The sequence below is a fragment of the Sphingobium sp. genome (assembly GCF_048594625.1).
GTDB lineage: Bacteria > Pseudomonadota > Alphaproteobacteria > Sphingomonadales > Sphingomonadaceae > Sphingobium.
The window spans coordinates 1-48849 of sequence record NZ_JBMDWL010000145.1 but is presented as its reverse complement, the minus strand read 5'-3'; the positions used below and the strand labels follow the sequence as shown (position 1 = coordinate 48849).

Genomic DNA, 48849 nt, shown 5'->3' with positions numbered 1-48849 from the left:
TGTCGCGATCAAGGAAGGCGCGCGCGCGATCGTGGATGCGAAGGACTATGGCCTGCCCATCTATATCGATATTGCGCATGCGGACTCCATCGATCCCAAGCGGGCGATGCTGGCCGACTTCCTGAAGCGGGAGGCGAAGGCCGTCGCCTGGGCGCGGGCGCATCCGGATGATTTTGCAAAGGTGCTGGCGAAGGAAACGGGCCTGCCGCTCGACATCGCCCGCGCCAGCTTCGACCGCAACAATCGCGTCGCGCAGCCGATCGACGGTCAGATCGTCTCGCATGAACAGGGCATCACAGCCCGTTTCCAGCGGGCAGGCTTGACCGATGGCAGGCGCGACGTCGCGCAGGCATTCGACGCCAGTTTCGGCGTATCTGCGAAACAATAACTTCGTCATTGGAAAGCTAATCTAAAGTTTAACTTTAATCATCGATCCGGTCGTAAAGTCATTTTTCAACTAAATAAGTAGAAAATAGACAGGCCCCAACAATATTGGGGATTATAACAGATGAAGACCGTTTCTGCCTATCTTGCATCGTCAGCGCTCACGATTGTCTCCTTCGCTGTATCACCGGCGCTGGCACAGGCAATCGCTGCGCCGGAAGATGTCGCTGCGGACGCCGGGACGATCATCGTCACCGGCGTCCGTGGCGCGCCGCGTACCATCGCGGAAAGCCCGGCGCCGATCGACGTCGTGGGCGCGGACAAATTGCAGGCGACCGGTTCCGCCGAATTTGGCGAAGCGCTGTCGAAACTGCTGCCGTCGATCAATTTCGGGTCGACCCATGCGGGCGTGTTTTCCATCGGTCGCCCGGTCACCAACCGGGGCCTCGCCCCCGCTTACACGCTGGTGCTGGTCAACGGAAAACGGCGCCATAACGGCGCTTTCCTCAATAACAGCACGGCCGACACATCGGGCGCCAACCCGGTGGACATCGACCTGATCCCCACCAGCGGCATCGACCGGATAGAGGTTCTGAAGGACAGCGCCGCCGCCCAATATGGCACCGATGCGATTGCAGGCGTCATCAATATCCAACTGGCGGAAAAGGAAGGGCTGAGCGGCGATTTCACTTATGGCACGCTCTATGACGCCAATGGGAAGCCGGACAGCTGGAAGGGCACGATCCGTTACGGCACGAAGATTGGCGACGGCGGCTTCCTGACGATCAGCGGCGATGTGCGCAAGCGGGGCGGGGCATGGTGGAACCTGCTGTCGACCGACACCAACCTCTATGGCCTGCCCGCCGGACGTACCATCGATCAGGTCGTCGCCAGCAGCGGCCTGACCCGCGCGCAGGTGGAAGCGAACATAGCGGAAGCTAATGCCCGCAACGCGGAGTGGAACCGCGACGGCGCGCATAATGGTGATCCTCAGATCAAGGCATTCAACCTGGGCTACAATGCCCAGCTGCCGGTCAGCGACAACGCGACCCTCTACAGCTTCGGCACCTATGGCGAGCGCGACGCCCAAATCGGCAATAATTTCCGTCGCCCCAACAGCACCGCCAACTTCACATCACTCTTCCCCGACGGCTATTATCCGCTCAACAATATCGACGAGACGGATTTTCAGTTCGTCGGCGGGTTGAAGGGGACGCTGGTCGGCTGGGATTATGACATCTCCTCCTCCTTCGGCCGCAACGCCAGCCGCCAATGGTCGAAACTGTCGATCCGCCCGTCGCTTGGTCCCACCAGCCCCACCCAATGGCCCAATCTCGCCAATTTCGAGTTCCGCCAGTGGACCCATAATGTCGACCTGCACCGGGAATTCGACATCGGTTTCGCAAAGCCGCTGGAAGTGTCGATCGGCGGCGAATATCGGCTCGACCGCTTCCGCACCTTCGCGGGCGATCCGTTGGCCTATCAGGGTGCGACCTACACGTTCAAACCGGGGGACCAGCAATATGACTGGAATGTCGGCCGCGTTGCATCGCCCGTGGTGCAGGGCGCGATCGTCCTGTCCCCCGCCGACGAAGCCGACATCAGTCGAAAGGTTTATGCGGGCTATGTCGATATCGGCCTCTATCCCACCGACGCCTGGTATATCGGTGCCGCGGTCCGCGCCGAACATTATAGCGACGGTTCGGGCAGCCCGGTTGGCCTCAAACTCAACAGCCGTTATGAAATCAGCCCCGCGCTCGCCATTCGCGGCACGGTGGGCACCGGTTTCCGCGCGCCATCGCTGACGCAGGTCGGCTATGCGCAGACGGACGGGCGCACATCCTCCTTCTTCAACGCCGCAACCGGCCAGACGGAGTTGCGTCCCACCGTCGCGAAACTGGTCACGGCGGACAGCAATGTCGGCCAGTTGCTGGGCGCAAAACAGCTAAAGGCGGAAAAGACGTGGAATGCCGGACTGGGCATCGTCTTCACGCCGATCTCGGCGCTGTCGGTCACGTTCGATGGCTATTATATCCGTATCAGGGATCGCATCCAGCGCACGGGCCGCCTGTTCGGCCCCGGCATTTCCGCGATCCTCGCCGCCAACGGCCTGTCCGACATCGAACAGGCGGAATATTTCATCAACGCTGCCGATACGGAGACCAAGGGCTTCGATCTGGTCGCCGACTATTCCACTGGCCTTGGCGATCTGGGCAAGCTCGGCCTGACCTTCGCCTTCAACTACAGCAAGACGGAAGTGAGCGATGTCGTGGCGCCCCCGGCGCAATTGTTCGGGGCTGACGGCGCCTCTCTGCTGGGCGCTGGCTCCGTATTCTTCGGCGGCGACAAGCTGGGCGAACTGGAAGTGCTGCAACCGCGCACGAAACTGGTGAGCACGCTTAACTGGTCGAAGGGCATTTTCGGCCTCAGCATCACCAACACGCGCTACGGCAAATATACGCAGCGCACCGCCGCGGGTGACGACCGCTATTTCGGCGCGAAGCTGATCACCGACGCCAGCATCAGCGCAAAGGTGACGCAATTTGCGACCCTGTCCGTCGGCGCGACCAACCTGTTCGACGTTCGTCCCGAAACCAACGGGCCGGGCAATCCCCAGACCGGGCAGGGCTATTATGGCCCGTCGCCCTTCAATCCCGCAGGTGGCTATTATTATGGACGGATCGCACTTGCTTTCTGATCGACGCACCTTTCTCGTCGGCGCTGCCGCGCTTGGCCTCACCGCATGCGGCGGGGCCGGGAAGGGCGGTCGCACGAAACTGGTGCTGGGCGATCAGGTCCATCTGCTCCAGTCGAAGGCGAAGGCGGCAGGCGCGCTCCAGAACCTGTCCTATGACATAGAATGGGCCAATTTCGTGGGTGCGGCGCCCTTGCTGGAAGCGCTCAATGCCGGGGCGGTGGATACCGCGCCCGCGGGCGACCTGCCCGTCGTGCTGGCGGCGGCGGCGGGCGCGCCGCTCAAGGTGATCGCGGGATCGCTGTCCTCCACCCGTGACATCGGCATCATCGTGCCGCCCGGATCGCCCATCCGCCATGTCGCGGACCTCAAGGGCCATCGCGTCATCGTCTCCAGTGCGCGGGGCAGCATATCCCATTATCTGCTGCTCGAAGCGCTCAAGGAAGCGAAGGTCGATCGCAAGGCTGTCGGCATCGGTTTCATGCTGCCCAACGATGCCGCCGCCGCCTTCGCCGCCGGGCGGATAGAGGCGTGGGCGACATTCGGCACCTATCAGATCGCGGCTGAGGCGCGGGGCGCACGGTTGCTTCGTGACGGATCGGGGATCAATACCGGCCTGACCTTGATCGCCGCATCGGACGCCGCGCTGGCCGATCCAGCGAAGCGCGATGCGTTGCGGGATGTCCTGTCCCGCCTGCGCACCGCCAGCCAGTGGTCGCAGGCGCATCCAGACCTCTACGCCAGCGTCTTTGCAAAGGCGACCGGCGTCGATCCGAAACTGGCGAAGCTGATCGTGGACCGGCAGAACCCGGTGCTGATCCCACCCGACGATACAGTCATCAAGCCGCTGCAACGGGTGGTTGATCGCTTCCATGCCGACGGCGAATTGCCTGTCCATGTCGCTGTCGCAGACATCGTCGATCCGGGCGTCTTCCCGACATGAGCGGCGCTTGCCCAACCATCAGACATTCTCATTGGGCGCATCGTCGCCCGGCCCCTAAATTCCCCCGCAAAGGAGCATTCCCATGGCTGCAGTCCTGAAAGACGATCGTTTCCGCGCATCTGGCATCAGCGAAGCGGAATGGAAGGTCCGCATAGACCTTGCCGCCTTCTATCGCCTGTCGGCTCTCTATGGCTGGGATGATTTCATCTACACCCACATCTCCGCCCGCGTACCGGGGCCGGACCATCATTTCCTGATCAACCCTTTCGGCCTGATGTTCGATGAAATCACCGCGTCCAGCCTGGTGAAGGTGGACCTCGACGGCAATGTCATCGGGCAAAGCGATTATGGCATCAACTATGCGGGCTATGTCATCCATTCGGCGATCCATGGCGCACGCGACGACGCCCATTATATCGCCCATTTCCACAGCGCCGACGGCATGGCCGTGTCCGCCCATGCCGAAGGATTGCTGCCGCTGAACCAGCGTGCGCTCGCCCTGATCCCGCGCCTGTCCTATCATGATTATGAAGGCGTCGCGCTCAATCTGGATGAGCGTGAAAGGCTGGTCGCCGACCTTGGCGATACGAAGGTCATGCTGCTGCGCAACCATGGTACGCTGGCGCTGGGCGCATCGCCGGGTGAAGCGTTCAGCGGCATCTATCATTTGGAGGAAGCCTGCAAGGCGCAGGTGCGATCATTGTCCATCGGCCGCGACCGGGTGCTGATCGCGCCCGAAGAAGCGCAGGAGGAAGTGCGCCGCCAGATCAGCCGCGAACGCAAACCAGTGGAAGGCGGCAAGTCGCATTATGACCTCGTCTGGGAAGCCGCCCTGCGCAAGGCAGGCCGCCAGTCCCCCGGCTTTGACGCATAAGGGGCGGTTCATGGCCAAACGACAACTCAAACTCGGTCTCGTCCCTACCGGCGTGGGTGGTCCCGGCGACAGCAACCGATGGCTGGACCCCGAAATTCCGGTCGATGCCAGCGTCAATATCGACTGGTATATCGATGTCGTCCGGCAGGCGGAGGCGGCGAAGTTCGACCTGGTCTTCATCGTCGACAGCCAGTTCATCACGCAGCATTCGCCGCCCCATTATCTCAACCGACTGGAACCGCTGACCCTGTTGTCGGCGCTGGCGGTGGCGACCAGCCATATCGGCCTCGTCGGCACACTGACGACATCCTATAATGATCCATTCAACCTCGCCCGCCGCTTCGCCTCGCTCGACCTGATCAGCAAGGGGCGCGCCGGGTGGAATGTGGTGACCAGCGGGGATGCGGGCACGGCGGGCAATTTCAGCCTGCCAGACCATTTCGACTATGATACCCGCTATCGCCGCGCGACCGAATTTCTGGATGTGGCGCGCGGCCTGTGGTCCAGTTGGGAAGAGAGTGCACTGGTCCGCGACCGGGCGGCCGGGCGGTTCCTCGATCCCGAACGACTGCATCGGCTCGACCATCGCGGCGAGTTTTTTCAGGTCGTCGGCCCGCTCAACATCCAGCGCTCGCCGCAGGGCGAACCGGTGATATTTCAGGCGGGCGACAGCGATCAGGGGCGCGATCTGGGGGCGACGATCGCCGACGCCATTTTCACCCATGCGGCAACGATCGAACAGGGGCAGGCCTTCTACGCCGACCTGAAAGGACGCGCTGTGCAGCAGGGGCGCAATCCGGACGAAATCGTGATCCTGCCCGGTTTCTTCGTTTATATCGGCGATACCGACGAACAGGCGCAGGACATCCAGCGCCATTATCGCGAACAGGATCAGAGCTTCGATCAGGCGCTGGCGGAGTTCGGCCGCCCCTTTGGCTGGCATGATTTCCGCCAATATGATCCCGATGCACCGTTTCCGGTCGAAGCGCTGGAACATGCGAAGAGCAGCTTTTACACGCAGGCGAAGAAGGTGACGGAACAGGCCGTCGAACAGGGGTTGACCCTGCGTCAGGCGGTGGAGCGGGCGCGGGTGGGGCGCCGCAGTCCCTTCGTCGGTTCGGCGCAAACGGTTGCGAACGAAATCCAGCGCTGGTTCGACGGCCGCGCCCTCGATGGCCTGAACGTCCATCTAGGCCATCCCGCGCAGTTCAGGCGCTTTGTTGAAGAAGTCGTCCCGATCCTTCAGGCGCGGGGGTTGTTCCGAACCGATTATGAGGCCGATACGCTGCGCGGCAATCTGGGCCTGTCCATTCCCGCGAGCCGACATCAGCCACGCGTGCAAAGGCAGGATGCCGCCTGAAACTATGACGATTCATCGTCGCTGCGCACGCAACTCTCATTGGCGATGAAATAGCCCTGCCGCCATCATGATCCCGACCCAAGGAGATCATGATGGCGACACTTCTCACCCACAGCCTCAAGGACCGCTATGCCGCTTTGCAGGCGGAACGGGAACGAAACTGGGCGCCGGCGCAGTTGCAGGCCAATGCCGATCAGCGCCGCATATTGACCGAACGTTTCGATCCCACGGTAGTAGCGCAGCCGGGCACGTTACTGCCGCCTTTGTCTTTCCAGGAAGTCGATGGCGGCGTGATCGATCTCGACGGGCTAACCGCCAATGGCCCGGCGCTGTTCATGTTCTTCCGGTTTGCGGGGTGTCCTGCCTGCAATATTGCCTTGCCCTATTATGCCGAAACGCTCTGGCCCGCACTGGCCGAACGCGGCATTCCGCTGGTTGCGCTCAGCCCGCAGCAACCCGATCGCCTGCGCGACATAAAGCAGCGCCATAGCCTGCCTTTCCATGTCGCGACCGATGCCGACAACGGATTCGCGCGGATTTTGGGTATCAGCTTCCAACCCGATCATCGTCCGTCGCCACCGCCGCCGGGCTGGATCGGCGAAGTGACCGGCACGCATAGCTGGGAACTGCCGCAACCCGCGATACTTCTGGTCGGGCAGGGGCGGGATGTGCAATGGCTGCATGTCAGCCCGGATTGGCTGGACCGACCGGAATCCACCGACATTCTGAAACATATCGGCTGAAAAGGCAGACGCAGCGCACGACGGCGGCGATCCGCTGGAGCGTTCGTAGGTCGGCCCGCTGGCCGCTATGGGCATTCCATGCCCAGCGCCAGCGGCCACGGACATCTGCCAGTTACGGACTGGACGAACCATGAAGAAAGGAACATAACGAGAACATAAAGAGTGATTCGTATCATGCCAGCCAAGGATTTTTTTCAGCAACCCCGTTTTCGAGGGGGGAATATGCCGCATGCGGATATGCCGTTCCCGACATTGGGACGGGGGCATCTGCATGAAGTGCATAACGCTATGGAAGACAGGGCGGCCGCCATCCTTTTCGCATTGGCGCAGGGACATGGCGGATCGGGCGCGATTTTTGCGTTTCGAACGCCGCGCCGCATGCATGTGCCGACGATATTTTCGGGCGATGGACTGGCGTCATGCGGCGTCGACCCGGCGCGGCTGACGATCGTGGATGCGAAAAGCGAAGTCGACATGCTGCGGGCCGGGCTGGAGGCTGCGCGCTGTCCCGGCGTGGCGATGATCATGTTCGAAAGCGATGGGCGCTTTGCCGACTATGACCTGACCGCCAGTCGGCGGCTGGTGCTGGCGGCCGAAGCATCCGGCGCGATCATCTTCATGCTGCGGGGCGGCGCGGAACAGCGATCTAGCGGGGCACAGACCCGCTGGATGATCCGCAGCGTGCCTTCTGCGCCGCTGGAGGCGAATGCTCCCGGACTGCCGATGATCGAAGCCGAACTGCTCCGTTGCCGCAACGGCCCTGCCGGCGGGCGATGGCGACTGTCATGGGATGCGGACAATGGATGTTTCAGGGACAATGTCGGTGCAGGGGAGGACGAAGAAAAGATTGTGCCTGGCACTATGGTTCCCTTTTCTCGCCTGCGAACGGACGCGCGCGGCGATGGAGACGCCGCACGACAGGTCGCCTGACCATCCCTCCCTGCAACCGGTCGTTCTGGTTGAACGGATCGGCAATGCATTGCGTCTGGCGTCGGTGGACAGGCTGGCGCTCGAACAGGGGTTAAGCATCGGCATGACGCTGGCCGATGCGCGGGCGCGTTGCCCGTTCGTCGTGACGCGCCCTGCCGATGCGGTGGCCGATGCCCGTATGCTGGATCGATTGCTCGAAAAAATGCGGCATTTCACGCCGATGGTGGCGCTCGATCCGCCGGATGGCCTGATCCTGGACATCAGCGGCTGCACCCATTTGTTTGGCGGGCGACAGGCGCTGGCCCGGCAGGCGCGGGCCATGGCCGGTTTGGTCAGCCGCCATGGCTTTGGTCCCAATGCCATGTCGGCCCGTGCGCTGGCGCGCCATGGTGGACGATCGATGGATGTCATGACCTTGCCGGTCGCTGCGCTGGAACTGGACGATGGTGGGCTGGCGGCGCTGCGCCGTGCCGGATTGCGTAGCATCGGCGATCTGGCGCGGCGGCCGATGGGCATGATCGCGGCGCGGTTCGGGGAACAGGCCGTCACGCGCTTGCGCCAGATACTGGGCGAAGCGCCCAGTCCCATCGCGCCACGCCCCGCCGTCATCCCCATATGTGCGCAGGCCCGCTTTCCCGAACCCATCGCCCGTACCGATGATGTGATGGACGTTATCGAGGATCTGCTGGAACAGGTCGCGCGGCAGATGGAGGCGCGCAAATTGGGGGGCAGGCGTTTTGCCGTCGGGTTGCTGCGCAGCGATGGCGTGCGGCAGGGGCTTGAGATCGAAACCGGGCAACCGGTGCGGGATCCTGCCGCCGTACTGCGTCTGTTGCGGGAACGGATCGACAGTCTGGCCGATCCGCTTGATCCCGGTTTCGGTTTCGACGCCGTGCTGGTGACCGTGCCGCGCGTGGAGCCGCTGGCCGAACGGCAACAGGCGATGGATGGGCGGGAAGCGATGGCGCATGAAGACGCCATCGTTGCACTGATCGATCGACTGTCCATCCGCCTTGGCCCAGACAATGTCCGCCGTTTGAAACCCTGCGACCGGCATCTGCCTGAACTGGCGCAACGGATGGTGCCCGCAACGCAGGGACTTAAATGGGACCGAAGCGCGACGGAACAGGCGCAACCCCGGCCTTTGCTGCTGTTCGATCCGCCTCAGCCGGTGGCAGTGATCGCAGGCGTGCCCGACGGTCCGCCGCAACGCTTCCGCTGGCGCGATCGCCTGTATCAGGTCCGCCTTGCCGAAGGGCCGGAACGGTTCGCGGCGGAATGGTGGCGCAAACGCAATGGCCATCAGCCGGGCGGGGCTGGGCGCACCCGTGACTATTATCGGGTCGAGGATGACGAAGGCCGCCGTTACTGGATGTTCCGCCATGGCCTGTTCGATGAAGGCGTGGACATAGGCTGGTATCTGCACGGCCTGTTCGCATGAGCGCATCGCCCGATCCCGGTCCGCCTTTTGCCGAAGTCGTGGCCGCCACCAATTTCAGTTTTCTGCGCGGGGCATCCCATCCCGGCGCGATGGTGCAACAGGCCGCGCATCTGGGCATGACGGCCATCGGCATTGCCGACCGCAACAGCGTGGCGGGCGTGGTCCGCGCGCATCAGGCACTGAAGGATCTGCGGCCGCTGGGCGTCACCATGCGCCTGATCGTCGGCGCGCGGCTGGTCTTTGCCGATGGTGCGCCGGACATCGTCGCCTATCCCCGGACGCGCTTTGGCTGGGGGCGGCTAACCCGGCTGCTGACATTGGGCAATCGTCGCGCGATCAAGGGCGAATGCGAATTGGCGCTATCCGATCTGATCGATCATGCGCAGGATATGGCGCTGATCGCGATGGATGGCGATGCGCCGCTGCTGGCGCGGCTGCGCGCGGCAACGCCGCATCTGTGGCTGGCGGCGACCATGGGGCGAACCGGGCGTGATGCGCGGATGCTGGCGCAGCGGATGGCGCTGGCAAGGGATATTGGCGTGCCGCTGATCGCCACCAACGATCCGCTTTATGCGGAGGCGGCGGATCGGCCGATGCAGGATGTGCTGACCTGTATCCGCGAAGGGCTGACCATCCAGACGGCGGGCAGGCGTCTGGCCGCCAATGCCGAACGGCATCTGAAGACACCCGCCGAAATGGCGCGCCTGTTCGCCGATTGTCCGCAGGCGATCGCCGCGACGCAGGATCTGCTGGGCTGCATCGACTTCACGCTCGATCAGCTGGTCTATGAATATCCGCATGAACCGGTGCCACCGGGCTGGGCGCCGCAGGCATGGCTGGAACATCTGGTGGAGGAAAAGGCCAGAGCGCGTTTCCCCGAAGGACTGCCGGCGCGTTATCGGGAGGTATTGGACGAAGAATTCACGCTGATCGGGAAGCGCAACTATGCCTATTATTTCCTGACCGTTCACGACATCGTCGCTTATGCCCGCAGCCTCGATCCGCCGATCCTGTGTCAGGGTCGCGGGTCGGCGGCCAATTCGCTGGTCTGTTTCCTGCTGGGCGTAACGCCGATCGATCCGGTGGAACAGAAACTGCTCTTTTCCCGATTTCTGTCGGACAATCGCCATGAACCACCGGACATCGATGTCGATTTCGAACATGAACGGCGCGAAGAGGTGATGCAATATATCTACGAACGCTATTCCCGCGACAGGGCAGGGATAGCAGCCACGGTCATCCGCTATCGCCAGCGCAGCGCATTGCGCGAAGTGGGCAAGGCGCTGGGCCTGACGGAGGATGTGACGGCGCGCCTGTCCGGCACGATCTGGGGCTGGGGCGGGGAAGGACTGCCCGAAAACCGCCTGAGCGAAGCGGGGTTCGACCCTGCAAACCCGGAACTGGCGCGCCTGCGCGACATGGCGGAGCAGCTTTATGCATTTCCCCGCCACCTGTCGCAGCATGTCGGGGGTTTCGTGCTCAGTCAGGGGCGACTGGACGAACTGGTGCCGATCCATAATGCGGCCATGCCCGACCGGACCTTCATCGAATGGGACAAGGATGATCTCGACACATTGCACCTGATGAAGGTCGATATATTGGCGCTCGGCATGTTGACGGCGATCCGCAAGAGTTTCGACCTGATGCGATCCCATCATCTGGGCGACCTGACGCTGGACCGGGTGCCACAGGAGGACAAGGCGACCTATCAGATGCTGCAAAAAGGCGACAGCATCGGCACATTTCAGGTCGAAAGCCGCGCGCAGATCGCCATGCTGCCCCGCCTGAAACCGAAGGAACTGTACGATCTCGTCATTCAGGTGGCGATCGTGCGGCCGGGGCCGATACAGGGGGGGATGGTCCACCCTTATCTGCGGCGGCGGTCGGGGGAAGAAAAGCCAGAACTGCCGGGGCCACCCGATCATCCGGATGAACTGGAGGAAGTGCTGGGCAAGACGATGGGTGTCCCGCTGTTTCAGGAACAGGCGATGAAGCTGGCGATCGTCGCGGGTGGCTTTTCGCCTGCTCAGGCGGATGGATTGCGACGGGCCATGGCGACATTTCGACGCACGGGAGAAGTCAGTAAATATCAGACCGACCTGATCGAAGGCATGGTGAGCCGCGGTTATGAACGCGAATTTGCCGAACGCTGTTTCAAACAGATAGAGGGCTTTGGCGAATATGGCTTTCCCGAAAGTCATGCGCAGGCGTTCGGCTGGCTTGCCTATGTATCGTCATGGCTCAAATGCCATTATCCCGCCGCCTTCACCTGTGCGCTTCTCAACAGCCAGCCCATGGGTTTCTACGCGCCTGCGCAACTGGTGCGCGATGCGCAGGATCATGGCGTGGAAGTGCGACCGATCGATGTGCTGGCCAGCGAATGGGACAGTAGTCTGGAAGGGGAGCGGGTGCTGCGCCTTGGCCTCAACCGGATGGACGGCTTTCGTCAGGAATGGGCGCAGGCATTGAAGACGGCGCGGGAAGAAGCGCCGATCCGTGATATGGAGGATCTGGCGCGTCGGGCCGGGATGCCCGCCCGTGCCCTGCATCTGCTGGCGGATGCCGATGCGTTGCGATCCATCGGCCAGAACCGACGGCAGGCGGGCTGGGAAGCGCGTCGGGTGCCGCCCGCTCAACTGCCTCTGTTCGCGGCACAGGATCTGCCCGAACTGGGGCGCGAGCCTGACGCCGCATTGCCGGTGATGCCGTTGTCGGAAGAAGTCGCGATCGACTATGCGACCCACCGCCTCTCTCTCAAAGGGCATCCAATGCAGTTTCTGCGCGGCCATTTTACAGCACAGGGGGCGGTGGATTGCGCCAGTGTCAACGCGGCGAAGGACGGCACGAAAGTCCGGGTCGCAGGCGTGGTGCTGATCCGCCAGCGCCCAGGCAAGGGCAATGCGGTCTTCATCACGATCGAGGATGAAAGCGGTATCGTCAACGCGCTGCTATGGGCGCGGGACATGGAAAAGCAGCGGCGGGCCGTCATGGCATCCCGCCTGATGCTGATCGACGGAGAGGTTCAGCGCAGCAAGGAAAATGTCGTCCATCTGATGGTTGACCGGGTTATCGACGCCAGCAATGCATTGGCATGGCTGAACGAACAGCCGATGGCGCGCAGCGACGAAGCAACGCATCCTGCCCATCCCCGCGCGCTGCCGTCACCACGTCGTCATCCGCGCGATGTCCGGATATTGCCGAAATCGCGGGACTTTCATTGACGGCGTGATCCCTTACCGCTTCTGCGCGAACCAGATGACATGGCGCGGTCCCTTGCCATTGTCGCGCGCCTTGACCGCCACTTCGTCCACCATGAAGCCCGCATTGCGCAGGCGGCGGGTGAAGGGATCGTCCGACCCGGCCGACCAGACCGCCAATATGCCACCCGGTTTCAGCGCCGCCTTGGCCGTCGCCAGCCCCGCCGCTGAATAAAGCCGGTCATTGGCGGCGGCGGTCAACCCGTCGGGGCCATTGTCCACGTCCAGCAGGATCGCGTCATAGGTCGCATGGCGCGCCGCGATCACGGGCACAACATCATCGATGACCAGATGGACGCGCGGATCGTCCAGGCATCCGTCCATCAGATCGATCATCGGCCCGCGTGCCCATTCGATGATCTTTGGCACCAGTTCCGCCACTGTCACCTTCGCCGTTCCATCCAGCGCGCCCAGCGCAGCGCGCAGGGTAAAGCCCATGCCATAGCCGCCGATCAGCAGATGCGGCGCCTTGCGTCCTTTCAGCCGTTCGATCGTCATCAGCGCCAGCTGCTTTTCCGATCCGCTCATGCGGCTGCTCATCAATTCGTTGCGATCCAGCACGATCATATGATCCTTGCCGCGCCGGTACAGTTTCAGTTCCTGCCCGCCCGGCACCTGCGCCGAATCCAGATATTCCCGCGGGATCATGATCTTTTCCTTCCGTCCAGTGGATGGGGCATGGCCGCACCACCCATCGCATGGGCGCGCATGGCAGCTTGGCATCCGTCACGCAAATGCTACAGGCACCTCCGGACCTGCGTCATCGCATTTGACGCCAGATATGGACAGGCGGTTTTCTTCTTCATGCGCTATTTCCTCGACACCGAATTCAATGGCTTCGGCGGCACGCTGATCAGCGTCGCGCTTGTCCCCGAATATGGTGATCAGGAATTTTACGTCTCGCTGCCCCTGCCCGACGACATCGAGCCGTGGGTCGAAAAACATGTCATCCCCTATCTGCGCCATGTCCCGCCGGGGATCGATCTGGAACTGAACCGGGTCGAAGCTGCGGATCATGTCGCCTCCTATCTGGAAGGGGACAGCGATCCCGTCATCATCGCCGACTGGCCGGAGGATCTGGCGCATTTCTGCGCCTTGCTGGTCACGGGGCCGGGGCGGATGGCGGGCGTCGATTTCGGGCTGCGCCTGGAATTGATCAACGCCGCTGGCTTCAGCGCCGCAGCCAACAGCCGCGTGCCACACAACGCCCTGCACGATGCCCGGGCGTTGCGCGACTTCTATATGGCGGATTGAGGCGGCCGGATCAGAACTCGCTCCAATGGGCCTGGCTTCCCGCGAAGTCGATCACCCGGCCATATTCAGCGAACTTGGCCTGCACGGCCGGTGCGCGCCGTGCCGCCTCCATCACCCTGGCCAGTTTCGCGTCGAACCGCGATTGTACGGACGGCATGCCGAACCGCATGTACAGTCCCAACGCGCCTTCGCGATCATCTGCCTTGTCCAGCCTTTCGACCAGCAGTTTTTCGATCAGCGCCTGATCGCCGCGGCAGGCCGCCGCCATGGTTGCGGCCGCCTTATTCTCCTCGGTATTTTCCGAGATCTTCAGTTCGACCATTTTTGCTTCATCGACCCGGTTCAGTTCGCGAAGTGCGCAGGACTTGCCTGCCCATATCCACATTTCGCCATAGGTGCTGGCATGGGAAGAATATTTCTCGTCCGCTTCAATGGCGGCCGCGAGTGCGCGGTCGGGCATGTCGGCACCATTGAACATCGCTGCCCGGTTGGTAACCTGCGATACAAGGTCGGGATATTGATCGACGCCCAGAGCGATCAGACTATCCATCTGCGCAATGGCATCGTCCTTCCGCCCTGCGTCCGACAGCGCGCATGTCGACGCCTTCCGACGTTCTTGGTTCCATATGCCATTTGCCGTCAGCCAGAATGATGCAAAGTTTTCGTCGCGTGCTTCCTGCCGCTTTTCCGGGGGCAGGTTTCGGAATTTCTGCGATACGAAACGGGTCCATTCGACGGCGAAATTCTCGATGAGTGCGGGCTGGGCGGTCTGTGCGACCTTCATCGTTTTGAACAAGCCGGCAGGATCGTCGTCACCTAACTGGTTTGCCATCAGCGTGCGTATCATGTTTGCATTGCCCTGATACTGATCCAGGCTGGACAATAATGCGGCTTTGGCAGGCGGTGTACGGCCCAACGCCGCGAGGCCACATTGCTATGGCGCGGCGGCGCTGGTTGCAAGGGGTGGGTTTGGGACAATTGCTGTACGTCGGCCCATCCTGGACCGTTCGAACCACCACATGGCCATGGTGATGGCGAACCAGGCAAGCCAGTAATGCCATGTCGATACGACATGCTGGGGCACCCGTTCACGCGCAGCACCAGCTTCATCCTGCCGCAGCATGGCCGTGGCCTGTCCGTCGCGCGCGTTGCGCATCGCGGTCAAAACCGTGGTCGGCCGCACAAAGAATGCACGCAGTTCGCCAGCCTTTCGCAGATAATGCCAGCCCGGTTTTTCAGGCCAGAATGCGGCGCAGCCGCTGACTGGTGATAATGTAATCATCTTGCCGTCTGGCGCGGCAAGACGCGTCGATTGCGGCAAGTCGCACAATGTCATTCGCTCACCGACCCAGACGACATCCTGCATCATGTTGTCGGTCGGGGTCGGCCGTGCGACCGTACCGGCCAGCGCATTCCACCAGTCATCGTACAGATCGCCACGCCCGGTCACGCGCAAAGCATAGCTGTCGAGCATATTGAATATCGCGACGCGCCCGTTACCGACAGCGCGCCAGGCCGCCAGATCGGCGCCAGCATCATCATGCAAAAGCGCAACGGCATTACCCCCGCCGGGCATCAAACCGAAACGACTGACTTCGGGGGCTATGTCTTCGGGAAGAGCCATGTCGATTGGTGCCTCCTCGCTGCCGATCCCATGGCGACTCCGCATAACCGCCTGTTCGTCAGCTTTGGGCAGGGCGACCGGGACGATGCCCCCCGGACCATCCAGCGCGAAGCCCAATGCCTGCCACTGGGACCGGGTTGTGCCGTCTATCGCACCGCCTGCGCGCAATATCAGGCCCAAACCATCGCGTACCGCCGCCATTATCGGGCCGCGCATCGCTGGCCATGCCCGATCATCTACGATCGCAACATCGAAACGGCGCAACTCTGCGGTGCTCATCGCCACAGGGGCGTCGCCCAATGCAATGCCGCCACCAGCGCTCATGCGCGCGCTGACATCGAAACCGGCATCGCTGGCCCAGCGGCGGAGATATTTGACCTCCGGGCCGGGAGCACCCGCAAATATTAGCAGGCGTAGCCGCTTTCCGCCATTCGTTGTCCAGACTGGAATTTCCGCCTGCTCCACAGCTCGTTTGCCAGACCGGACCCGCAGCGTGAAAATAGCTGTCCCCGCCGCGCGGGCCGTGCCGTTCAAGCTGAAATGGCCATCTCTGTCGGGCGCTGTCTGATCGGTGATGCGACCTGCCGGGTCGATCAGTTCGACGCTGGCATGATCGACACCTGCCAAAGTGCCACTGGTCGAAAAGCGACCGCCGGGGGCAATGGCCGGAGGTTGGGCCAGATGCACGATGCCAGGTCGCTGCGGCGGAGGGGTGAACCGCACAGCCAGCGCGCGCGCGGCATCCACATCGCGCGGCGTAAGGCCATTGCCCAGAACCGTAATCGCAGTCACGCCTGGATGCTGACGCAAGGCCGTGGCAAGATCTGGGACAAGAACACCGCCGTCAATATCGGCCGCTTCGGGCAACAGGATCAGTGGCGCGTCTTTCGTCGCGCCAGCAAGTTTCGATGTGCCTGCCGTGGCAATTCGCAGCGTTCTTGTGTCGCCATCCGTCGCGGGCGGAAAAAGCGCGAAAAACAGGATGCCGGCGCTGACAGGCTGCAGGCATAGTAGAAGGATCAGCCTTGCAACCGATGCCTGCCCCACCTTGCCCACCGCGCGATGCCATAGCATCAGGCGCGCCCAGCCCAGCAACACGGCCATAACCATCAGGAATGCGGTGGCAATCTCGAGGCTCATCGTGCACCGCCAATCGATTGGATATAGCGTGTTCCAACCGTGTCGCCTTGCCTGCGCCGGTTCGCGCGCACCGGTCGCTCCATCGCGGTCCATAGCAGCGCGCGCAACTTCGCGCGGCAGGCACGGCAATCCGGCTCGTTCCGCACCGTGTCGATCGCACCGGTCAAGGCCAGCGCATCGGGCAAGCGCATGCGGTTGGCACGAACCCAGCTTTCGAGGCTGTCCAGCGCGATCGGGCCGTGGATTGCGTCGGGACCATCACCCAGCGCCCGCCATGCCGCCGCGGCAGGACCGTCCGAGCCTTCTACGGGCGCGACCGGCAGGACGCGGCTTTCCAGTCCGTCGCGTTTGCCGGTCATGCGGCGGCTCGCATCGATGGGTGGCAGTTCCGGTCCGACGCGTGAAAGGAAGATGCGGGTGGCCTGCTGCACTTCCTTGATGAAACGCAGGGCCTTGTAAGCAAAGGGTAAGGCCAGATCAGGACGCCCCTGCTTCAGTTCGCGTTCCGACTGCCACATTTGGTCGACCGCTTGTTTCAAGATTGCGCGGGTCTCGGGATCAAGGCTGGAAGCGGGAGATTCATCGTGCGGATGCCCGAAATCGGCCAGCACATCTTCGGGTGCACCAAATCCTGTAGCGGGCTGCTTGGGCGGGCCGCCATGATCATGGCCATCGCCGTCATGGTGCCCCTCCGCGTCCGCCGATGGCAGTTCCGGTTCACCTTCCTCTTCGCCGCCGAGGAACTGGCTGTAGCGACCACGCAATATCTGCTGGTCGCTGCCGATCGCGGCCGATCGGGACACATACCGATCCGTCGTCAGGCTGCGCTTGCGTTTGATCAGGGCTTCGGCGTCGATGATGATTTGCCGCTGGCTGCGGAAATAGGCGGGCAGGGTGGTGTTGACCATGCCGGTCAGTCCGCTGCTTTCCGGCTGTTTGGCCGATGGCCAGCGCAGGATCATGCTTGGACCACGCACTTCCTGCGGGGCTGGCGTTCGATTGTCGCGCACGATCAGTTGCACCACCATATCGCCACCGGCGGCAAAGCCCTGTCTGGAAAAATCAAGCATGGGCGCAAAACGCCGGTCGCGGGCCGGTCCGCTGCCTGAAACGGCGATTTCCCGTTCGCTGAACGTCACATTTTCGCCTTCGCCGATTGCCAATGTGATGCGAAGCCGCGCGGTGGCTGCAACGCCATAATCGTCGGTCGCGGCGAAAACCGGCGTCCAGCTCCGCTGGCCCGGTGTGACCATCGTCAGACTGGATGTGGGGGACAGCGCCTTCACCTGTGGCGGACTGTCGATCATCGCGTCGATCCGGTGGAGCGGCGGAGTTACGCCTTTCGCCGCACCAGGATCGACGCGGTAGAGAAAGGATGCGTCCAATATCCGGCTGGCGACCCAGTTGCCCCCGTCGCGACGAAGCGCGACCGGCTCTCCACCGGTGATGTTCAGTGCGGGCCGCTGTGCCTGCGGATCGAAGCGCAGCGTCCATTCGAGCCGCGACCCCTGCGGCGCGCGATTATCCAGCGTTGCAGCATCGCGCATCGGCAGGCCGGTGTAGGCAGGCGGAATGATACGCAGATTTTGCGCGATCAGGCGTGGAGCGCCGGGCGGGATATTCATGCCTTCCCTGCTGGGGGAAAGGATAGGCTGCCCCTTTTCGCCATGCGGCCACAATGTCGCGGCGACAATCATGTTGAGGGCGGCAAAGGCGAACAATGTCAGCCTGCGCCGCGACCAGTCGGGCCTTAAATCTTCGGGACGCCCCTGATCCAGCCGGGCGGCCATACGCTGACGTTGCAGTTCTGCGAGCGGAGATGCCGGGACGACATCTGAAAAAATCAGGGCGCTGCTATCTTCCAGATCGGGTCGGCTGTCGTCCAGGCGACGGATCAGCCATGACCGATTATAGGCTGCGACGCGCCCCATGGCTATCATGAGCGCTATCAGGCCGCCGCCCACCATGACGCTGAAGGCCAGCCATAGGCCGGATAGCCGCCATGCGATCGCCGCAAGCCCGATCAAGAGCGTTGCGGCCATCGTCAGCGTTTCCATCAACGCACGACGGCGTGCGGGCGCAGTCCAGTGATGGATCAGGCTGTCGGCGCTCATGGCGCGGTGCTCCGATTGCGCCGGGTCGCCATCCACCGCTCAATCAGCAAAAGGCCTGCGATCAGCAAGGCCAGCCATGAACGCAGCGATTGTGGAGGCTGGTCAAAGAATCGTGCGCCGCCGACAGGCGCATAATCGACGGCCGCCACGCGGTCTGGCGCCGGTGTCGGCTCGATCAGTGCACCAAATTGCGCAGGAAAATCCGGTTCCAATAATATCGGCATGTCTGAAGGTCGGAGCTGGCGCGTGAAATGCAGCAATCGGCCTTTCCCAAACCGAAGGCCATCGGCCAACGGGACGCCGCCTTCATCACGCCACAAAGGGACCGTCAAGTTATCCTTCGGCAGGACGGCGTCGTTCGCCATGATCACGGTTCCGCCGTCGCTGGCCCAGCGCAGCACCTTTTCAGGCACGCTGCCTCCGGCAAGCCAGATCAGCGTATGACGATCATCAGGCAAAGGAGCATCGACCGGGCGGCTGTCGATATGGGCGGATCGATTGCCAGGCTGCCATGCCGAAGCGGCGGCCTGAATATATGGCAGAGCGGAGCGATGCCCCTCGTCCCATCGCACGGACAGGGCGGGCGGGACGGGCGTTTCCGTTTTGGGCCAGGCCATCGTTCCGGGCGTAACCTGCCAAACAATCTTGCGCGACAGGCGCGGACGTTCCGCATCCGCTCCGGCAATGATGGCGGGGGCGACGATTGTCAGGGGCGTTCCGGCCGGAAGTTCGGCATCGATCTGACGGATCAGACTGGCGACAGGCAGCGATCCGACGGGTTGCGGTCGGTCGATCGCGGGGAAACCCGGCGCCAGCCAGTGCAGGCGACTATCCTTGAAGACGGCGGGATCGAATGATGCGCCCGGTATGATGGCGACATAAGGGCGACGGTCGGTCGCGCCAAACAGCACCGGATTGGTGAGCCAGACCACGACCAGCAATAGCAATAATAGCCTGATGAGCAGCAGAAACCGTTCATCGAACCGCAGACGCGACCGTGGCCGGGGTTTCTGCCGCAGCCAGCGCAGCGCAGCAAATTCCGTCAGCAACTGTTCGCGGCGTCGCGCGATGTGCAGGATGAGCGGCACGATCAACGCCGTCAGTGCAGCCAGCGCCGCCGGAAACAATAATGTCATGTTCATGCATATTCCGCCGCGTCATGCGCGGAAAACAGGCGACGCAATGGCAGGTCTACCGGCTCGTCCAGCACATGCACGGCATGCCGGATGCCAACGGCGGTCAGTCTTTGCCTTAGCCTTTCCCGCGCTTCGCCGAACCTCGCGAGAAATTCAGTGCGGAGCGCCGCGCCGTCCGCCAGCAATTCCTCGCCAGTTTCCGGATCACGGAATCGATAGCCGCCATCGAAGGGGAAATCCCGCTCCGCAACGGTCAGCATTTCAATAACCAGCACCTCACGCCCGGCTGCGGCGAGTTTTTCCGCCAGTCCGATCGCCCCTTCATCGAAACAGTCGGATAAGAGGATCACCAGATCATGGGGACCGACGCGTTCCCAGACCGGACCCAACTGATTGTCCTGAGCAAAGGTGCGGGAGGTCCGTATTTTCAGTAGATCCAGCAACATCCTGTCGCGCTGGCGCGGACCGGTGGCCGGCGGCAGCAACGTCAGGCCGCCGTCGCCCAGAGCCATGAAGCCGAACCGATCGCCTTGATCCAGGGCAAGGTGGGCAATGGCCGCCGCCATGCTTTTTGCGGCGTCCAATCGACTGTAATCGGGCCGCGTGGCGTCGGCCTGTCCCATGGATGCGCTGGCATCCATCAATATCCAGACGGCGACGGGGCTTTCCCGTTCGGCTTCGCGTACGAAAAATTTGTCCGACCGGGCGTAGAGTTTCCAGTCGATCTGACGCAGTTCGTCGCCGGGTTCATAGGCGCGATATTGCGCGAATTCCAACCCCGCGCCACGGCTGTGGCTCTGGTGCAGGCCCAGCCCGTGCGACCCCACCGCCCGGCGCGTGACAAGGCGCAGGCCGCGAAGGCGGCTGCGTACGTCGGCGGGGATCAGGTCGACCATCGCCCGGATCAGGCCAGCGGCACGGCGCGGATGAGGGCGGCAACGACATCGTCGGCGCTGCGCCCCTCTGCCTCGGCCGCAAAGGACAGCAACAGTCGGTGTCGCATTACCGGTGCGGCAAGGGCGGCAATATCGTCGCGTGTTGCGGCCAATCGGCCGTGGAGCAGGGCGCGCGCCTTCGCCGTCAGGATCAGGGCCTGCCCCGCGCGCGGGCCTGCGCCCCACTTCACATATTTGCGAATGTCTTCGGGCGCGCCATCGCCCGGACGACTGGCCCGCACGATCCGCGTTACCCAATGCAGCAGATCGTCGTTCAGATGCACATCGCGCACCAGTTTCTGGAGCGCCAGCACCTCTTCCCCCGCCATGACCGCAGGCACTGCGCCGCCACCCGAACCGGTCGTCTGCGCCAGAATGGCGCGCTCTTCGGCTTCGGTCGGATAATCGACGCGGATGTGCAGCAGAAACCGGTCGAGCTGCGCTTCGGGCAGGGGATATGTGCCCGCCTGTTCCAGCGGGTTCTGCGTGGCCAGCACGAAAAACGGCTTGGGCAACTGGTGCGTCACGCCGCCATAGCTGACGGTCTTTTCCTGCATCGCCTCCAGCAGCGCCGCCTGCGTCTTTGGCGGGGTCCGGTTGAGTTCGTCAGCCAGCAACAGGTTGGTGAACCCCGGTCCCTGTTGAAACCGGAAACTGCGCTGGCCGGGGCCATGGTCTTCTTCCAGCAATTCCGTGCCCAAAATGTCGCTGGGCATCAGGTCGGGCGTGAATTGGACACGATGGAAGTCCAGTTTCAACGCTTCGCCCAGCGAACGGACCAGCAATGTCTTGCCCAGGCCCGGCACGCCTTCCAACAGGCAATGACCGCCCGCCAGCAGGCCGATCAGCAACTGTTCCACGACATCGGCCTGCCCCACGATCGCCTGCCCGATTGCGGCGCGCAGGTCGATAAGGCGTGCAAGACGCTCTTGAATAACGGCTTCACTAATGTCGGTCATGTCATGTCCCTTGCTGGGCGAAATGCTGGAATGGAGCGCGCGACGTCACACCGACAGCGCATACATCACGATATTGACCGCGAATTTCGTATTATCCTCGGCCAGAAAGCGCTTGTTGCGCCAGTCATAATCCCATTCGCAGCCATAATCCTTGTTACTGTATAAAACGCCCAGCCGTCCGTTCACCTCTATCCCCTTGAGATAGTCGTGAACCAGATCGTCGCCCCAGCCATTGAGTTCCAACGCGGTATTGGGGGGGCCGTCGAACCTGAAGAAGCTGCGATAAAGGCCGTGGCCCTTGGGTAATTCCTTCAACGCTTTTGGCCCGAATATCTTGCCCATCTGCGACTCGAACGACTTTGCGAACAGGCCATCAATGTCATGGTTGCAATCATCGACCATGATGAAGCCGCCATTGCGGACATAGCGTTCGAAATTGCGCCGCTCCGCCGCCGAAAACTCCACCAATTTGTGCCCGGCCATGTAGCAGAAGGGGGCCGTCAGCATCCTGGGATCGGACAGGGCGACGACATGCTCCTTCGGATCGACGCGCAAGGTCGTATAGTCGATCAGCGCCGTGATGATGTTGGACGGCGTGCGCTGGTCCACGTCCCAGTCGCCGCTGTCGTACCGCAGCCGGGTGAACCAGAAATCGAACCCACCGGCGGCGCAGGCGACGGGCGGACGGGCCAGCATCGCGCCAGCCAGACCGCCTGCCATCAACCGAAGAAATTCACTCCGCGTCATGCCGTCCGTACGGACCTCACACCGCGTCCGACAGAGATGTGAAGGTGAAGTCGCGCAGCTTCATCGGCGGAATGATCATGACGGTGCCCGATTCGTCACTCTTCACCCGCACCGGCTTGCCGAACTCTTCCACATTGTTCAGCATGATCACCGGGCTTTCGTTGAAGCGGAAATTCTTCACCGGATATTTGATCTGGCCGTTTTCGATGTAGAAAGTGCCATCGCGGGTCAGGCCGGTCAGCAGCACCGTCTGCGGGTCCACCATGCGGATATACCAGGTACGCGATACCAATATGCCGCGTTCGGTGGTGCGGATCAGGTCCGCGGTCGACTTGGTGCCGCCTTCCATGATGATATTGCCGAACTGCGCCTGTGCGGGTTTGCCCTGCTTTTGCGCCCAAAAGCGGCTGTAGTTCATGTTCATCAGCTTGCCGTTCTGGATGATCGGCAATTTGGCGCGCGGCACGCCGTCTTCGTCCCAGGGATAGACCGCGCCGCCGGGATAGGACGGATCGGTGAACATGTTTACCTGAGGACCATAGACCTGTTCGCCCAGCTTGTTGCCGCCGCCCTTCTTCGACAGGAAGCTGCGGCCTTCGTCGGCTGAACGCGCGTCGAAGAAATACATCATGAAAGCGACCAGGCCAGCGGCCGCGGCCGGTTCCAGAATGACGGTATATTTGCCGGGTTCCAGCGCCTTGGCATCAGCCGAAGCGGACGCCTTGCGCATGGCGACGCGAATATCCTCACCCGCGTTGAAGGTGGCGACGTCCTGCACATTATGGCCGACCCAGCCCGAACCCCGGCCATCCTCTGTACGAACGGTGCAGGTATAGTCGGAACTGGTGGAGGTCTGATAACCGTAATTGCCCTTGCTGTTCATGAACGCGACGAAGCCCGTCTCATCCTCCAGATAGCCGGCCGCGACCAGCTTGCCTGCACGACATGGCGCGATGCTGTCGGTCGCGACCTTGGCGCGATAGGCGGCGTCGATGCCAGCCGTCGACGCGCTGAACGTGTCTGTCGGCGTGTAGCTCTGCTTGGCGAGGGCGGGCATGAATTCCGGATTTTCCGGGGCCAGCTTCGCCAGTTCTTCCGCGCGGCGGACGACGCGTTCCAGCGCGGCGTCATCGAACTGGTTGATGGTCGCGGTGCCCACGCGCTTGCCGAACGCGACCTGCACGCCCAGTTCGATGTTGTCGGTCACGCCAGCCGTCGACACGTCGTTGCGCGCGAAACGGACATTGCCCCGCGTGCTGCCGGTCAGTTGGGCGGTGCATTCGTCCGCCTTGGAAAAACCGACGACCTTGGTCAGAATGGCCTTGGCCTGTGCTTCGGAAAGGATGCTCATTTTTCTGTCTCCCTAACCGATCAGCCGAGCGAACGGGCGGTGTTGATGACGTTGATGCCGTTGAACCGCGCGGTAGAAGACCCGTGCGATACGGCGGAAACCTGTGCAGGCTGCCCCTTGCCGTCGAAGAAGGAGCCGCCCAGACGGTAATCGCTGGCGTCGCAGACACCTGCGCAGCCGTTCCAGAATTCCGGCGTGCGGATCTGATAGGCGACATCCTCGATCTGCTGGGTAATCTTGCCGTTCTTGATTTCGTAAAACAGCTGGCCGCCGAACTGCGCATTGTAACGCTGCTGATCGATCGAGAAGCTGCCGTCGCCGATGATGTAGATACCGTCTTCAACGCCTGCGATCATGTCCGCGACACTCTGCTTGGCCTTGCCCGGTTCCAGCGACACGTTCGCCATGCGCTGGAACTGCACGTTGGACCAGCTGTCGGCATAGGCGCAGCCGTCCGATTCCTTCTTGCCCTCGATATGCGCCTGATCGCGGATCGCCTGATAACCGACCAGCTTGCCGTCGCGGATCAAATCCCATTTCTTGGTCTTCACGCCTTCATCGTCATAGGAAACCGCGCCAAGGCTGCCCGGCTGCGTTTTGTCGGCGACGATGTTCACCTTGTCGCTGCCATATTGGAAATGGCTTTGCAGCTTGTCCATCGTGGCGAAGCTGGTCCCGGCATAATTGGCTTCATATCCCAGCACGCGGTCGAGTTCGAGCGGGTGTCCGACGGATTCGTGGATCGTCAGCCAGGTGTGCGACGGGTCCAGCACCAGATCATATTTGCCCGGCTTGACCGACGGCGCCTTGATCTTGGCGCGCGCCTGTTTGGCGGCGGCGATGGCGTCTTCCTTCATGTCGTAGGACTGGCCATAGACCGTAACGCCGTTGGGCAGCACGGTCTTGCCGCTGGCCGCGCCATCCAGATATTCATAGCCAAGGCCCATCGGCGCCGACAGTCCTTCGCGGGTGCGGAACTTGCCGCTGGCCTTGTCGATCGCGGTCACTTCCATCGGCGCCCAGATGCGATGAATGTCCTGATCGATATAGCTGCCATCGGTGCTGGCGAAATATTTCTGCTCGTTCACCAGGAACAGCGTCGAACGGATGAAGTCCGCGCCCGCGTCCAGCGCGGCGGCGTTAACGCCCATCAACAGGTCGACCTTGTCCTTGATCGGCACAGTCATGCTGTTCTTGACGATCGGCGTGCGCCAGCTGACTTCGCCCACGCCCTTGACGGGGGCAAGCTGTACCGGCGCGCTCTGGCCGGGCGCATTGGCCTTTGCGATGGCGACGGCCTGCGCTGCGGCCTTGGCCACGGCTTCTTTGGTCATGTCGTTCGTGGCGGCAAAGCCCCATGCGCCGTTCGCGATCACGCGGATGCCGACCCCGGTCGATTCCGTGTTCACGACATTTTCGACATTGCGTTCGCGGGTGATGACGAACTGGCGAAGGTAACGGCCCACGCGCACGTCGCAATAGGTTGCGCCCGCGCTTTTCGCCGCATTCATGGCCGCGTCGGCGAGCGACTTCTTCACCGCCACGTCGATGCTGTTGCCCAGTTCTTCTGCGGCAATCACCTTGCCGAACATGGATGGGAGGACGAGGCCCCCTACGCCCACGGCCCCAAAGGCCAGAAAATCGCGTCTGTGCAAGGTTAGTCTCCCGCCTGTTCGTGCCCGCATGATGCGGGTCGGATTGTGCGCTGGACGCGACCGGTTCGGGCGCGTCGGCTTTATCGCGGCATGGCCGTCGGGCTATACCGGTTTGATAAGGCGGGATCATTGCCGTGCGGACAGGCGGGGTCAAACATCTTTTACGACCGCGCAAAAACGCGGCCGCTGCTTTCGACACATGTCATCTGTCGAAAATGGCTAGCGCCCCGTCGACGGCCCGTTTCGCTGAACGACATAGGTGTCCGGGCCACCCTGAAGTCCGGCAATGGGGCGGAAGGTCGCCAGTATGTGCCCGTTGCGCATCAATGCGTCATATTGCGCCAGTTCATCGGGAAAAGTGCCGGCTTCCCGGCGGTATCGATCATAATGGGTGATGATGGCGACATCGCTGTTACAACTCGCCAGTTTTTGCGGCGCGACATTGCCCAGATCCACGATCGCCTTGCCGGAACGTTTCTCGCCAATCTGTTGATAGCTGGGTTTCGCGCCGAGCAACCGATGGACGTCGACGCAGCCGGCGTCACCCAGTGGAAACAGGACGCGGCCGTTCCACTTCAGAAGATCGAACGCCGCGTCCTCGATGAGCAAGGATTTTCCAGCGGGCACATGCTCGCGCACCCACTGGCTGGCCATCTGCCGCGTATCATGGGCGCGCATCCGGGTTCGCGAAGCGCTGCCGCTGGCCATCGGGAACAGGAGAGCGGCCAGCATGATCGCCATGGCGGCAGGTTGCCACTTCTCCCGTAGTTTCCCGACCAGCGTGACCAGCGCGATGGCGATGGCGATCGCGATCCAGGGGAGCAGCGGCACGGCCCAGCGTTCCCAGATGAGCGCTTGAAACGCTATGCCAGCGAAGAACAGTGCCGCACCGGGCAAGGCGGCCAGGGCCAGTCTTCGCGCCCGCCATGGGGCCAGAGCAAGGCCCATTGTGGCCAATATCGCGCCAACCGGCCCGAACCCGTTCAGTACGACATGCCGAGCGTACCAGAGCATATTTTCCATCGCCGTCCCGCCGGTTGAGCCGGGATGGGCGGTACGCGCTTCGCCGCCCAGATCGCGCAACACCGTTGCATGGTCCAGCAGCAGATAAGGCGAAGCAAGGCATAGGGCCACGATGGCGCAGGCGATCGCGACCGGCAGCAATATCAGGCATCGCCGCCATCCATCCTGTCGCCAGCGATACAGAATGGCACCGGGCGCGTTGACGATGAACAGCAGCGAGGGCCATTTGGTCGCGCCGCCAAGGCCCAGCATGATCCCGGCCAGCATATGGTGGCGCATCCGGCCCGTGCTGGCCGCGCGGAGCGTGAACAGGCAACTGCCCAGCATGAAAAGGCTGGCGATCATATCGGTACGAATGACCTGTGACAATTCGATATGCAGGCCGTTGCACGCCAGCAACGCCGCGGCGATCAGGCCTGCGGCCGAACCGGCCGCCTCGCGGCCGACGCGGTAAATCAGATAAATGCAACCCAGCCCGGTCGTCATGATGAACAGGCGCATCGGCAGGATGACGATGCCCGGATCGGCATAGACCGCCGATACATATCCTGCGGTATCGGCCCATTGGCCGGTCAAGGTTCCGACATAGCCGATAACGGCGAAAATGGCCGCCAGTGCGTAGAACAGGATCGTCGCGGGATGTCCGAACCATTCCGGGTTCAGCCGATGTTCGCGCAACATGTCGAGCGCCGTCGTCACGAACAGCGGTTCGTCGGGATCATTCAGCGCAGGCAGCCCGAAATCGATGTGCCACAACCGCCAGGCGGCGGCGACCAGCATGATCAGGATCAGGGCGACCGTCTCTTTGCCGGGCAATCGACGCGCCTTTGCCGGACGGGATGCGCGATCTGGCTCCGTCTTCATGCAAACCACCTGTTCCGGGAGGACGAATGCGTACCGTAATTTTGGCTGGCGGCCTTGGCAGCCGGCTTGGCGAAGAAACCGCCGTCAGGCCCAAGCCCATGGTCGAAATCGGCGACATGCCGATCCTGTGGCATATCATGAAAATCTATTCGGCCGCGGGCCTCAACGATTTCGTGATCTGCCTTGGTTATAAAGGCTATGTCATCAAGGAATTTTTCGCCAACTACTTCCTGCATACCGCCGATGTCACCATCGACCTGCGCGGCGGCAATGGCATGGAAATTCACCATACCCGCAACGAACCCTGGCGCATTTCGCTGGTGGAAACCGGCGCGGAAACGATGACGGGGGGACGCCTGGCGGCGATCCGCCCCTATCTCGATCCCGACGAACCTTTCTGTTTCACCTATGGTGACGGCGTTGCGGACATCGACGTGGCTGATCTTGTGCGTTTTCATCATGCGCATGGACGGCGCGCGACGATCACCTCCGTCACGCCGCCGGGACGATTTGGCGCGCTGGAGTTCGAAGGCGATCAGGTGACGGCTTTTCGCGAAAAGCCTGCGGGCGACGGCGGCCTGATCAATGGCGGCTTTTTCGTCGCCCATCCCAGTGTTCTTGACCTCGTCAACGGGCCGGACACTATCTGGGAATCCGGACCGCTGGAAACGCTGGCGGCCAATGGTGACCTGATGGGTTATCGTCATGATGGTTTCTGGCACCCGATGGACACGCTGCGCGACAAGATTCATCTGGATACGCTGTGGCGGACGGGGGGCGCACCGTGGAAGCGCTGGTAAATCCCGTCTGGAATGGTCGCCGCGTCCTCGTGACCGGCGACAGCGGCTTCAAGGGCAGCTGGCTGGCAATCTGGCTGCATGCCATGGGGGCGAAGGTTACCGGTTTCTCCCTTCCGCCGCCCAGCGACCCCAGCCTGTTCGATGCAACGCGCCTCGGCGAACTGATCGACCATGTCGAAGGCGATGTGCGCGATCCTGCTGCCGTGCATGCGGCAGTCGAGCGGGCGAGGCCCGAAATCATATTCCACCTCGCCGCCCAGCCATTGGTGCGCCTGTCCTACGAACAGCCGATCGAAACCTATGCCGCCAATGTCATGGGCACGGTTCATGTGCTGGAAGCGGCGCGGCATGTCGGCGGCGTGGCGGGGATCGTGTGCGTCACCAGCGACAAATGCTATGAAAATCGCGAATGGGAATGGCCCTATCGCGAAACAGATCCGATGGGCGGGCATGATCCCTACAGCAGCAGCAAGGGATGCGCCGAACTCGTCGTGTCTGCCTGGCGCCGTTCCTATTTTCAACATGAAGGCCCTGCGCTGGCGTCGGTCCGTGCGGGGAATGTAATCGGTGGCGGGGACTGGGCGGCAGATCGTCTGGTGCCCGATCTGGTCCGCGCTTTCGAAGCGGGCGCGGCGCCGCTGATCCGATCGCCCCAGTCCGTGCGGCCGTGGCAGCACGTGCTGGAGGCGCTGGGCGGTTATCTGATGATCGCGGAGCGACTGCTGGCGGGTGAACGGCGCTTTGCCGATGGCTGGAATTTCGGCCCGGCCGATGAGGATGCCCGGCCAGTCGGCTGGATCGTCGATCGCATGCGCGCCGCATGGAGTGAAGACGCTACCCCGGCGACGCTGGACGATGGCCCGCAACCGCATGAGGCAGGATTGCTGCGGCTCGATTGTTCGCGGGCAAAATCGGCGCTGGGCTGGCAGCCCGCCTTGCGGCTGGCGCAGACGATCGATTGGATCGTGGAGTGGCACCAGCGGGTCGGCACGGGCGAAGATGCACGCGCCGTTACGCTGGAGCAAATCGGCCGCTATATCGGGCAGGCCGGACGAGGTGTCGTTCAGGCCGCGGCCTGAGCGATCGCCAGCATATTGCCAAGGCGCAGCCCAATGGCGCGCCGTGGCAGGGGCAGGTGGCAGGGCAGTTTCATGCCCGCCGCCTGCGCCGCCTGGCGGGCCAGAAAATCGATCGGGAAATGATTGACACTGGGACGGACCTGCACGACCGGAAAGCCCGCCCGGCTGACCAGCGTGCTGATCGTATGCGGATTATAAAGCAGCGGATGTTGCAGGTAGAATGGCGGCCAGCGGCGACCCAGCACCCGGCGCAACAAGGATGCTTCGTCATGGGTCGGTCAGCAGCGCGCCGCCGGGCTTCAGCTTTGCATATATGCTGCGCAGCATGGCCAGCGGATCGAGCAGATGGTCCAGCACATGGATCATGACGGCCAGCCCGACGCTTCCGTCCGGAACCGGGGACAGGTCGGTCATGTCGGTCAGGATTTCCGTCGGCTTACCGCCCGCCGCCTGCCGCAACGGGGTATGTACGGCCTGATTGGGTTCGAACAGCCAGTATCGGTCGAAACCGCCATGAGCGACGGCCTGCGTCACCACATGGCCGATGTCCGGCCCAATTTCCAGATAGCCGCCAGCCAGCGGGCCGTTGCGCGCAGCGGCGGCGAAATATCCGCGCTGCGTATCCGCCACGGCGCAAACGGCACCATATCCATATTGGGCGGCATGCTGCTGTAAAGATCGGCCAGTTGCGCACCGTCGAAGAAGGCAGGATTATAGAGCAGCGCGCAGCGCTGGCAGCGGCGATAGGGGAAGAAATGCTTCTCCTTCTCCAGTCCGTGCCAATAGGGGCGCAACTGTTCCAGAGTCATGCCTTCGACGTCGCCGGGGCTGGCGATTTCCCGCTTTCCATCGGTGGCCCCGCAACAGGGGCAGGTACGATTGCGCAGCGCGGGAAGCGTCGTGATCCTATGTCCTGTCCTTGAAAGTGACACGGCTGTGCCAAAACCAGCTTCCGGCGATCAGCAACAGGGAAAAGCCGAACTGGGCGAGGATGGGCGACAGGCCGCCCGCCTCGACCAGCAGCGGTAATGCCCCCCAGTTGAGCGCGTAGTTGAACAGATAATAGCTGGCGAAGGTCGCAAATTCACGCAGGATACTCCCCTGCGTGCGGAAAACCCCCAGCTTGTACGTCGTGAAGGCGAAGCAGAGGCACACCGCCTGCGCGATCAACAGGGCGATCATATAACGACTGTGGAGCGCCGGAACGCTCCACAAAAGCAGCGGGTAGAAGGCAAGGCCGAACGCCGTGTTGATGCCGCCCGCGATCAGGAAACGCAGCGGGCGGCGTCCATGCGACTTCTGGCCGGGCAGGGTCGCGGCCTTCACATCTCCTCCATCAGGGGGATCGCCATATTGTCCTGAAGCACGTCGCGCGGCAGGAAGGGCGAAAGATCCTCCAGAGCAGGCGATGTGATGCGGCCATCCGGGTGAACCTTGGCCCCCAGCTTTGGCGCAAAGGACACATGTTCGTCGACGATGATTTCGCACAGCGCCGGACCGGGCGTGGCGAGCGTATCCGCGATCGCCTGCGCCAGGTCATTATGCCCGTCGGCGCGAACATAATCGAATCCGAAGGCTGCCGACACCTTGGCGAAGTCAGGGAAGGTCACGTTGCTCTTGGGGCCGCCGCCCACTTCCACACCGTTGAAGAAATTGCGATGCGTCTGGAAGATGGAGACGTAACCGCTATTGTTGATCAGGAAGACCTTTATCGGCAGGCCATATCCCGCGATCGTCTGCATTTCCTGAATGTTCATCATGATGCTGCCGTCGCCCGCGATGCAGATGACGCGGCGCTCCGGGCCGATGGCGGCGCTGACGCCGATGGCGGCGGGCAGGTCGTACCCCATGGTGGCGCAACCGGAATTGGTCCACAGCCGCTGGCCCTGCTTCAGATGCGCGGACTGAAAACTCACGACGCAGGCGCTGCCATTGCCCGTGACCACGATGTCATCCTCATCCAGTGCGTCGAACAGCTTTTCCATCGCGACATAGGGATGATTGGCCGGGCCATGGTCATGATATTCGGGCAGCACGGCGGGGAAGCGGGCGACACGTTCGCGCGACCATGTCAGCCATTCGCGATGCCGGTCGGTCGGCCCCGCATAATCCTGCGCCAGCAATGCCGGGATCAGATCGGCCAGATCGGCGACGATCGGCATGTCGGGCTTGACCGTCGGCTTCTGTAACTCCAGCGGATCGATGTCGACCCAGATTTTATAGGCGGCGCGGGCGAAGCTGTCCCAATTATAGCTGACCTGCCGGATGTTGAGGCGACTACCCAGAATGATCAGCAGGTCCGCGCTCTGCGTCACCATATTGCCGCCACGATCGCCCACCGTGCCGGGCCGCCCGGCATAGAGCGGGTGGTCGTTCCACAGCACGTCATGCGCGTTCCACCCGGTGACGACCGGCACCCCCAGCCGCTCCACCAGCGCGATGAAGTCGCGATGCGCGCCCGACAGGCGTACGCCGCCACCGGCGAAGACCACCGGCCGTTCGGCCTTTTGCAGCCGATCCAGTATCTCGCGGGCAATGGGGCCAAGGTCGGTGTCCAGCCATGGCTGTTCCAGTTCGGCGGGGTCAAAGCCGGTCAGTGTGTCGGGATCGATCTTGGCCGCCTGCACGTCGAGCGGGATGTCCACCCATACCGGCCCCGGCCGACCCTTCGTCGCCAGATGCAGCGCCTTTTCCAGATGGTATCGGATCGCCTGCGGATCGTTCACCATTACCGCATATTTGGTGACGGGCCTGACCAGTTCCTCGATGTCCAATTCCTGATCGCCCAGTTGACGCAGCGGCAGGCCGGTCGAACGCACGGTGGTTTCGCGCTTCACCTGACCCGACAGCACCAGCATCGGAATGGAATCGACATAAGCGCCATAGACGCCGGTGATCGCATTGGTGCCGCCGGGGCCGGATGTGACGTTGACGACCGCAGGCTTGTTGGTCAGGCGTGCATAGGCCTCCGCCGCCATGGACAGCGCCTGCTCATGATGGGTGAACAACGTCTTCAGGCCCGAATGGGTGCCGATGCTGTGGTTGAGGTGCATGGCGCCGCCACCGGTCAGCATGAAAACCTGTTCGATGCCATTGTCGGCCAGCCATTGGGCCAGCCAGTCGGAAAGTTTTACCTGTGTCATGGGGTCCATCCATTGGAAGCTGCGGTGCGGCGGATCGCTTCGTCGATGTCGACGGTCGCCGATACGCCAAGGGTTTCGCGGATTAGGGCGGTGGAGGGGACATAGCGTCCGGGGTTCCAGCCGGAATCTGGGCGGCCAAGGATATGCACGTCCGGCGCGCCCAGCACTGTGGCGGTGCGTCGGGCAAGGTCGGCGATGGATACCGCTTCCTCCGACCCGACATTATAGGCTGCACCCTTTTCCCCGGCGATCAGAAGGGACCACATCCACACGGCAAGGTCGGCGGCGTAGAGATAGGATCGCACGGCCTGTCCCGATCCCTGGACTTCGATGACGCGCCCGGCGATGGCGTCGTGGATGAAGTTACCCGCCGCGAAATGGGTGTCGAGCGAGAGTAGCGGGCCAAGCAGGGCAAAGATGCGTGCCGTCACCGTTTCCACGCCGAATTGCTGTGCATAGATGGCGCACAGCGTTTCGGCGGCGCGCTTTCCTTCGGCATAGGCGGATCTGGGGTCGCGGATGGACGGGCCGCCAATCCAGTCTTCGGTGACATGGGTGACGTCCCATGGCTGCACGCCATAGACCGCGCCCGAACTCATGAACAGCATGCGCGCCTGCCGGTCGCGGGCGAGGTCCAGCATGGCGCGGGTGCCGTCCAATATCGTGTCGAACATGCGGCGCGGGTCGTTGGCGGTCAGCGCCGCGCTCGCGTCCGTCGCGCCATGGACGATGTGGGTGAAGGCGCCGTCGGGCGCAGGGCAGCTCTGAATGTCCCCGCGGATCAGCCTGAAGCGATCAGCCAGATGCGGCGCACGGGCCGCGAAACCTTCCGGGTTGCGGCTCAATAATGAGACATCGACATGGACAGGTGCGCGGGCCAGCGCCTCCAGCATCCAACGGCCGATGAAACCGGTGCCGCCGGTGAAGAAAATGCGCGCCCCTTCAAGGCGTGGCCATAGTGGCGCCAGCGCCATGTCGATGGCGATCAGGTCGTTTTGCGGGATCATGCGATGGCGAGTCCGGGGCTGGGGCGGTGGCGCGCATGCGCATGATAGATGCGCACCATGGCGTCGCACGACAGCGCCCACAGGATGATGATGATCAGGCCGGGGCGAAGGAAATGTCCGATGGTAAGGCCGAAACTGGGCGTCACCGGACGACCGCTGAGCCAGCCATTGGTGTTGAGGTCGATGATCGACGCGATCTGCACATCGCCGACGAGGCAGAGGAGATAGGTGCAGATGATTGCGATTTTCGGTCCGAACCCCTGCCACCGTTCCAGCAGGACGAGGAAGAGCAGGAACAGTTGCGTGTAACCGCCGGGCGACTGGGTGACGAGATAGGCGCCCAGCAACATGATGGCGACACGCTCATGGCTGAGCGCTCGTGGTTGCAGCCATGCACCGGCCAGTGCCGCAAGTGCGACAAGCTGGCTGATGCGGATCAGCAGGGGAACGACATATTCGATCCCTTCGACCAGCCGCGACGGGACGAGGTCCAGCAGGGGAATGGGCGCAGCCTTGCGGATGGAGAGCAGGGGGGCATAGCTGGTGGAATAATTGACTTCGTTCCACACCTGTCCGCCCTGAAAGACGATCCAGTTGGCGGTGTTGGATGCGATCTCGCCCGGCGTGCCCGATCCTACCAGTGCGAGCGTCACCAGATAGAGGATGATGGTGGCGATGCCCGCCAGCTCCAGCGGTCGCCATTCGCGCCGGACCAGCTGGGCCAGAGCGGGGAGCAGCAGATAGGGTTTGAAATTGATGGTGGCGGCGGTCGCCATGGCGCGTACCCATGGCGCGCGCACCATCGGGTCATGCGCCAGCATGAAGGCAGGCATGGCGATCAGGATCAGGTTGCCGCGCTCCAGCGTGAAGAGCATCGGCAGGCCCAGCGCCATGGCGATGGTGCGCGGGATCGCTGTCGCCCGGTCGTTGCGACGAAACAGGGTCCAGAACAGCGCGACGTTCACGGCATAGGCGCCGATAATCGTCGCCTGTCCCAGCCAGTCGCAGTCGCGCGCGACAAAGGGGGATGACAGGTGGCATCCCGACAGGCTGAACAGGTCCAGGAATACGAAAGACAGCGGCGGATAAATGCTGCGCCACACATCATAGGCGCCCGGCCGGTTCGCCCAGAAGGCGGTGTTGAACCAGTCCATGAAGGTGTCGTTCGTGTCCATCACGAACGGCTGGGGCAGAAATCCTTTCTGCTGGAAGAACAGCGCAGCCCAGACGACACTGGCGACCACCATGGCCGCCAGTGCATATTCGGTCACGGCGATGCGAGGACGCGCCGTCATGCCCGGTCCGCGAAGTTCAGCCGTTCTTCCTCGATCACCAGCGGAACGCCACGCGTCCGTTCCCCGATCAGCCGCACCTGATCGCCGATCAGCCCGATGAACAGCAATATGGTCGCAAACATGCCTGTGCCGATGGTGAGCGCGGTGAGTGGCCAGACCGGGCCGCCAGCGACCATTGCGATCAGGGTTGCGATCAACAGGCCGATGCTGCCCATCGCCGCCCATACGGCCATCAGGATTGGCAGGCGCAGCAGCCCCTTGGCAGATCCGGCAAGGCCTGACAGTGCGAAGGACAGCAGGGTACGGAACCCGTTCTTGGTTTCGCCCGCCGCACGTTCCGGTCGGTCGAACGGGACGAGCGCCAGCGAAAAGCCGCTTTCCACCACCATTCCCCGGAAGAAGGGTTCCGGCTCGTTCCAGCGCTTGAGCGTATCCACCACCGCCCGATCGAACAGGCCGAAACCGGTGGCGTTGGGGATGATGGGATAGTCGGCAAAGCGACCGAGCAGGCCATAGCCGATCCGCCGCGTCAGGCCGAGCCATATGGACGTCCGCTCCTGACGCCGCTGGGCCAGGACGACTTTGGCCCCACCGCGCCAGAGCGCCAGAAATTCACCGATCATCGCGGGCGGATCCTGAAAATCCGCGCACATGCCGATCACCGCCTGCCCGCTGGCCTGATAGATGCCATGGGTGGGTGAGCGCATCTGACCATAGTTGCGATTGTTGAAGATCGCGCGAACACGGTCATCCTCCGCGCATAGCTCCCGCATGATGGCACGGGTGGAGTCGGTCGAAAAATTGTCGATCAGGATGATCTCATGACTTTTCGCATGCCGCTCCGCTTGCGCGGTGACGGCGGTGCAGATGGCGCGGACATTCTCCTCCTCATTATAGCAGGGAATGACGATGGAGAGTTCGGGTGCGTTCACGGGCGACGATCCGCCGGATGGATGAGCGGCAGGCGCATGTCCGTTGCCGGTGCGTAGATTTCCGTGAAGAAGGCCAGCACCACGATCAGCGCCAGCAGCGCGACGGCGGGAATGTTGAACTTGCGATCGATGTCCAGTCGGGGCGCCTCGACCACCTGCGCGTCTGACGCGGTTTCGGCGGCGATGGATTCCACCGTCACCTCTTCGGACGATCGGGCATAAACCTCGTACAGCGCCTGAGCGAAGCGATAGTCGCGATAGAGGTCGAGATATTTGCCCGACACCTCGGACAGGCCGGCCACGTTGGGACCGGCTGCGCCCGTGCTGGGATCGGCGCTGCGGGCGATCTGGGCACGCAGGGACGCGACTTCCGATTGCAGCGCCTGAAGCGCGGGATTTTCATCCCCCTGAAACTGGCGCGCCGTCTGAAGCTCCACCATCTTGGCCTGCAACTGCGCCTGCAAACCGGCGCGCAGGGACAGTTCGGACCCCAATTGTGCTTCGGGCGCGGCCAGATTGTTGGTGCGGCGGAATGCGTTCAGTGCGGCTTCCGACCGACCGACGCGGGTGGCGGCTTCCTTGAACCGCTTTTCCACGATGCCGCGTTTGCGCAGCACCCGGTCGTTGCCCAGCGCGTTGAGCCGCTCGGTGATGGCGGTGACATAGGCGCGGGCCAGCGCTTGGGATTCCGCCGGATCGTGAGTGCGCGCCTCGACTTCGATCATCCCGCCGGTCAGCGAATGGATGTCGATCTTCTGCTTCAGCGCCTTTTGCGCGGCACGGGCCGAACCATAGGCGTCGGGGGCGTCCATCCTGAGCGACCGGATCACCATGTCGCCGACTTCGGGGGTACGCGCGACCGCGAGATACAGGTCGATGGGCTGTTTCGCGCCGCCCAGCAGAGAGGCGAAGCTGCCCAACTGTCCGCCTAGCGCGTTCATCATGGAGCTGAGGCCAATGCTGCTGCTGTCCTGCGGCACGATCTTGGCGCGGGCGACATAGGGTTGCGGCAGCACGCTGAGCAGCGCGAAGGCCGCCGCGCTCAATGCGTAGCCGCGCCTGCGCATGCGGGCGTCGCCGATCCATGCCTTTGCACGGTCCATCATGGTCAGTTCACCACGGCGGCGACGGACGCTGCCCCGATAAAGCCACCGAACAGGCTGGACGTAATATCGCGCAGTCGCGCCCAGAATTCGCCACGATCGGCATCGACGGGAACGAAGACCAGATCGCCGGGCAACGCCTTTGCCCGCAATGTGGAGCCGCCATCGGCCAGAACCGTGCCATTGGCGCGCACGACGAAGATTTCCTTCTTGTCGCCCAGCTTCTGGATGCCGCCCGCTGTCTTCACGAAATCGCCGATGGTCTTGCCGTCATCATAGGCGAAGGATGCTGGCGTCGGCACCGCGCCGAACACGCCGACGGTGACCGGCCGGGTGGGCACGAACACCGCATCATTATTTTCGACGATCAGGTCGGCGGGCAATTGGGTCGCGGTGACGGGCAGGTTGAACACCAGACGCCCGGTCGGTTCGCGATCCTGCATCTTCTGCACAACGGACTGGATCAGCGCCTGATTGCCCGGCGTCGCCAGCTGGGCGCGGTTGACCGACACCAGCGGCTGCGTGCTCAGCAACAATTCCATATCCTTGACGGCGCGGTCGAAACTTTCCTTCTGCTGCGCCTTCACGCTCTGGCGGGTGATGACGCTGGCATAGGGGAAGGCGTCGGTGGTGAGGCCGCCTGCCTGCGACACGACATCCGACAGGCGGGTACCCGGCTGCACATAATAGCGGCCGGGTTTCGTGACTTCGCCGCTGATCGTCACCAGCACCGGCTGCTGCCCCAGCGGGCGGGCGATGCCGATGTCGGACAGGACGCGGATGATGTCGCCGCGCTGTGCGATACGGCTGCGCGCATCGGCGGGCTTCAGCTCCTGCCAGCCGATTTCGCGGTGCCCCAGCGAATCGAACAGCATCAGGCGCGATGCATCCGCGACGGAGGACGCGCCACCGGCATAGCGCAGCGCATCGTCGACCGTTTCGTTCGGCCCGACTTCGTAAATCGCTTCCCGATTGACGCTGCCGATCAGGGCGACCAGCGTTCCCGTCGGCGCGATATGGATGACGTCGCCATTTTGCAGCGCCGCGTCCCCGCCCTTGTCCCCGCGCAACAGCAGGTCGTAGAGGTCGAAATCCGACACCAGTTTTCCGCCCCGGCGCAACTGGATCGACCGGAAGCTGCCGCCCGCGCCGGGGCCGCCTGCGGCCAGTACGGCATTTACCAGCGTCGACAGGCTGTTGACTGTATATGCGCCCGGTCGCTCGGCAAAGCCGGTGACATAGACGGTCAGGCCTTTCAGACGCGCGATCGAAATTTGCAGGTCGAAATTGCGATATTGGCGCGACACCTGCCGTGCGATGACGTCATGCACATCGCCATATCGCTGGCCGCCGACGGTGATGGCGCCGACCTTCGGTACGAAAATCCGGCCTTCGCTGTCGATCGTGAGCAGAACATCGTTCGCCTGAACGCTGCCCGACAGGTCGAGCCGAAGCTGATCGCCGGGATTTAGGCGATAATCGTCGGGGACCGCTGCTGAAGACGGCGCGGTGAAATCTCGCGATTCCGGCAGCAGCAGTTCCGATCCGAACCGACGCAGCGGTTTTCCGACGACGTCGGACACATAGGCTTCAAATTCGTTCGGTGCGGCCATTTCGGTTTTCGCGCGTTTTGGCGCGTTTGGCGGCGGGCCATCCGGCGCAGATGCATCCGCGCGTGCGCCCTGAATGACCGCAGGCTGGAACGGTGCAGGAGCCGCGGCCGATGGAATGGAAACATCGGTCTTTGCTCTGGCGGCGGGGGTGCCGTCCGCGCTTTGGCCCGATCCGCCAAGCGGGGACGACAATTGCGCCTGCGCCAGATGCGGCAGGCCGAAGGACGCCAGCGCCGCGCCGGTGAGCAGCAAGGAACGGGGTAGAATCATGCGGTCAGGAGTTCCGGTACGACAAGGCTGTCGAGAAGAAGGGGGGAGAGGTGTTTCAGGATCCGCGCATGCGTTTTGACGGACGCAGCGAGCAGGACACCGGGGGACGGCGATCCGACCCGATAGGGCGTACCGTCCCAATGGCTGACATGGCCGCCTGCTTCGGTCAGGAACAAGATGCCTGCGGCATGATCCCATGGCAGAATGCGCTGGAAAAGGGCGGCGTCGTTACGCCCCAGCACCAGCCGGGCATAGCTTTCGGCGGCGCAGCGCGGGATGGTTTCCAGCGTGAAATGCTCGGTCGCCGCTTCATGGATGATGGCGCGGCGATGGGACGGCAGGAACTGCGTGCCCAATGCCGCCACCGGTCGCATCGCTCCGGTCGATTGGGCATGGACCGGCGTGCCGTTCACGGTCGCGCCCTTGCCCCGTTCCGCGGCGCACATCCGGCCGCTGACCGGATCGTAGATCCAGCCTGCCAGCGGCACGCCATTTTCCACCAGTGCGATCATGATGCCGAAAGGCTGGCGGCCCGCCGCGAAATTGGCGGTGCCGTCCAGCGGATCGATCAGCCACACCAGCCCTTCGCCCACATCGTCCAGCAATGCCGGATCGGCCGAACAGGCCTCTTCCCCGACGATGCGCGCGCCGATGTTTAGCCGGTCGAGGCCGTCGCGTAGCGCGGCTTCGGCCTCATGGTCGGCACAGGTGACGATTTCGCCCGCGCCCTTGTCGGCAATTTCATGCGCGGCAAGGGTACGGAAACGGGGCGTGACGATCTCTGCCGCCACGCTGCGCATCAGCGTGCCGACCCGATGATTCAGGGACTGGGACAAGGGCATGGACTGTCAGGCAGCGACGGACTTGATCGTGCCGGCATTGGCGGTGGCGACGCGGTCGCGCATCATCTTGATGCGGGCCTGGTCTTCCGCGCCGATCGTCTGATAATAGGCCTGCTTGTTTTCCAGCCATGCCAGTTCAAATGCCATCGCATTGGCGATGCCGTCTTCGAAATCCGGCGATTCGGCGGCGGCACCATCGAATATCACCTTGCGCGTTTCGAACCGGTCCAGCCGAACCTGACGGAAAGAACGCAGTGCCGGTGCGGCTTCGACCGCGACCGATCCGCCAACGACGAGGTCAAGGTCATTGCGGGCGCAAACGTCGGCGACCTGAAGCACCGCCGTGGTGATTTCCGGCGCATTGATCGCGCCGCGCGGCATGCCACGCGACAGGGTGAAATCGACCCGGCCGAACACGATGCCGTCCAGCCGTTCACGCGCGATCGGCAGCATGTCTTCCAGCGATTCCAGCGTCGCCTGCGTTTCCAGGTTGAACAGGAACTGCGTGCTGCTCGGCCCCTTGCCATAGACCTTGTCGCGCGCATCGGCGAATTTGGAAAGGGCATAGGGCGTTTCGACCATCGGCGCGATAATATAATCGATGCCGTAAAGGCGCGAAGCCAGCAGATCCGAAATCGCTTCGCATCCACCGATTTTGAGCGCGACCTTCAGATCGGCACGGCGCGCCATGTCCAGCAGGCGCAGCAATTCGTCGGGCCGCGTGCCTTCCGCTTCGAACTCAGCCTTGACCGCGACGACGCCATAATGGTCGCGTCCCTTCTTCAGCATGTCGAGCATGAGGTTTTCGCTATTGTTCATCTCAGTATCCCCGATATGTCCGGCACCGCGTCGTGCCTTGTGCAGGTCGAGACGGCACAGGATCGGGCATTCCGTCCGGGGGCAGGCAAATTTCTTTGCACATTTATAACAATGTGGATGGAGGCGCCCTGATGCATGGCAAGGACAGGCAGCCGAGACGGGAGGCGTTCGGCGTGACCGGATATGTCCCGAATATTTCGAGGCGGAACTGCCCGCGCGGCGACGTCCGGGCAATATGAACCCTGTCTTTCGCGTTCTTCTCTGCCTGTCGGGCATCGCGGCTTCGCCGTCATGGGGCGGTGCGCTGATACGACCCCTGTCCGCTTCCTATGGTCTTCGGCACGATCCGATCGACGGGCGTCCGCATTTCCATCGCGGTATCGATGTGCCCGCGCCCAGCGGGACGCCGGTTCTGGCTGCGGCCGGGGGCGTGGTGCAACGGGCCGGATTGGCCGGGGGTTACGGGCTGATGGTGGAAATCGCGCATCCCGATGGGGACAGGACACGCTATGCGCATCTGTCGGGCATCAATGTGCGGGCGGGGGACAGGGTCGATGCCGAATCGATCATCGGTCATGTGGGATCGACGGGACGCTCCACCGGCCCGCATTTGCACTTCGAATATTGGGTCGGGGGACGGGCGGTCGATCCCATGCCCTATTTCGCGGGGGGGAAGGCATCGCCGGATCGGCGGATGCGGACGGCTCGCGAAACCGCAACGCATGTTTCGGATTATGCATCGTCGAAGGGGAGAGGGCAGGATGTGGCCGTCAGTGGAGATGAAATTCCGCTGGGTGCCGGGCTGTGATCGTGATCCCGCAATAGATATGAAAAAGGGCCGACATTCCAAAGAATGTTCGACCCTGTTTTTCAACCGGAAACTCATCCGCATGAAGCGGAAAGTTGGTCGGGGAAAGAGGATTCGAACCTCCGGCCCCTGCCTCCCGAAGACAGTGCTCTACCAGGCTGAGCTATTCCCCGACCGATGCCGAAGCCGCTTTCTGGGCGGCCCCGTAAGGCAGGAGTGCGCCTATAGAGGTGGCTTTCCGGGCTGGCAAGCGGGCAATGACGCTTTTTTTAAAATCATCACAAAAGCCCCGCATCGCGAAAGCTGAAGCGCGCTTTTCCGGCATGGATGACATGGTCGGCGAGTTTCAGGTCCAGCGGTTTCAGTCGCCGCGCCAGCATGCGGGTCAGCATGATATCGTCCGGTCGGGGCGAGGGGGATGATCCGACAGGGCGCTGCTGGATCAGCGCCAGCCAAGCCGCATCTGTATATAATAGCTGGGCGAACGCACCTTGCCAGTCCCGTTTCAGCGGCATGATGCCGCGCGGGCGCCATTCATCGTCCAGCATCGCGATCAACAATATGTCGCTTTCCACCATGTGCCGGATGATGGCGCACATGTGAAGGCGAACCAGCGCAAGTCGCTCCATTATGGTGCAAGAGAGCGAAAGACGGGTCCATTTTGACGGCAAGATTGGCGCGGACCCGGTGCTGGGCTACAGCCGGGTCATTCAGAATCGCATGCGCAGGACGATGCCTTGACCCAGACCGCTTCTCCATCCGTTTCCCATTATGAGCAGCAATATCTGGATCTGATGCGGCATATCTGGACCCATGGTGACGAACGGATCGACCGGACGGGCGTAGGAACGCGCTCCATATTGGGCGCGACAATGCGATTTTCGCTGGCGGAAGATGCGATCCCGCTGCTGACCACCAAGCGGGTATATTGGAAGGTCGCGGCGCGGGAAATGCTGTGGTTCCTCACGGGCGACACCAATATTCGCGAACTGGTGCGGCAGAATGTGCATATCTGGACCGACTGGCCGCTCGATAGCTATCGCCGGGCGACGGGTGAAGACATCGATCGCGATACGTTCGAAGCGCGAATCATCGCGGACGAAGGCTTCGCCCGCCAATGGGGTGACCTTGGCCCGGTTTATGGTGCGCAATGGGTCAACTGGCCCCGTTATGAACCTGTGGGTGACGGCCTGTTCCGCCGGGCGAAGCAGGGGCATAATCAGATCGCCGAACTGGTGCAGGCGATTCGCACGACACCGGGGTCGCGCCGCCTGCTTTTCACCGGCTGGAATGTGGCTGAAGTATCGCAGATGGCGCTGCCGCCCTGCCACATGACCTATCAGTTTCAGGTGTCGGACGGGAGGCTGAACGGGTTGCTGTTTCAACGGAGTTGCGACCTTGGCCTTGGCTTTGCTTTCAACATCTTCGGCCTGTCGATGCTGACGCGCATGCTGGCGCAGCAATGCGATCTGGAACCGGGGCACGTCGTTTGGCAGGGTGGCGACGTGCACCTTTATCTGAACCACGCGCCGCTGGTGGAAGAACAAATGGCCCGAATTCCGTCCGGTTCGCCGAAATTGCGGATCAATCGTAAGCCTTCGACGATTTTCGATTATCGCATCGAAGATTTCGAAGTGACCGATTACGCGCCGCAGGCCCATATTTCCGCACCCGTCGCCGTGTGAAAAGAGACGACGAGTTGGACAGATAAAGCGGGAAGATGGGTCAGCAAGGCTTGCCCTTTGCGGCGTTGTAATATAATATCTGCGTCAAGCAATAATATTGCAATGCACCATAGGAGGCAGGATGAGCGATCCGAACGGATCAGGCGGCGCTGAAGGGCAGGCTGGGCGTAATCTACCCCCCCTGCGTCTCCACGTACCCGAACCGCCAGCGCGGCCGGGCGAGAGCGCCGATTTTACCCATTTCGATATTCCAGCGGCGGGCGCTGCCCCCCGCCCGGATGAGGCGGCGCAGCCCGCCGACATGCGCGACATGGCCTATGGCCTGGTCCGCGTGCTGGATGATGATGGCGCGGCGGTGGGGGCGTGGAACCCGAAACTGCCGTCCGAAACCTTGCTCAGGATGCTGCGCTATATGGCGCTGACCCGTGCGTTCGACGCGCGCATGTTCCGCGCCCAGCGTCAGGGCAAGACCAGCTTTTATATGAAATCGACCGGGGAAGAGGCCGTATCGATTGGCGCGGCGCTGGCCCTGTCGCGGGACGACATGTGTTTCCCCAGCTATCGCCAGCAGGGCATTCTTCTGGCCCGCGACTGGCCGCTGGTCGATATGATGAACCAGATTTATTCCAACACCGGCGACCGGTTGAAGGGCCGCCAGTTGCCGATCATGTATTCGGCGCGGGAAGCCGGCTTCTTTTCGATCTCCGGCAACCTTACCACCCAATATCCGCAGGCTGTCGGCTGGGCGATGGCCAGCGCGGCGCGGGGCGACACCCGGATTGCCGCGACATGGTGCGGTGAGGGATCGACGGCGGAAGGCGATTTTCATTCGGCCTGCACCTTTGCCAGCGTCTATCGCGCGCCGGTCATCATGAATGTCGTAAATAATCAGTGGGCTATCAGCAGTTTTTCAGGTTTTGCGGGAGCAGAGGCGACCACCTTCGCCGCACGCGCGGTGGGCTATGGCATTGCGGGTTTGCGGGTGGACGGTAATGACGTACTGGCCGTCTACGCCGCAACGCGCTGGGCCGCCGACCGGGCGCGGGCCAATGGCGGACCGACGCTGATCGAACATTTCACCTATCGGGTCGAAGGGCACAGCACCTCCGATGATCCCAGCGCCTATCGCTCTGCCGAGGAAAGCAGCCTGTGGCCGCTGGGCGATCCGATCGCGCGGTTGAAGGCGCATTGCATCGGCCTTGGCATCTGGGATGAGGATCGCCACGCCGCGATGGACAGGGAACTGGCCGAAATGGTCCGCGATGCCGCGCGTCAGGCTGAAAAGAACGGCATCCTTGGCCATGGCCTGCACCATCCGATGGAGTCGATGTTCGAGGATGTGTTTGAGGACATGCCCTGGCATCTCAAGGAACAACAACAGCAGATGCTGGACGAATGGAAGGCGGCGGGGCTGTGAGTGAAGCGACCGAAGCAAAAATTGCAAGTGACGTCATGATGCCGCAAACTTCCGCCGACATCAGCCAGATGAACATGATCCAGGCGATCAACAGCGCCATGGATGTGATGATGGATCGCGACCCGACGGTTGTCGTCATGGGCGAAGATGTCGGCTTTTTCGGCGGGGTCTTCCGCGCCACGGCGGGCCTGCAACAGAAATATGGCAAGAACCGGGTGTTCGACACGCCGATCACCGAATGCGGGATCATCGGCGTGGCGGTGGGCATGGTCGCCTATGGCCTGCGCCCCGTGCCGGAAATCCAGGTCGCGGACTATATCTATCCCGCGCTCGACCAGCTGGTGAGCGAAGCGGCGCGGCTGCGCTATCGTTCGGCGGGGGAGTTCATCGCGCCGATGACGGTACGATCCCCCTTTGGCGGGGGTATTTTCGGCGGCCAGACGCACAGCCAGTCGCCCGAAGGCATCTTCACCCATTGTTCGGGGATCAAGACGGTTATTCCTTCGACCCCCTATGATGCCAAGGGGCTGCTGATCGCGGCGATAGAAGATAATGATCCGACGATCTTCTTCGAACCCAAGCGCATCTATAACGGCCCGTTCGACGGCCATTATGACACGCCCGCCAAAAGCTGGGCCGGGCATGCCGACGCGCAGGTGCCGACCGGCTATTACCGCATCCCGCTGGGCAAGGCGCGGATCGCGCGGGCAGGGGAAGCGCTGACCATCCTGTGCTACGGCACGATGGTGCATGTGGTGGAAAATACCGTCGCTGCCCATGGCGTGGACGCGGAAATCGTCGATCTGCGCAGTCTGGTCCCGCTGGACATCGACACGATCGAGGCATCGGTGAAGAAAACCGGCCGTTGCCTGATCGTGCATGAAGCGACCCGGACCAGCGGTTTCGGCGCGGAATTGCTGGCGCAGGTGCAGGAACGCTGCTTCTACCATCTCGAAGCGCCGATCGGGCGCGTCACCGGCTTCGACACGCCATATCCGCACAGTCTGGAATGGGCCTATTTCCCCGGTCCCGTGCGTATCCGCGAAGCCATCAACAAGATCATGAAGGACTGAAGGGCAATGGTCGTTACACCTCCCTGTTCCGTTCGTGCGTCGCACGACATCTGCCAGATCATATTTTCGCCCATGCACGAACGGGGGAGGATGTAATGGCTCTTTTCACGTTCAAACTGCCGGACATTGGTGAAGGCATCGCGCAGGCCGAAGTGGTCGGCTGGCACGTCAAGGTCGGTGACCGGGTCGAGGAAGACCAGCCGATAGCCGACATGATGACCGACAAGGCAACGGTCGAAATGGAAAGTCCCGTTGCGGGCACCATCGTGCGGCTGGCGGGCGAACCGGGCGACCAGATTTCCATCGGGTCGATGCTCGTGGAGATTGAGGTGGAGGGTGATGCCTCGGCGGCTGCTCCGCCTTCGAATGAAGCGCGCGACGCCGAAGTGCCCGGCGAAGCGGCGATCGATGAGCAACCCTCCCAACCCGTTCGCGCTGAGCCTGTCGAAGCGCCATCCTTATCGTCCCTGGCGCAGGACAAGGAGGAAGCGAGGGGCTTCGACAAGCCCGGCCCGAACAACGGTGGAGAGGTCGAACCGACGGAGAGCGCTCCACCCATCCTGGCGTCCCCCGCCGTCCGCGCCCGCGCAAAGGAGCTGGGCATCGACCTGTCGCAGGTAAAGACCAGCGCCGACCGCATCCGCCATGCGGACCTCGACGCCTATCTGCTTTACGGTCAGGGGCAGGGCTATCGTCCCGCGGTCCAGTCCGCCCGTCGTCCGGACGATCAGGTCCGGGTCATCGGCATGCGCCGCCGGATCGCGGAAAACATGGCCGCATCCAAACGCCATATCCCGCATTTCACCTATGTCGAGGAAATCGACGTCACCGCGCTGGAGGCATTGAGAGAGCAGCTGAACGCGCATCGCGGCGACCGGCCCAAACTCACCATGCTGCCGCTGCTGATCGTCGCTTTGTGCAAGGCGCTGCCGGATTTCCCGATGCTGAACGCCCGCTATGACGATGAAGCAGGCGTGGTCACGCGGCATGGATCGGTGCATCTGGGCATGGCGACGCAGACCGACGCCGGGTTGATGGTGCCGGTGATCCGCGATGCGCAGGACCGCAATGTGTGGCAACTGGCGAACGAAATCCGTCGCCTCGCCGACGCTGCGCGCACGGGCAAGGCAAAGTCGGAGGAATTGTCCGGCTCCACCCTGACGTTGACATCGCTGGGGCCGCTGGGGGGCATCGCCACCACACCGGTGATCAACCGGCCCGAAGTCGCGATCATCGGACCCAATCGCGTGATCGAGCGGCCGGTCTTTAAGGGGAAAGACGTCGTCGCAGCGAAGCTGATGAACCTGTCGATCAGTTGCGACCATCGTGTGGTGGATGGCTGGGACGCCGCCAGCTTCGTACAGGCAGTTCGCAAGCTGTTGGAAGCGCCTGCTTTCCTGTTCGTGGACTGACGCGATAAACGGGCGACGCTCAGGTGTCGCCCGCACCCGCTTATCGCATGATGGCGCGATAGCTGACACGACCCGCGCGACCCGGCGCCACCATGTCGGGCAATTGCCAGCGTATATGGGTCACATCTTCGGCAACCGCGCGGCGCACGCCGCCCAAGGGCGTCGGCAACCATAATTGTTCGATGCGGCCCCAATGACTGCCGCCGTCGATCGATACCTGCATCGCGGGATCGCTGAGGTCGGGCAGGATTCCGCGCGGAACCGCGCGCGTGACGACATGGTCGCGCACGGGCAGGGCACCTTCGTTACGCCAGTGGACGATGACGATCAGCGCGTCGCCCGGCGCGATCCGGTCCGCATTCGCCAATGTCCGCCGCGACCGGCCATTCAGATCGGTCGACACCCGCTCCACGAACATCTGCGTGCCGGTTTTCAGCGATGGCTGTGCGGCGACGTTGGTGGCCGTCATCACGCCTGCCGCCATCGCGAGCAGGAGCGCAAGGCTGCGCGTCATTCTCTTCCCCGTTCTCATATCCCCGCAGGCGGCCTTAAACCCGCTGAGCAAATATTTGGTTAATCACGCATTTTCGTCGTCCTCTGCGCTATATCCCCCATTGTAAATTGACGGGTCGGGACAGGCGGCGCACATCAGGGTGAACAGACAGGGAATCGATCAAGGCGTGACACCGACCGAGCAGAAGGAGATCAATCGGCGACGCGACCGATTGCTGGCGTCGATTGCACTGACGTCGGGAATCGGCCTCATTCTGGCATTGCCCTTTGCCCTGCGCGCGGGCGCGGAATTCTTCCTGCCTTTGACCGCCGCTCTGGTCATCGCCATCGCGCTGGTGCCGTTGCTGGAATGGATGGAACGGCGCGGCCTGCCTTCGGGCATGGCCGCACTGATGGCCGTGGTCGGTTTTCTGCTGGTCGCCAACACGGCGCTGGTGCTGATCGTGGTGCCCGCGACCGACTGGTTCCGCATATTGCCCCAGCGCCTGCCACAAATTCAGGCGAACCTGGCCCCGGTCATCGATTTCTACGCCAATCTCCAGCGTTTCGTGGACGAAACGGTGCAGATGCTGGCAACCGGCCCGGTCGCCGCGGCGCAGACCGCCGCGGTGGAGGCGCCCCGGTCGCTGCTGCAATTTGCGGCGACATCGGCCCCGGCAGCCATCATTCAGATGGTATTCGCGCTCCTCATCATCTATTTCTTCCTTGCGGGCTGGACCCGGCTGCGGCGGCGCACGATCAATTCGCGCGGCAGTTTCGACGGCGCCATGGCGGTGGCGCGGGTGATCCAGAATGTGGTCGACGCGACGTCGGCCTATGTCATCACCATCGCCACCATCAATTGCTGCCTTGGCCTTTCCGTCGCACTGGCGCTGTGGCTGATCGGCATGCCGTCGCCGCTGATGTGGGGCGGCATCGTCGCGCTGCTGAACTTCATTCCCTATTTCGGGCCGATGCTGGCGGCCGTGCTGCTGGGGCTGGGCGGGTTGATGGTATTCGACGACGTCTATGTCGCCCTGCTGCCCGCTGCGTTGCAGGTCGGTTTCCATCTGGTGGAGGCCAATGTCATCACGCCGATGCTGCTGGGACGGCGGCTGACGATGAACCCGCTGCTGATTCTCGTCTCGCTGGCCTTTTGGGGATGGGTGTGGGGCACGCCCGGCGCTTTGCTGGGGGTGCCGTTGCTCATCATCATCCAGACCGTGGTCGGCGCGGCGGGAACCCCGGATATTGCCGGTTTTCTGTTCGAACAGGGCACGTTGACCGTATCGCGGCGCAAAGAAAATGACGATAAAGATGAAACTGATGTTGCGGACGGTTGACAGCATCGCATCACGCTCATAGACGGCGCTTCCACACCAAACGCGGGTGTAGCTCAGTTGGTTAGAGTGCCGGCCTGTCACGCCGGAGGTCGCGGGTTCGAGCCCCGTCACTCGCGCCACTTTCCTTGACCGGAAGGTGGGTATGGTGTTCCAGACAGCATCGTCTGGTGATCTTTTGGGATCACGAAAGATGCCACCCTGCGCGGGTGTAGCTCAGTTGGTTAGAGTGCCGGCCTGTCACGCCGGAGGTCGCGGGTTCGAGCCCCGTCACTCGCGCCACCTTCCTT

General features: G+C 62.7%; 42 protein-coding genes, 3 tRNA genes and 1 pseudogene. 20 read left to right on the top strand and 26 right to left on the bottom strand.

Going from position 1 to position 48849, the window contains the following annotated elements; genetic code table 11:
- The 9 genes and pseudogenes from ACOJSJ_RS18635 to ACOJSJ_RS18595 form a co-directional block, all read left to right on the top strand.
- Window positions 1–388 (top strand): annotated as a pseudogene (locus tag ACOJSJ_RS18635) (aliphatic sulfonate ABC transporter substrate-binding protein); the annotation flags it as partial.
- Between the two features lie 120 nt (window positions 389–508).
- The gene (locus ACOJSJ_RS18630) at window positions 509–3082 is read left to right on the top strand and encodes a TonB-dependent receptor plug domain-containing protein (protein ID WP_420146449.1); all 2574 of its coding nucleotides are present in this window, start codon (window positions 509–511) and stop codon (window positions 3080–3082) included.
- Window positions 3072–4022: an ABC transporter substrate-binding protein gene (locus tag ACOJSJ_RS18625; protein WP_420146448.1), complete on the top strand. Its 951-nt coding sequence runs from the start codon at window positions 3072–3074 to the stop codon at window positions 4020–4022. Before ACOJSJ_RS18630 ends, ACOJSJ_RS18625 begins: the two co-directional genes overlap by 11 nt.
- Before the next feature lie 82 nt (window positions 4023–4104).
- On the top strand, window positions 4105–4896 hold the full coding sequence (locus ACOJSJ_RS18620) for a class II aldolase/adducin family protein (protein WP_420146447.1): 792 nt from the start codon (window positions 4105–4107) through the stop codon (window positions 4894–4896).
- A gap of 10 nt (window positions 4897–4906) precedes the next feature.
- Entirely contained in the window at window positions 4907–6256 is a 1350-nt protein-coding gene (locus tag ACOJSJ_RS18615; protein WP_420146446.1) for an LLM class flavin-dependent oxidoreductase, read from the top strand.
- 89 nt (window positions 6257–6345) lie between these two features.
- Window positions 6346–6999: a peroxiredoxin-like family protein gene (locus ACOJSJ_RS18610; protein WP_420146445.1), complete on the top strand. Its 654-nt coding sequence runs from the start codon at window positions 6346–6348 to the stop codon at window positions 6997–6999.
- Window positions 7000–7221: 222 nt separating this feature from the next.
- Window positions 7222–7929 carry an ImuA family protein gene (locus ACOJSJ_RS18605; RefSeq protein WP_420146444.1) on the top strand — a complete coding sequence of 236 codons (708 nt, stop codon included), beginning with the start codon at window positions 7222–7224 and terminating at the stop codon, window positions 7927–7929.
- Window positions 7901–9370, top strand: coding sequence for a DUF6504 family protein (locus ACOJSJ_RS18600; protein ID WP_420146443.1), 1470 nt, complete (start codon window positions 7901–7903; stop codon window positions 9368–9370). The genes ACOJSJ_RS18605 and ACOJSJ_RS18600 overlap by 29 nt, the downstream gene beginning before the upstream one ends.
- On the top strand, window positions 9367–12591 hold the full coding sequence (locus tag ACOJSJ_RS18595; RefSeq protein WP_420146442.1) for an error-prone DNA polymerase: 3225 nt from the start codon (window positions 9367–9369) through the stop codon (window positions 12589–12591). Before ACOJSJ_RS18600 ends, ACOJSJ_RS18595 begins: the two co-directional genes overlap by 4 nt.
- Window positions 12592–12603: 12 nt before the next feature.
- On the opposite strand, the gene ACOJSJ_RS18590 is transcribed toward ACOJSJ_RS18595, so the two are convergent.
- Window positions 12604–13275 (bottom strand): spermidine synthase, encoded by a 672-nt coding sequence (locus ACOJSJ_RS18590; protein WP_420146441.1) that lies wholly within the window; start codon window positions 13273–13275, stop codon window positions 12604–12606.
- 156 nt (window positions 13276–13431) lie between these two features.
- Here ACOJSJ_RS18590 and ACOJSJ_RS18585 point away from each other — a divergent pair, with 156 nt between their 5' ends.
- Entirely contained in the window at window positions 13432–13881 is a 450-nt protein-coding gene (locus tag ACOJSJ_RS18585; RefSeq protein ID WP_420146440.1) for a hypothetical protein, read from the top strand.
- Window positions 13882–13891: 10 nt separating this feature from the next.
- Here ACOJSJ_RS18585 and ACOJSJ_RS18580 read toward each other — a convergent pair whose 3' ends face one another.
- The 10 genes from ACOJSJ_RS18580 to ACOJSJ_RS18535 all read right to left on the bottom strand — a co-directional run bounded on the left by ACOJSJ_RS18580 (window position 13892) and on the right by ACOJSJ_RS18535 (window position 27429).
- Window positions 13892–14713, bottom strand: coding sequence for a hypothetical protein (locus ACOJSJ_RS18580; protein WP_420146439.1), 822 nt, complete (start codon window positions 14711–14713; stop codon window positions 13892–13894).
- Window positions 14714–14815: 102 nt separating this feature from the next.
- Window positions 14816–16645, bottom strand: coding sequence for a carboxypeptidase regulatory-like domain-containing protein (locus tag ACOJSJ_RS18575; RefSeq protein WP_420146438.1), 1830 nt, complete (start codon window positions 16643–16645; stop codon window positions 14816–14818).
- Window positions 16642–18759 (bottom strand): DUF4175 family protein, encoded by a 2118-nt coding sequence (locus tag ACOJSJ_RS18570; RefSeq protein WP_420146437.1) that lies wholly within the window; start codon window positions 18757–18759, stop codon window positions 16642–16644. The genes ACOJSJ_RS18575 and ACOJSJ_RS18570 overlap by 4 nt, the downstream gene beginning before the upstream one ends.
- On the bottom strand, window positions 18756–19895 hold the full coding sequence (locus ACOJSJ_RS18565) for a BatA domain-containing protein (protein ID WP_420146436.1): 1140 nt from the start codon (window positions 19893–19895) through the stop codon (window positions 18756–18758). Before ACOJSJ_RS18565 ends, ACOJSJ_RS18570 begins: the two co-directional genes overlap by 4 nt.
- Window positions 19896–19897: 2 nt before the next feature.
- Window positions 19898–20791 (bottom strand): DUF58 domain-containing protein, encoded by an 894-nt coding sequence (locus ACOJSJ_RS18560; RefSeq protein ID WP_420146435.1) that lies wholly within the window; start codon window positions 20789–20791, stop codon window positions 19898–19900.
- Window positions 20792–20799: 8 nt separating this feature from the next.
- Window positions 20800–21789, bottom strand: coding sequence for an AAA family ATPase (locus tag ACOJSJ_RS18555; RefSeq protein WP_420146434.1), 990 nt, complete (start codon window positions 21787–21789; stop codon window positions 20800–20802).
- A 45-nt stretch (window positions 21790–21834) separates the two neighbouring features.
- Entirely contained in the window at window positions 21835–22509 is a 675-nt protein-coding gene (locus ACOJSJ_RS18550) for a DUF4159 domain-containing protein (RefSeq protein WP_420146433.1), read from the bottom strand.
- Window positions 22510–22552: 43 nt separating this feature from the next.
- Window positions 22553–23887: a TldD/PmbA family protein gene (locus ACOJSJ_RS18545; RefSeq protein WP_420146432.1), complete on the bottom strand. Its 1335-nt coding sequence runs from the start codon at window positions 23885–23887 to the stop codon at window positions 22553–22555.
- A gap of 20 nt (window positions 23888–23907) precedes the next feature.
- Window positions 23908–25542: a TldD/PmbA family protein gene (locus ACOJSJ_RS18540; protein WP_420146431.1), complete on the bottom strand. Its 1635-nt coding sequence runs from the start codon at window positions 25540–25542 to the stop codon at window positions 23908–23910.
- 219 nt (window positions 25543–25761) lie between these two features.
- Entirely contained in the window at window positions 25762–27429 is a 1668-nt protein-coding gene (locus ACOJSJ_RS18535; RefSeq protein WP_420146430.1) for an ArnT family glycosyltransferase, read from the bottom strand.
- 26 nt (window positions 27430–27455) lie between these two features.
- Between ACOJSJ_RS18535 and rfbF the strand changes: the two genes are divergently transcribed.
- Window positions 27456–28229 (top strand): glucose-1-phosphate cytidylyltransferase, encoded by a 774-nt coding sequence (gene rfbF / locus ACOJSJ_RS18530; protein ID WP_420146429.1) that lies wholly within the window; start codon window positions 27456–27458, stop codon window positions 28227–28229.
- Complete coding sequence (gene rfbG / locus ACOJSJ_RS18525) at window positions 28214–29308, top strand: CDP-glucose 4,6-dehydratase (protein ID WP_420146428.1); 1095 nt, start codon at window positions 28214–28216, stop codon at window positions 29306–29308. Before rfbF ends, rfbG begins: the two co-directional genes overlap by 16 nt.
- On the opposite strand, the gene ACOJSJ_RS18520 is transcribed toward rfbG, so the two are convergent.
- From ACOJSJ_RS18520 to ACOJSJ_RS18465, 12 genes are read right to left on the bottom strand one after another with little or no spacing between them, the layout of a single operon-like run.
- Entirely contained in the window at window positions 29293–29565 is a 273-nt protein-coding gene (locus tag ACOJSJ_RS18520) for a hypothetical protein (RefSeq protein WP_420146427.1), read from the bottom strand. The genes rfbG and ACOJSJ_RS18520 overlap by 16 nt on opposite strands.
- A 10-nt stretch (window positions 29566–29575) precedes the next feature.
- Window positions 29576–29845 carry a class I SAM-dependent methyltransferase gene (locus tag ACOJSJ_RS18515; protein ID WP_420146426.1) on the bottom strand — a complete coding sequence of 90 codons (270 nt, stop codon included), beginning with the start codon at window positions 29843–29845 and terminating at the stop codon, window positions 29576–29578.
- The gene (locus ACOJSJ_RS18510; RefSeq protein WP_420146425.1) at window positions 29839–30240 is read right to left on the bottom strand and encodes a hypothetical protein; all 402 of its coding nucleotides are present in this window, start codon (window positions 30238–30240) and stop codon (window positions 29839–29841) included. The genes ACOJSJ_RS18515 and ACOJSJ_RS18510 overlap by 7 nt, the downstream gene beginning before the upstream one ends.
- Window positions 30215–30634 carry a GtrA family protein gene (locus tag ACOJSJ_RS18505; RefSeq protein ID WP_420146424.1) on the bottom strand — a complete coding sequence of 140 codons (420 nt, stop codon included), beginning with the start codon at window positions 30632–30634 and terminating at the stop codon, window positions 30215–30217. The genes ACOJSJ_RS18510 and ACOJSJ_RS18505 overlap by 26 nt, the downstream gene beginning before the upstream one ends.
- On the bottom strand, window positions 30631–32451 hold the full coding sequence (locus tag ACOJSJ_RS18500) for a thiamine pyrophosphate-binding protein (protein ID WP_420146423.1): 1821 nt from the start codon (window positions 32449–32451) through the stop codon (window positions 30631–30633). The genes ACOJSJ_RS18505 and ACOJSJ_RS18500 overlap by 4 nt, the downstream gene beginning before the upstream one ends.
- On the bottom strand, window positions 32448–33458 hold the full coding sequence (locus ACOJSJ_RS18495; RefSeq protein ID WP_420146422.1) for an NAD-dependent epimerase/dehydratase family protein: 1011 nt from the start codon (window positions 33456–33458) through the stop codon (window positions 32448–32450). The genes ACOJSJ_RS18500 and ACOJSJ_RS18495 overlap by 4 nt, the downstream gene beginning before the upstream one ends.
- Entirely contained in the window at window positions 33455–34753 is a 1299-nt protein-coding gene (locus ACOJSJ_RS18490; protein ID WP_420146421.1) for a hypothetical protein, read from the bottom strand. The genes ACOJSJ_RS18495 and ACOJSJ_RS18490 overlap by 4 nt, the downstream gene beginning before the upstream one ends.
- Window positions 34750–35685, bottom strand: a complete 936-nt coding sequence (locus ACOJSJ_RS18485) for a glycosyltransferase family 2 protein (RefSeq protein ID WP_420146420.1) — start codon at window positions 35683–35685, stop codon at window positions 34750–34752. Before ACOJSJ_RS18485 ends, ACOJSJ_RS18490 begins: the two co-directional genes overlap by 4 nt.
- Window positions 35682–36791 carry a capsule biosynthesis protein gene (locus ACOJSJ_RS18480; protein ID WP_420146419.1) on the bottom strand — a complete coding sequence of 370 codons (1110 nt, stop codon included), beginning with the start codon at window positions 36789–36791 and terminating at the stop codon, window positions 35682–35684. Before ACOJSJ_RS18480 ends, ACOJSJ_RS18485 begins: the two co-directional genes overlap by 4 nt.
- 2 nt (window positions 36792–36793) lie before the next feature.
- The gene (locus tag ACOJSJ_RS18475; protein WP_420146418.1) at window positions 36794–38671 is read right to left on the bottom strand and encodes an SLBB domain-containing protein; all 1878 of its coding nucleotides are present in this window, start codon (window positions 38669–38671) and stop codon (window positions 36794–36796) included.
- Window positions 38668–39513 (bottom strand): inositol monophosphatase family protein, encoded by an 846-nt coding sequence (locus ACOJSJ_RS18470; protein WP_420146417.1) that lies wholly within the window; start codon window positions 39511–39513, stop codon window positions 38668–38670. Before ACOJSJ_RS18470 ends, ACOJSJ_RS18475 begins: the two co-directional genes overlap by 4 nt.
- 6 nt (window positions 39514–39519) lie before the next feature.
- Window positions 39520–40332 (bottom strand): aldolase/citrate lyase family protein, encoded by an 813-nt coding sequence (locus ACOJSJ_RS18465; RefSeq protein WP_420146416.1) that lies wholly within the window; start codon window positions 40330–40332, stop codon window positions 39520–39522.
- A 235-nt stretch (window positions 40333–40567) separates the two neighbouring features.
- Between ACOJSJ_RS18465 and ACOJSJ_RS18460 the strand changes: the two genes are divergently transcribed.
- Complete coding sequence (locus ACOJSJ_RS18460; protein ID WP_420146415.1) at window positions 40568–41140, top strand: M23 family metallopeptidase; 573 nt, start codon at window positions 40568–40570, stop codon at window positions 41138–41140.
- Window positions 41141–41236: 96 nt separating this feature from the next.
- Here the strand turns inward: ACOJSJ_RS18460 and ACOJSJ_RS18455 are convergent.
- Together ACOJSJ_RS18455 and ACOJSJ_RS18450 are read right to left on the bottom strand one after the other, a co-directional pair.
- Window positions 41237–41313, bottom strand: a tRNA-Pro gene (locus ACOJSJ_RS18455).
- 105 nt (window positions 41314–41418) lie between these two features.
- Window positions 41419–41739 (bottom strand): JAB domain-containing protein, encoded by a 321-nt coding sequence (locus tag ACOJSJ_RS18450; RefSeq protein ID WP_420146414.1) that lies wholly within the window; start codon window positions 41737–41739, stop codon window positions 41419–41421.
- Window positions 41740–41877: 138 nt separating this feature from the next.
- On the opposite strand from ACOJSJ_RS18450, the gene thyA reads away from it, so the two are divergent.
- From thyA to ACOJSJ_RS18430, 4 genes are all read left to right on the top strand, one after another.
- Window positions 41878–42825 carry a thymidylate synthase gene (gene thyA, locus ACOJSJ_RS18445; RefSeq protein WP_420146413.1) on the top strand — a complete coding sequence of 316 codons (948 nt, stop codon included), beginning with the start codon at window positions 41878–41880 and terminating at the stop codon, window positions 42823–42825.
- A 121-nt stretch (window positions 42826–42946) separates the two neighbouring features.
- Window positions 42947–44242 carry a 3-methyl-2-oxobutanoate dehydrogenase (2-methylpropanoyl-transferring) subunit alpha gene (locus ACOJSJ_RS18440; RefSeq protein ID WP_420146412.1) on the top strand — a complete coding sequence of 432 codons (1296 nt, stop codon included), beginning with the start codon at window positions 42947–42949 and terminating at the stop codon, window positions 44240–44242.
- A gap of 68 nt (window positions 44243–44310) precedes the next feature.
- Window positions 44311–45315, top strand: a complete 1005-nt coding sequence (locus ACOJSJ_RS18435; protein WP_420146450.1) for an alpha-ketoacid dehydrogenase subunit beta — start codon at window positions 44311–44313, stop codon at window positions 45313–45315.
- Between the two features lie 95 nt (window positions 45316–45410).
- Window positions 45411–46727 carry a dihydrolipoamide acetyltransferase family protein gene (locus ACOJSJ_RS18430; protein ID WP_420146411.1) on the top strand — a complete coding sequence of 439 codons (1317 nt, stop codon included), beginning with the start codon at window positions 45411–45413 and terminating at the stop codon, window positions 46725–46727.
- A 40-nt stretch (window positions 46728–46767) separates the two neighbouring features.
- On the opposite strand, the gene ACOJSJ_RS18425 is transcribed toward ACOJSJ_RS18430, so the two are convergent.
- Window positions 46768–47241: a hypothetical protein gene (locus ACOJSJ_RS18425; protein ID WP_420146410.1), complete on the bottom strand. Its 474-nt coding sequence runs from the start codon at window positions 47239–47241 to the stop codon at window positions 46768–46770.
- Between the two features lie 166 nt (window positions 47242–47407).
- Between ACOJSJ_RS18425 and ACOJSJ_RS18420 the strand changes: the two genes are divergently transcribed.
- From ACOJSJ_RS18420 to ACOJSJ_RS18410, 3 genes are all read left to right on the top strand, one after another.
- Complete coding sequence (locus tag ACOJSJ_RS18420; protein WP_420146409.1) at window positions 47408–48562, top strand: AI-2E family transporter; 1155 nt, start codon at window positions 47408–47410, stop codon at window positions 48560–48562.
- 42 nt (window positions 48563–48604) lie between these two features.
- Window positions 48605–48681, top strand: a tRNA-Asp gene (locus tag ACOJSJ_RS18415).
- Window positions 48682–48764: 83 nt separating this feature from the next.
- Window positions 48765–48841 (top strand) — tRNA-Asp (locus tag ACOJSJ_RS18410).
- Window positions 48842–48849: the final 8 nt, after the last annotated feature.

What these genes read in the sequence shown, in the direction of transcription:
- ACOJSJ_RS18475 (WP_420146418.1), bottom strand. Translation starts at nt 38,671, where the DNA reads ATGATTCTACCCCGTTCCTTGCTGCTCACCGGCGCGGCGCTGGCGTCC.
- ACOJSJ_RS18590 (WP_420146441.1), bottom strand. Translation starts at nt 13,275, where the DNA reads ATGATCCCGCGGGAATATCTGGATTCGGCGCAGGTGCCGGGCGGGCAG.
- ACOJSJ_RS18550 (WP_420146433.1), bottom strand. Translation starts at nt 22,509, where the DNA reads ATGGCAGGCGGTCTGGCTGGCGCGATGCTGGCCCGTCCGCCCGTCGCC.
- ACOJSJ_RS18600 (WP_420146443.1), top strand. Translation starts at nt 7,901, where the DNA reads ATGGAGACGCCGCACGACAGGTCGCCTGACCATCCCTCCCTGCAACCG.
- ACOJSJ_RS18615 (WP_420146446.1), top strand. Translation starts at nt 4,907, where the DNA reads ATGGCCAAACGACAACTCAAACTCGGTCTCGTCCCTACCGGCGTGGGT.
- ACOJSJ_RS18630 (WP_420146449.1), top strand. Translation starts at nt 509, where the DNA reads ATGAAGACCGTTTCTGCCTATCTTGCATCGTCAGCGCTCACGATTGTC.
- ACOJSJ_RS18565 (WP_420146436.1), bottom strand. Translation starts at nt 19,895, where the DNA reads ATGACATTATTGTTTCCGGCGGCGCTGGCTGCACTGACGGCGTTGATC.
- ACOJSJ_RS18610 (WP_420146445.1), top strand. Translation starts at nt 6,346, where the DNA reads ATGATGGCGACACTTCTCACCCACAGCCTCAAGGACCGCTATGCCGCT.
- ACOJSJ_RS18430 (WP_420146411.1), top strand. Translation starts at nt 45,411, where the DNA reads ATGGCTCTTTTCACGTTCAAACTGCCGGACATTGGTGAAGGCATCGCG.
- ACOJSJ_RS18605 (WP_420146444.1), top strand. Translation starts at nt 7,222, where the DNA reads ATGCCGCATGCGGATATGCCGTTCCCGACATTGGGACGGGGGCATCTG.
- ACOJSJ_RS18470 (WP_420146417.1), bottom strand. Translation starts at nt 39,513, where the DNA reads ATGCCCTTGTCCCAGTCCCTGAATCATCGGGTCGGCACGCTGATGCGC.
- ACOJSJ_RS18425 (WP_420146410.1), bottom strand. Translation starts at nt 47,241, where the DNA reads ATGACGCGCAGCCTTGCGCTCCTGCTCGCGATGGCGGCAGGCGTGATG.
- ACOJSJ_RS18465 (WP_420146416.1), bottom strand. Translation starts at nt 40,332, where the DNA reads ATGAACAATAGCGAAAACCTCATGCTCGACATGCTGAAGAAGGGACGC.
- ACOJSJ_RS18535 (WP_420146430.1), bottom strand. Translation starts at nt 27,429, where the DNA reads ATGAAGACGGAGCCAGATCGCGCATCCCGTCCGGCAAAGGCGCGTCGA.
- ACOJSJ_RS18555 (WP_420146434.1), bottom strand. Translation starts at nt 21,789, where the DNA reads ATGACCGACATTAGTGAAGCCGTTATTCAAGAGCGTCTTGCACGCCTT.
- ACOJSJ_RS18495 (WP_420146422.1), bottom strand. Translation starts at nt 33,458, where the DNA reads ATGATCCCGCAAAACGACCTGATCGCCATCGACATGGCGCTGGCGCCA.
- ACOJSJ_RS18560 (WP_420146435.1), bottom strand. Translation starts at nt 20,791, where the DNA reads ATGGTCGACCTGATCCCCGCCGACGTACGCAGCCGCCTTCGCGGCCTG.
- ACOJSJ_RS18450 (WP_420146414.1), bottom strand. Translation starts at nt 41,739, where the DNA reads ATGTGCGCCATCATCCGGCACATGGTGGAAAGCGACATATTGTTGATC.
- ACOJSJ_RS18435 (WP_420146450.1), top strand. Translation starts at nt 44,311, where the DNA reads ATGAACATGATCCAGGCGATCAACAGCGCCATGGATGTGATGATGGAT.
- ACOJSJ_RS18595 (WP_420146442.1), top strand. Translation starts at nt 9,367, where the DNA reads ATGAGCGCATCGCCCGATCCCGGTCCGCCTTTTGCCGAAGTCGTGGCC.
- ACOJSJ_RS18545 (WP_420146432.1), bottom strand. Translation starts at nt 23,887, where the DNA reads ATGAGCATCCTTTCCGAAGCACAGGCCAAGGCCATTCTGACCAAGGTC.
- ACOJSJ_RS18460 (WP_420146415.1), top strand. Translation starts at nt 40,568, where the DNA reads ATGAACCCTGTCTTTCGCGTTCTTCTCTGCCTGTCGGGCATCGCGGCT.
- rfbF (WP_420146429.1), top strand. Translation starts at nt 27,456, where the DNA reads ATGCGTACCGTAATTTTGGCTGGCGGCCTTGGCAGCCGGCTTGGCGAA.
- ACOJSJ_RS18570 (WP_420146437.1), bottom strand. Translation starts at nt 18,759, where the DNA reads ATGAGCGCCGACAGCCTGATCCATCACTGGACTGCGCCCGCACGCCGT.
- ACOJSJ_RS18580 (WP_420146439.1), bottom strand. Translation starts at nt 14,713, where the DNA reads ATGGCAAACCAGTTAGGTGACGACGATCCTGCCGGCTTGTTCAAAACG.
- ACOJSJ_RS18480 (WP_420146419.1), bottom strand. Translation starts at nt 36,791, where the DNA reads ATGATGGACCGTGCAAAGGCATGGATCGGCGACGCCCGCATGCGCAGG.
- ACOJSJ_RS18490 (WP_420146421.1), bottom strand. Translation starts at nt 34,753, where the DNA reads ATGACGGCGCGTCCTCGCATCGCCGTGACCGAATATGCACTGGCGGCC.
- ACOJSJ_RS18575 (WP_420146438.1), bottom strand. Translation starts at nt 16,645, where the DNA reads ATGAGCCTCGAGATTGCCACCGCATTCCTGATGGTTATGGCCGTGTTG.
- ACOJSJ_RS18440 (WP_420146412.1), top strand. Translation starts at nt 42,947, where the DNA reads ATGAGCGATCCGAACGGATCAGGCGGCGCTGAAGGGCAGGCTGGGCGT.
- ACOJSJ_RS18500 (WP_420146423.1), bottom strand. Translation starts at nt 32,451, where the DNA reads ATGACACAGGTAAAACTTTCCGACTGGCTGGCCCAATGGCTGGCCGAC.
- ACOJSJ_RS18585 (WP_420146440.1), top strand. Translation starts at nt 13,432, where the DNA reads ATGCGCTATTTCCTCGACACCGAATTCAATGGCTTCGGCGGCACGCTG.
- ACOJSJ_RS18620 (WP_420146447.1), top strand. Translation starts at nt 4,105, where the DNA reads ATGGCTGCAGTCCTGAAAGACGATCGTTTCCGCGCATCTGGCATCAGC.